The organism is Gammaproteobacteria bacterium, assembly GCA_019748175.1.
Lineage (GTDB): Bacteria > Pseudomonadota > Gammaproteobacteria > JAIEPX01 > JAIEPX01 > JAIEPX01.
In genome coordinates this window covers 1-57,671 of record JAIEPX010000008.1, presented here as the reverse complement: position 1 = coordinate 57,671, position 57,671 = coordinate 1, and the positions used below count along the sequence as shown (strand labels likewise).

Genomic DNA, 57,671 nt, shown 5'->3' with positions numbered 1-57,671 from the left:
CAATTTTGTAGCGTCTATTTTTTCTAACGAATTTTTTTTCATTACTTAGCTCATCTCATTCTGGATAGATTAATCTAATATATAAAGAGCGTACCTAAATTTGGACTTAATGGTAGATAATCCAACGCCTCGGGTTCCACCGTTTTAACAGAACCATGATCAGAGTCAATGGATTTAGGCTCATAGTTTGACAATATCTGATCAGTAGCACTCAGAAAGTTATACATCCTCTGATTAAATGCCCGAGATTCATTAGTGCTTGAAAAAAAAGTAAGCGCCTTAGAAGCATTAATCATTTTCTCAAATTCGTGCAATATTTCATCAAAAGTTCGTTTAGAATCTTCGGGCCTTGGCAATGTTTCATAGTCTGAAAAATAATCGTTTAAGGCTTTCAAAATCGTCTGATAGTATTGAAATTTTATAACCCCATAATGTGGATTAATAATACCGCGATTGTCTAATGCGTAACCATCCCATTGCGCAATTCTAACGTTTCTCTTAAAGATATTAGTGTACATTAATTCCAGTTCTTTCCAATTCATAGAGTCTGTTGCAGCTTCCATATAATCCAACATGCACATCAAACTTAGATGTCTAATGTAGGCTGTACCACACTGCTTAACAAATCTATCGATAAAACCAGAAGAAAAATAATGCCTATACGCCCATGTTTGTAAAAATGCACTGGAAAATTCCTTTTTATAATCGTCATAAGTAATTATTACTTCAAACATGGATTCAACCGCTTTTTCATCACGATCTAAATGGGCGGCTTCAAATAGACAGGGAGTGATCTTTATAGAGCAATAAGCAATTAAAGCCTTAATATCATATTTCTTACTGTGCTGAACCACGTATGAAACTAATTCATCCTTAATGAATTGTTCGATACTTGGATTCACTAACAGGATACAAATGGCAACTTGATCTCCACTTTTGGCAATTTCACCATATAGAGACTGCCTTGACTCTCTAGAGTTATTTTTGCTTTCACCACAAAATGGTCTAGCGCCGAGCTTAATAAAAAAAGTGGCTTTAGAAAAATCTTTAGCTATGATTTTTTTATAAAATGCTGCATCGAATTTTTCACGGCAGAGCTTGTAATCACAATTCTCAAATATGACATTAATTAACCGTTTGTTAAAAACAAAATTATCAGCATGCGTCATATTAACTATTGTAGTGAATACAGTAATCAGAGATGAATTTGAGACTTGCATTGAGAATTTTAGTATTAAGTTAAATAATGCTATGTCTTCAAACTCAACAACCAACCTCATTAGTTCCGAGATGATTTTTTCAATATAAATAACTGAGAGATGCATCTCCAATAAAATATCGAGATGATTTTTTATAATAGGTAACACCCCTTGAGTTTTTTCGCGATTAAAAACTACCTGAGGTTGTGCCATCACATGTAGATCAACTGAATCTCTAGAATAGAACTGCAAACGAAGATTAAAAAACGAAACCCCACCCACAGCAAGAGCTTCGAATAGATAGCGACATAGTGTCTGCTCATCAGTCAGTGCCCTAGTAACGGCATGGACACCTAAAGCTTCATTTAGAATTTCAACAGCTCTAACATTACCTAGTGTCACAGCTAAATCTTGAGCGATGATGGCTCGAGACTCAAATCCATCAACACAACTCATTTCATGACTGACTAAATCAGGTAGTAAATCATTGTATTCATTCAATACCGCATAAAATAGTGTTGATTCCAACTCAAATCCAGAGTTCACTTTACGCCAATGAGCTTTAGCACCAGCTTTTAATAGTAATGCTGCTAAATCTCTTTGTTGATCTTTTAGAGCACCCAATAAGGCATAACCATAGTGAGACTTATCTTCCTGATCTGTACGATAGTGAGCAAACATCCTTACAGCTATCCAATCCTGGTAGTCTGTAGCACACACAATCGCTGTTGCGCGATCCTTTTCGAACGTTGTATCAGCACCTCTTTCTAATAATAATTTGATTTCCGGATATTCTTTAAATACACTGCGATTACACGCATTAAACAATAATTGTCCTAGAAATTTTTTAGTCGCCGAGGGTAACTCTTTCAGGCAAAGTTTTTTCGAAGTCCAGGTACAAAATGCCGCATCATCACCCAATATACTTTCTAATCCAAAAAATTCCAATTGCCTTGGATTACCACTATACTGCAATTTCCTATCCAATGATGATGAATAATTACAGGTAAAAGAACAAGTACATTCAAAAGTTAACGCATTTATTTTCGAGTCTGTTTCTTCCATCACTTTTCTAGCGAGAGTAAATTCTTCAACAACGATTAAATTAGCAATGATAGGGTCATTATTTTTTATCTTATTACGTTGAAGCATGGTATCAAATACAGAATCCGCTAAGGAATTATCTGCTGGATTTTGAACTGGCCTCAACACACGACTCAACATTCGAGTTCGACATTTAGCAATCATCTCCAATGCAAGCGGTTTACCCGAAGGTGTCGTTTCATCGAGAAGCATACTTGACGTTATTTTTGGTAATCCTAGCAGTAACTCATAATCTTGATTGGCAAATTTTTGATTTCTTAGACTAATATTTTTATAGAGCCTACTACATTCCATGACACCTCTTGATCTCATATCTTCACTATAAAATTTCATGCGAGGTCTATAACTTAAGTATCCGCCTGGAAGAAAGTACTTAACCGGCAGATAATACACAATCGGAATTCTGAATACAGGGTTGAGTGATAACCCCTTCGTCTGTGCATAGGTACGAAATTCTTGTAGTAATTCTTGTGCAAAATAATAGGCTAATAGCCGAGTCTCTAAGGTATCAGAACAAATGACTATTAAACTTCTATAAGGATTAAACCGAATGCGAGCTAAAACTTCATTTGTTCCTCGATGACTGGATCTGGCCGCTAAATTATGTTTTTTGAAATCTTCTAATTTGGCATTAGGATAAGATAGAGCTCTCATTGGCTCATTTTCAATCATTCGACTCCGTACAGCATCTTCAGAATTCCTGAATTCAAAAGGGCGACCAACTGTCCCAGAATCTCTAATCAGTAAGCGATTTATTAATGCATCGTTCATGTGAGTCAACAGGCCATACAGTTTACAATTTCTTTCTTTAGAAAAACCAAATGCCTCAGCCAACAATTTTTCATCAAGAAACGTGTTCGACTGAATTTGAGAAAATTCTTTTTTTTGATCAGGTGTATATTGAGGCTTTTTTTCTGCACGTGTGGTTAGATGCCCATCAGGTGTAATCACATATTCACGTCTCTCTATTGGGCGTAAATTATTAAATCTGCGCCCCTCTTTACCCGGAATAAGTCCTAATTTGAAAGGGTGAGTGAAATCATGCCCATCGGCCCTCAGCGTCTTCATTAAATACTGATTGCCCAGAAAAGCCAATCCAAATTCGCCCTTTTTTTGCATCATACTAATCTGTAAACAATAAAATTGCTCATTTGTTAAGGTCACGACGTTACTGTTGAGATGAGGGTATTCCAGACCTGTAATAGGTAGAGCTTGTTGAAGATGCTTGTAAAAATTATCCGCGTCCAGAGGTTGAGCGAATTCAACGTTAAATAGACCAGGGCTCAGAGACTGTTCTGGAGGAACCTCTAGGCATTCATCCCACGACTTGTTGATTTTAATCGTAAAGATGCAGGGTTTGTCGGTGACCTGGTTTTCTTGCATAACTCATATCTTTCTTAGTAGGCTAACTCCATTTTATACCATATTTCGATATAACCTTCAAGGTCATTAGCCACCTTGAGACCAACTTGTATACCACTAACCTCTGCCTCTCTTTTCTCGACAAATAGCACGAATATGTTAGGATCTCTGGGGCATGCGGTAAAACAAACCAGTAAAATATAATTTAAGGAGAAACTATGCAAACAGGGTACGAAACCGGTTCGTCGGATAGTCCAAGATTTTTTCACCCTAAAGTTTGGGGCCCATATCTCTCAAAAATTTTAGGTGGCCTTGTAGGATTAGTGTATTCGCCTTTAACGCTGCCTTTTATTTATGCCGGCTCAGATACTTTCATCATTCATAAAACTAACAAAACACTTTGGCGAGAATGGACTCACAACAAGACTGAGGAGAGTTCACTACTTTATCCTGTAGCTTCCGCAGTGGTAGCAGCAAACACGTTATATCGCTTTATTTTTATAATATTTAAATTTCCATACAATTTTTTTTACAGCCTCTATCGTGGAGTGAAGGATGGTTTCAAAGGTGGGTTATTACAAGCACTCACTAACCCTGCCCAGAGTTTTAATCAATATGATACTAAAGGAAATCTTGCTGGTCTTTATAATCAAATGGATAACAGAGGACATCCTGTTAATTGCTATCAATTTAGATCCCAGCATTTACTTACACTAGCTATTTTTTTAACAATTTTCGTCAGTACAATTGTGGCTACCATTTTATTTTTCCTTCCTGGGCTGCTACCCCTCGCGTACTCTCCCGTCGCAATACTTGCCCAGACCACCGGCGTTAAATTGGCCACATCGCTAGGCATCAATGCCACTGGATATTTTATTCCGCTGATTAATTTTGCAACCACAGTAATAATGACATTTCCCGCCGTGTTGGCACTGGAAAGCGCAGTTTTTGCTTTGATTTATACAGGAAAAGGACTCAGTGAATTTTTTCAAGGCATCCTTGATCCTAAAACACAATCCTATAAAGGTTATAGAATTACTTTTGCACTCAGAAAAATAATATCTTTGATCGACAAATGCGTGGCCATAGTAGTCGGCATGCCGCTCTATTTACTCTATAAACCATGCTTTCAAATGCTCCATTCTATCCGTATGATATTAAGAACTAATAAAACTATTTGGAGTGATGGCAAAAAGAAAGCTGAAACAAAAACAATTAATGGGGGAAAGAAAAGAGTTGCAACGAGTTTTAGTTATGAATGGTCTTATAAAGCTTTGGTGGCTTTAATTCTCCTCGGCAACACAACAGGGAGATTAATTTTACTTCCGTTTCAAATCGCTATCAGCCTCCTTTATGCCCCCTTACAATGTGTTCGTCATGCGACAAAATATGGAATATCACATATGTTGGCATATCCGTATCGATACGCCAATAGCTACAGAAATGAACTTCATGTAAAAGGCAAAGAAAATAAAAAATACGGTGGAGAAGGACACGACTACAAAAAAATTCGCGTTGCTGAAGCGGCTAATGTTTATTATTTTAAGAAAAAACACATCGCTATTGTAGCCATTTTGGCCGGTTTAGCATTTGTTCTACTCGCGAGCTTTATTCCGCCTTTGGGATATATTTCTATTACCTTATCTATTAAAGCGCTCACACCTTTGGGGCTGACTCAGGTGAGCTTATCAGGCGCCGCTGTATTAATTGTCAATTTCATTACTGGCGCAGTTGCTACAACAGCTGCAGCGATTGGATTATGGGCCACTTCATGGTTACTTTCGAAAACCAGCACTGTTCTCGTGTCTATCAGGCGATTTGTAACTGGCTCAAAACATTTTCATAATATATTTCATACTTCATTCTCAGCGGGTGATGCGTTACGCGTCATGAAAAGAGAAAACCTAGCAGTCAAAACGTTAAATTCTGTAGTCGATGGCCAAAAAACTCCAACAGCAACACATGACGAAAACAAAGAAATTACAGATATTAACCATAGTTGGTTTTTTAATTTAAAACAATTACTTGATCCCTCAGGCTTTTGGGGAAAAACGAAAAAGCATGCGAATGAAAAAGGTGTATTTGAAGTTCCTCGTCCGATTTATCACGGAAAAGATCCAAAACGACAATTTGAACGCAACAAAGTTTACAAACGTGTTAATCTTCGAAAAAATGAAATTGAGACACGAAAAATGAATGGAGAGCGCGGACGATCGAAAATATGGAATTGGCTTATTTCAAAGATTTCATTGGGATTTATTCCATCCTATACAAAAAAAACGGGCATTAGCTTAGCACCCAAAGACGGTATTATGGCTTTTTTCACTCGCGGCGATGACGATCCTATTGGACTTGGTTTCGACATTACCTTGTTGAATACAAAAGGCGAAAGATACGTTTTTAAAAAAGACGCCCACACTAATAACAAATGGTGGTGGAGCTGGAGATTTCACGATCCAACTTTTACTGCAGTGAAACAAGAGTGTGTGACTCTTCAACAACTCAGAATTATCAATCGAGGATTACGCCAACAAGGGGAAGTGCCCGAACATAACGAAATTCTCGCCTGTCTTACTGCAAGCGCTCTCAGAGCAGTGATCGTTTCCAAAGATAAATTACATTACCGAATTAATGCGATTTTCCGAAAGATGATTATTAAACAAAAACTCGGGATTGATCTCCCAATTTTAATGATGGGCACATTGAACAATTTCTATGGCGCCAATGACCCTCATGTACTAACTCGAGAATATACCGTTGAAGAACAAATTTATGATTTGTATTTATTGTCTACAAAGTCAATTGCTGAAGCAGACAATATCTTTGACGCCGTCGCAAAACAATATAATGATAAATCACAACATAAACCAAACAAGCGGGACTCAAAAAAAGATTTTGTAAAAACATTAGTCAATACACATCCGGTCAATTGGGCAACTTTGTTTAACACTCCGCGTAACGAGTCTCTAAATGAACGGGGTTTCAAACATTTTATTGAAGACGCTACGGGTATTGACCTCGACAGAACTGTTGATTACAAACCCATGGAAACTCATTTAGGCCCATGTGTCACCTAGCATCAGATGGGATCAGATCTAACATTGAAACTAGCTTAATATTGAGGTCAGATATTGATATGAAAGCGAGTTTCAATGTTAGACCTGACCCCGTCCCTTGACACATCTGAGATTACTTTCCAGGATTCACCACCTGTCCCATAAAAAGAATATCGCGAGAATTTCTATCCACAATCGCAAACACAAAAGGCCTATCGATATGAACCATTCTAGGCATTACCGCTCTGGTCATTACAATTCCTGCAGTGACAGCAGCCGCTTTTGTCCCTTTTTCATCAACGATTATGACCGCCTTTTGCAAAACCTTATCTAAACTAAGCGACACCTGATCATTAATATTGCTTAAATCTGCACGGGTTGTAAAAATAGTACGAATTCCCAGTGATTGCAACGTCGCTTTTAAATCCGTATACGAAGATGATATGGAAAATTTTGGCAGAAATAATGTGAACTCAGATTTTTGTTGAGCGCCCAATAATGATTGTATTTTTTCGTTGCTTAATGCACGAATAAAATCAGGAAATTTTTTAGTCTCTTCAGGCATCAACACCAACATCTCAAGTTGACTATCGCGATAAGGCAGCCCAACAAGCTGAATTCCATTTTGATTCGCAATAAAATAATCATCTTTTTTTGTCATAGTAGCCACGCTAACTTTTTTATTATTCAACAAGGTAAAATCCATGTTAGCGGTGTTTTTAACATCAAACTCAACAGGCCAAAATCCTTGAAAATAGATCGCATTTGCTAAAATCATTGCCGTACTCTTATCGACATCACTTGGCTGAAGAATATCTTTAATCATTCCATGAGTATTTGTATTGGCCCATTGATTCACCTGCTCAACCGCTTTTAATGCATTTTTTTGAAAATCGGCAGAAAGAATTTCACCTTGATAGCGTTTTTTAATGGTATCCAGATAATTGGGCTTAATGACTAGCCCTTGTTGCACCCAAATAGCGTTTGCAACATCATAGTCTTTTTGTTTTGAGACAACATTTTGACACGCCTTAGAAGATCCACACAAGGCCATCGAAAGTTCACGCTGAGTGTCTCCGAGAGCACCTTCTTGCAGCATTAACAGAACCGCTTCAAGACTTGTTCCAGAAAGCACAAAATTTTCAGTTGATTTATGATGTGCTATTTTTTGGAAAAAATTAACCGAAAAATCTTTTGCACTAGCAGTCATAGCAAAAGCCAACAGCAGCGAAAGTGATAGAAACCTTCTCATCTTATTCCCCTTGTTGATAGATAGAGTCATCTGCACATTGTAGGCTATTTGCATGATTCTCACCAAGGGGAGAGAATCACGATCCTCTCCGCAAAACCCCTCATCGTGAACTGAAGGTCTTCTAACACCTTGAATGCAAATGATTTCTATTAGCCGGAAACTGCTGTTTCCTAGTCTATTTTATGGACTTTAAGTATAAAATATGGGACAATCTTGGGTTATAGCTCTTTTTAGGGCCATAGGGGAACTTTGCTAAAGCTTTGTTAAGGTATAGTAAAAGCGCGCAGTATCGCCAGATAGCGTGTTTATTGGGGGAATCCACATTGGGTCTAGATAAAAAAACCGTACTAAATCACGAAGTTCAGAGACAAACTAGCCTATTTGTGCTCTCTGACCGAAAGTCACTCGTCTATAGACGGGCCTCTAAAGTCCCAGGTACCTCATTTCGCGATGAAGCGACTCTCCTTGTCAAAGAAGAGATTCCTCTGTTATACACAGCCAACGATAACGGTGCACTCCGTTCCCGCAAACTCCAAGAACAAGCCTTACCTCATGGCGGCACTTTGGGCTTCATCTATGAAATGGATCTCGATGACGCGAATGAATCACTCTACCATCAAAAAGGTGTCGATGGTGTTAGACTTGATAACACTGAAGATTTTAAATCTGCAATCCTTGACAGCAGCTTCGGCGAAGAACGTAAACTAGAAAGTCCTGGTAAATCACCCTCAAAAACGAAGAAAAAAAATATCTTCCCTAAAAGTGCAAATTCCTTTTATTGGAAAACAACTCAAGATAGAGTGCAGCAAGCTGTTGATTATGGCATCACACAATATGAAGCGTTAACGAGCAAAGTGATCGGTGCTGTAGGTGCTTACAGGCTGAAAGTATTCGAAAGAGCCTATGATTTCGGAATCATTTCAGATAAATACGAAGAAAAAGAATTTTTACTTCGTATTACTCAAACTCGTATTCGTCATATGCAGGGACTTGAACGTTTGACGAATGCCTACGATCAATATTCTGATGCAGAAACGAACAAGCAACGAATTGAAGCTACATTTAAAGACTATATCGATGCTTTAAAGCAGCTCCAAATCGACATCAAAGACCATTCATTCTCTCTTAATAAATTCGATCGCGAAGCAAGCCAAAAACTCATTAGTCAAATTCAAGACGATATTAAAGCGGCTAAGGAGTATCAAAGCTGTATTTTAGAATGCCCCCTTCCAGAATGCTCTCTGCAGGATCATCTCAAAGACACAATATTATTAGCCAGCGGACCTGATTCCATTGCTCATTTTATTAAAAATCGAATGATTTATGCCTTACGTCAAGCTCAAGAACATAATCAAAATACAACGTATAGCCGAAAAGCAGGGTCAATTTTTCGGGGTGAATTCAATAGTTATTGTGAAGACGCATTAAAAGTGATCAATAATTATCTGTGTGACCACCACAATCCTGTTACTCCAGAACATCAAGGCTATTTTAGTACCAATCCAAAACATTCACTGACTCTGGATTTTAGGCATTTAGGTAAAAATCGTCAGACTGTTCGACGATACATTATGGCAATTACTCAAATTGAGGGCGCAGATAAAATACAGTGCGATAGCGGAGATGAGTATGTATTACAATGTGCCAATAGTAATAATCCACATGCTAAACATTTGAAAGTAACTCGTTTAACGAACTGGGATATACAAGCGAGTAAATCCTATCCGTTTTACAGAATTGCCTATTGGATCTGGAATTTATGTGTGGGAATTGTTTTCGGTTTAATCGATCTCCCTGCAGGTTTTATATCAGGTCTAAAAGGCGAAGAACCCACTTCTAAAGTTTCTCAATATACCAAGGAATTTACACCGGATTGTGCTAAAGATACCCGTTTTCACGCGCTCGCAGAAAAAATCAACTTCCCCGCGGTCTCACTCGGTGCAAAACTCGGTAGCTTAATTGGTAGTGTGATTCGTAATACAATTTGGGAAGTATTTAAAGGTGTTCGCACCTCTTTTCAAAGAGCTCGTTTTCAAATGGGTGAAAACCTAGTGACAGATTTTGATATTTTTCATAACGGGTTACGGAGCGAAGCAGCAATCTTCAAGCAAGTCCGTGATGATTTAAATCAAATGAAACTGCAAGAAGAAGAATTATTTAATAAAATCAATAATAAACACAAAAAACACTGGGATCAAAAACCCGTATTTAGCAGCAAAGATGGCTCGAAAGAATTAGAACGTATTACACCTGAAGAAATTTCCGGACAACTTGCTCAAGCCTCTAATGAATTAAATCCCGGCGAATGGCATGATCTTCTGAACGCTGCCTTAGGCGGATTTATTTTTCTTTTTGATTTTGTTTTTGATGAGATTCATGCCAAACATCCTGGTTCAGGAATAATCTATAATGGGTTCTACATTCTCGGCATGATAGCTGTTTTATCACCGCAAACCCTAGAATTTTTAGGTAAGAATTACATACAAATTTCAAGATCCATTTCAGATGCAGCGACCAGCAATTTAACGGCAGGCGCATCTTTTTGTGCATCAGTAGAAGCACAAGCTGCCGCTATGGCGACAGAATTTGGCGTCAGCGGTAGAAATAGTTGGCTACTGACTGGACTGAGCTCATTAGAAGAAGAACCTTCTAATATGATTGCTTATAGCGCTATTGCGGTTGGATTAGGCGCAATATTAGCCTACGGACTTAATGTTCCCTATATCAGTGAAAGTATTCGTGGTGAACTGGGTTCAGTGCCAGCCATTGCACTAGGCGTAGCCGGAGCAAAATTTGGTCTTTGTCTTTTCGAGTTATTCCAAACGGAAGCAAGTGAAGAGAAAAAAGAAACTGACGCTCGTCGAGAAAAACTTAAGCTGCTGTTAATAGAACACTTTCAGGAAAAATATCAACTGACGGATCAAAAGATCGATGAGATTTGTAATTTTATGCTTAGTTCTGATTTCAAAAAATCACTGGAAGCAGTTTCCGCAGACAAAGATTCTGGACTTCAACGATTCCAACTATTCATGTTAATACAAAAGCACCAGCATTTATTACCTCATTTGCCTTATAGCACAAAACGTGAATTACTAGAGTTAATGCATCGAAACAGCGAAGCTATTCCTGGCGGTGAAGCTGCAATGCATCAACTCCTTTTCCCTGAAACAAAGGGCTCAATTATTGAGATTACCGTTTCAACAGTTTTAGATTATATTCCAGCAATAGGCGGATGTGCCGCCAGCATTGTCACATGGGATGCTCATCCTTGGCGTTATCTGGGTAATAAATTATTAAAAGATGTGGGTCGTGTTTTTCATGCTTTCGCAAATAAGATTATTAAAACAATAGCTCATTACATTCGATTAAACGTTCGCATTATTTTTGATGTAATATTTAATGAAATATTTGCCCGCATCGAAGGTTTTATTCGAAATGACCAACATCTATTATCTTCTGGACATTATTCCTTCTCTACCGATGTAGACACTTCTTTTGAAACTGCTAAAGAATTTTTTGCGCAACCTGTTGATGCAATGCGTAAAGCTGTTACCCAACCTAGCCCTCAAACATTCTTCGCGGAAAATATGCAACAAATCTCTAATGATTGCATTAAAGGATTTCAAGAAAATTCAACCGAGGCCTCACCATCAGTAGCAGCAAAAACCACTATTGAAGCCTCACCTCAAAAATCTAAGAAAAGAAAACCTGAAGACTCTTCTTTATTTGAAATCAATATATATCCAGCGATTAGATTCTTTAGCCCCTCAACTTCCAATAGAGAAAAAGTAGGGTCTTCAAGCTCAGAAGCGCAAAAGCATAAAACCGCACGAGCCATAGATTTCAACTAAATCAAGCCGCGTAAACAACCCAAAATCCATTAAATTGGCTTAATTATTATATAAAAAGGCAGTGTTTACACTTAAATTTATCGATAACAACTTTAGAATCTGTACTATACTTACTTTGCATCTAGGAGTTTGGGGACCGGAAGGACTACAACTCTGGCCATCAAGCAATATTTCAATAAGTTAAGGAGAATTAATCATGGCAACATTAAGACAAGCACTAAGTCAACGTATAAGCAAAGACCCACAAGGATTCTATAAAGCTGTAAAGGCTCAGAATATCAATCTGAATCCGCAGCAAGAAACTAGCCTTCGTGATGGAAACTTGAAAGCCTTCGGTGATGATAAAAATTTAGAGAAACTTTTCAATACCAAAGTGCTCGGTGCATTAGGAATTAACACTAAAGACCTATCGTATAACCAGAAAGGTAGTTCATCTGAAAAATGGAACAAAGGTGACGAATCTGGAAAATGGTAATCGTTAATTGATTTATGGCTCGATTGGGCTATGCTAGATAATACAATCGAGCCATAATTTTAACCAGAGAAAAATAGATGATCGAATTATCAAAGCGCAAAGATTTAATTCGACATCATTCCTATTTTAAACCACTGAACGAAGCAGAAATTGAAGAGCTCGCAGAACTCTCTTTCGAAAAAACATATCACCCTAATGAGACAATTATTAATGAAGGCGAAATTGTTGATTCGGTCTATTTAATCGCTGAAGGTGACATAGAACTTGATTTGATAGGTGATCAACCTGACAATATTTTACAGTATGTTCTCCACCCAGGAGATGCCATTGGACTTACTAATGAAGGTTTTTTTAGCCAAACGGGTCTACGAACAGCAACACTAATTAGCATAACGGATGTTGTTTTAATAGGTTGGGCTATCGATATTTTTAATTATTTTTTAAAAAAGCATCCAAAATTCCTTGCAACAAGAAAAGAAGCCTCTGAAAAAATGTTGCGAATGTTTTTTATAAAGCAAGCTGAACCATTTTTAGATCTACCCTCTGAAAACATCGAAAAACTAGCTCAAGATATCCAAGAAATTCTGGTACCCAAAGGGACTGTATTATTTAATAAAGGTGATGAGGCGGATACATGTTATCTTATCTGTTCAGGGGCCGTCGAAATTTATAATGTGGACAACGACAGCCGTGAAAAGATATTAGCTGTATATCATCCCTGGCGATTGATTGGTGAAAGCGTTCTCTTTACAGTCGCTAAACGTTATTCTAGTGCGCGAATGGCCGAATCAGGAAAACTTCTAATTTTAAAGCGTGAACAATTACATGAACTAATGAAACATAACAACACGGCTGAATCCATTATTGGATTAATCATAGAACGTTGCTGTCCGACTCGTGTACCCGACATTGAATATTTTCATCGTAAAGGTGATGAAGGCCAAGCAATCATCATTCTAAAAGACAAACGTCGAGGTCAATATTATCAATTATCTGAGGAAGGTTGGTTTGTGTGGCAAAATATCGATGGTCACAATAATTTGCAGGATCTCACCACTCTGCTCTACAAGGAACGGCAAATTTTTGCACCCCTTGCTGTGGCTGACACTATTCTAAACTTATCTGATGCAGGTTTTCTGATACTACCTGACATACACATCCCTGAACACAACCACTCTCAAAAACAGATAACGAAATTTCAAAAGTTTAAAGAAAAACTTTATCAATGGCGATATTTACAAAATATTTTTTACAATATTGATAGCAAACTTTCTTCAACCTACCATCAGACTGTGCATCTACTTTATACAAAATTAGGCCAAATCATTTTGGCCATAATAGCTCTACTCGGTGTGATTTCTTTTGGATATCAGTTACACACTTTTAATACGAATTCCATTGATTTAACCCACTGCTTTCTTTTTGTTAGTGCTCTGCTCACCACGAATATTCTTTCTGCAATTCCTCACGAACTTGCTCATGGATATACGACAAAATATTTTAATCATGAAGTCAATCGCGCAGGTATTATATTTTACTGGCTTGGTATAACTGCATTTGTTGATACATCAGATATGTGGTTATCTAATCCTCGATCCAGAATAATTGTCAGTTTAGCGGGTCCTTATATGGATATTGTTCTTGGTGGTATTTTTTCCATTTTAGCCTTCACCGTATCATCACCCACATTAGATTTATTTTTTCTCTTATTAGCGCTATTGCTCTATTACAGCGTCTTTAAAAATTTAAATCCTTTACAAGAAACTGACGGCTATTACATTATAAAAGACATCTGCCGTGATCCACATTTACGATTAAACGCCTATCAATGGATAAAAAATCACGGCGTGCGAGCCCTTTTATCTAGCCGAAAAGAACACCGTTGTGAGTTTTTTTATTGGCTCATTTGCGCACTGTTTCAAATGCTGACCTTAATCCTCGCTTTCGCTGCAGCACATTATTTACGCTTGCTTTTACCACCCACCGTTATCGGAATCTCTACCTTTCACTTACTCTGGCTATTACCAACTTTGGCTATACTGAAATTTATATTCACGGCGTCGCGTCTTGAGTTGTGAAAAGTTTTGCAAAATTGATGGCAATACTTATCAAATTACTAACCCTTCTGATAACTTTTTATGTAAGCCCAATAAATGTGAACGTATGCTAATCATTTTGGGTCATTGTTTTTGCGCAATCCAAGCTCGCTTTCAATTTCAGTAGCTAAATTGCCCTCATCTAAGAAATCGCGATGGTAAGCATCAGTATTATCATAATATTGATAGTCTTCACTGAAGAAACGATATTGATTATTTATTTGACCTGGTTTAACAGCCTGATTTGATGATGTACGATGTTCATGCAGTTGCAACAAATCGCTTCGATGATTGATAACCAGTGTGATTGCCCGTGCAAAAATGCCATCAATGGCTCCGTAGGGAATGCGAAACAAAAAGTGAGTGAGTAATGGACCTGCATCGCTGTAATATCCACGTGCTTTGAAGCCTGCTTTTTTATTGGCGGGCTGGTCAAGCGCATTCACACAAATGGCGATAGCAAAACACATAAATCGATGCAATACCGGATCTTTTTCTTGCCAATAATCGATTTCTACACCGGTATTTTCTGGATTGAAATAACGTTTGTATACCGTAATGCCAGAGCCTTGATAACATGGGAAATCGCGCTTGATAGTTAATTCGGAGCCATTACGTGTAAATGTTATCGTTGTTGGGTCTTGTAGTAAGGGCTGATGTTCACAATCGATATATTTGAAAGATGGATTGCAATCATAAAACTGAGTTTGTTGGCTGAAATTCATAAATCCGCAAAATCGTTTGAAAGCCGTGGCACCACTATTAGTCTCGTATGCTGCAGCCTTAAAGAGAAAAACACGTTCTTCTAGAGGAATCATGTCAAATTTATTTCGCATCTCACCTTTTTGGATGAAAATACGTTGTTCATGTATCCTAAATATTTGTAATGCGTTGCCATAGGCAGGGGGAGAAAACATTTTCACATAACCTGTTACATGATTATTTTTCCATTCGAAAAAGACATGACCGGAATTAGATTGAAAAGGACCGTAAATCATCCGAGTATCTTGTGGTTGGTTAATGATATGAAAACTCAATGTTAATGTATTTCGTAAATCATTAAAGACTAATTTGACACCTTGCTCAGTTTGCGAAACAAGATGAGAAAAACACGCAGCAATCATTCTGCGTTTGGCAGTTAGAATATTCGAGAGGAAGACTGCATCTTGATGACCTGCGACATAGGCACAGATTGATTTGTTGTCGTAGATGCGATCTTGTGCTTGCCCGTGGTCTGCTCGTCGCAATGCTAATTCACCATCGCGCATAACTACAGTTCTGCTGTCAGCTCGGTCATAACTCTGTTGTTGAAATGTTAGCATGTACTGTTGATCACAACCTGGCGTCATCGATTTGAATTGTAATACTTTTTCAGCAAAAAATTGCATACGTTTTTCGTAAACGCCGTCCGTGTTTTTTTCAAATAGAAGATTTAGATTTCTAAATCGATTCAATACAAATGAAATAAAAGCAATGATTTCAGCGTATTGACCTCGTTGCTGCGATGTTTCAAGACCAACGGTAAAGCGCAGGGAATCTTGAACACAATTAACACTGGAAAGCGGAAATCCGATGCTCATGCGTTGTGTTAAAGGTAGTTGATAAAACTCACAAAGCGGTATTAACAATTGATCAACAATGTCACCGCCAAACGCTTCAATATCCCTTGATGAAAAGTTAAATCCGGCATCAATCGCTGGTAGTAAACCATGCATATTTAAAGCCACATAGCATGCGCGCATATCTGAACTGATTGTCAATTGAAATCGTTGCTGTGTACCAACATCTAATTCGTCTAATTGTGTAGTGATTGCACTGTATAAATTCATGTTATAAAGCTTTATTAAGTTGATATAATTTTTTATCAGTCCATCTTGCAAAAAGAAATACGAAAAATAGTGTAAATTTGACATTTCGCAAGGTTCTGTCGCGAGAACGGTTTTACAACGCATGTTATATGGATTCCAATAATGATCGTTGTTATTCAATATCACCATAATGCCACCACTACGCTCGTCAACACCTAGTTGGGTAAACTTGGTAAGGCTTTGCAGTAATATGATATTGAAAAGTCCGTCATCCATAAGTGGTTTTGCTTGATTGAGCGCATCGGCAATTTCTTCATCGTCTAAGGCATTTAATGTTGCATCAATGACAAGAGTGCGTGGTTTATTGCGCCATTGATTTGTAGCCATGTTACGCAGTAACGCCAATAAATCTTGTGCAAATTGTCGGCGTTCAGTTACATTGTTTGGATGGATCTCCATAAAGATCAAATCAGCTGCGCTATCAAGTTCATTCAACTGCCGAAAGTGTGTCACAATCGCTTTTTTATTATGTAGCATACCTAAATTGACTAACGATTCAAAATAATTTTGATTGGTGACAAAGATGCGTGTTGGGGTTTTTCCAATCGCGTTATTGAGCGTTGGTTCAAGTTGTAACACTCTGGTATAAGAACGCATACCAAATGTTGTGAATGCGACCGATTGAACAGGAAAACTACTCAAGAGCTTTTTACGGATAATTTCTGTTAATAATAATTGTTCGCTTAACGGATTGAGGGAGAGATCTAACCGAAGAATTTCGCAGACCGTTTGAATCGCGCGAACTGCATTAGCCATATTTTTATTAACACAAGCGTTTATAAACAGTCTTATTGATTGAAGTATTTCAAGCAGCGCAACTTGTTGCATCAAAGCATTGTTTTGATAAAGACGCTGAAAACGACGACAATAGTTGAGTAAAAAACAAGCATAGATTTCAAAACTCACAGTATCTTTTGAATCCTGAATTGGCGTGTTTTTGTACTGTTCAACGAGTCTTAAAAGATATTGATACTCGCGAGTCTCTAGTAAATTGACTAACGTGTGTGATGAGTGTTGTGGCGCACAAAATATCTGCTGGGGCAGGCTTGCAAGTAAATCAAATTCAGTTTCTGGTGTGTCTGTGATGGCCAAACTTCTAAGAGATTGCGCCATGGGTGTATCAGTTAACTCTTGCCAAAACTCTGTAGTTTGCGTTTGATCAATGAATAGTCTGTTGTAGCGTTGTAATATTGCTCGTGTTGCTTTCACAGGGTCTAGTCTATAACCCAAATGATTTACTAAAGATTTAGGTCCCCAGGAATCATTAGACTCGGCTTCTTTATGTCCTATTAATGTCAGTGTTGCTGTATCCATGTATTGGGTTTGAATGAAATAACAAAAACGATCGAGGTAGGGAGATGCTTGGCTTGTTTTCCATCGGTCGATAGCCTGAGCAAAAAAACAATCTTTTTCTAAATCAATTTCTTGTTGGGGCATTTGATTATAACAATCTTCGAAGATGCCAGGCTCTTGCTTGGCAAATTGCATCAGATCCTTGGGACTTTTAATATTATTTTTGATCAAAAAACCTGAGTGATTATTTTTAAGCCAACCAAACACAGGACCGTACCATGCTTCATTTCGTTTCAAATCTCGATTTTTTTGTTCTTGTTCCTTTGCCATTTGATATGCAGCTCTGGCTTGTTCTAATTGTTCTGCCAAATGCTGTTTAAGCAAATTTTTTTCTACTGTTGAATAAACGTGCTCAGATTTCTTTAATATTCTTCGTATATCTTCGTCTTCAAAATGTTGATCAATTAAATGATGTTCAATTTTTTTGCGAATTTGTTCTTCGACATGCTTTTTATTTACAGGGTCAGTTAATCGCACCCAAACTTGTGTAGTGAAAATGTCAATAGCAGCATCAAACTGTTGCTCATCGATGATGGTAACATATCGCTGCAATTCACCCCAAAATAGCTTTGAATCTAAAAAAACAGGATATAAACGTGGTCCATTTTGCTGTGAGCGTTCATTTATATATCGTTTGCGTAAAATTTCTACGGCCCAAGTTTCTGTAGCACGAAGGTAAGTGTGGCGATGCATTACTGCGAAAGGTGATTGTGGATATTGCAATCTTCTGAGTTCGTCGAGTGTGAAGTTAGCATTAAACTGACCGAATTCCAAAATAAATAGTTGCAGTGCGGTCATTACTTCACCCGAAATTAACCCCGTACTGTTTCTGCATGCTGCAGTAACTGCGTAAACCCTTTCTAGCCATTCCCGATAGCCTTGATGCCCGTGCTTTTTCATACTCACCTCCCTCTTTAATGTACCACGTCTCCGGCGTCGCGTCTTGAGTTGTGATAAGCTTTACAAAATCGATAGTAAAGAGTAACTAACAGATGGGAACTAATAGTATGGTGACAAACTGGCACTCTCAAATTATAGAAATCTCAGGGAGACTTGATGGCATAATTGGAGTCTATGCAGTTAACAATAAAAACCTATCGTTTTATTCTCAGAACAGCAATGACTATTTTCCAATGGCCAGCATAGATAAAATTCCTATTGCTGCTTATTGTCTCTCATTAATTTCAAATGGTGACCTCCAACTTGAGCAGATGATAGATATCAAACCAAGTGATTTAAGAATCGGCACTGGAATACTTAATAAACGATTTACTATTCCAGGTGTCACTATTTCACTTGAGAATATGATTAAACTATTGCTGGAAACTAGTGACAATACGGCAAATGACATTATTCTACGATTAATTGGCGGTCCAAAGGCAGTCACAAACTGGCTACATGAAGTAGAAATCAATAATATTGATATAAGTCGCTCATGTCTACGAGGTCTTGCAGACCAGATCGGCCTAGAAAAAATACCTGACAACGAACAATGTACACTTGAACAATTTCAACAATGGGAAAATGCTCTCGATCCAGAGTCTAAAAAAAAGGCTGAAGAAGATTATCTTCTCGATTATCGAGACACTGCGACGCCAAAAGCTATTGTAGATTTATTGTACTCAATTCAGTCCAACAAATTGTTTCCTCAAAAATATTCTTCAATGATGTTACAATTTATGCAGCGTTGCCAAACTGGTCCAGCAAGAATTCGAGGTCTTCTACCACCCAACATTAAAGTTGCTCACAAAACTGGATCAATGTTTGGCATTACAAACGATGCTGGGATCATGTACACTTCAAACAACTCTGACTCTATTACCCTCGCTATTTTTGTTAAAAGCACCGCAACCTCTCTAATCGAAAAAGAACGAGTCATCGCTCAAATAGCCAAAATAGTATTTGAAAATCTTCTTTAGTGTCTTTAACAAGTAACGTCGACGCTGTAAAGACCTAAGTTCGCACACCCTCTTTACATACAAACCACAAAATCTTATCCTAGCTTAGCCAATCTAATATTAAGGGGCTTTGAAATGAACGATCCATGGAATACACCGTCACACAAGCCAATAAGTGGGAACAAAGATGCCAATCAATGGGCAATGTTTGTGCACTTCTCATTGTTTGCTGGCTATCTAGTACCCCTAGCTGGGCTGGTGTTACCAATCATTTTATGGCAAATAAAAAAAGACCAATATCCTTTTGTCGATGTCCATGGAAAAATTGTTGTCAATTGGATAATCAGCCTCATTATCTATGCTGCCATCTGTGCCGTATTAGTATTCTTTGTTATTGGTCTGATTGGATTTGCTATTCTCGCCGCCTTAAGTATCATTTTTCCCATCATTGGCGGTATCAAAGCCAATCAAGGTGAAGTTTGGGAATATCCTCTGACTATCAAATTGATACGCTAGTTATCTTCGGCAACGCTTTATAAAAGTTTCTCAATGTGTATTCCTACAATAGATTGATTATCCATATTACGGTACGCTCCATATTGATAATCGGTCAGATAATCAAACAAGGGTTGTTCCTGAACTCGATTACATGATGTATATTTAGTTACATTTCTAGGGAGTGAAGAGGTGCACGCATATTGATTCTTGGATTTTTTATACCAATAATATCCGTTGGGCCATGCGTTGGTTGCGTGTAAAAACATTAGCTCCTTGCATACTTTCTCACCACATATAATGGGTGTAACAATACATCTCTTTACACTCTTACTATTATAACTGCAGGTTAATCGATTATAAATCACATCGCCGTTTTTAAACTGTTTTTGATATAGAATGCCCATATGAGAAATGCTCAATTCAGACCCAGTAGCGTCTTTAATATTTTTGTGATCGACCGTCCACAACCCAGCATCTCTAACAACTTCAATTATTGATGGTGTTGGTATGTTATCAATCAGAATCTTATTTGGACTGTATTTTCCATCGGATTGTTTTATAGCCAAAACAGTCTTTGGGATATAAGATGTAGCGACAATTTCTGAATTAAAACCTGGAAAATCTAGCCCTGAATAAACTGTAGCATATCGCTGAGCCATACTGAATCCGTATCTCGTGTTTAAAACTCGTACAGTTGCGTGTAGATTTTCTTTTTGACGTAAAAACCAATTATTTCGAGTGATTTTTGCGATAGCTGTTTCAAAAACAGAACCAAAGTCACCTTGAGATGTTACATCCTTTAGGAATCCATTTTTTTGATTCACAGGATTCCAATCTCCATCAATAAAATTGTTTCGATTAAAATAATGAACAAATTCACTTTGAGGATTTCCTGCTGCACCATAATTTATTTTTAAGATATTGCGATCGAATTCATCAAGAGTATTCGAGTAAAATAGCGCCATAGCATTTTGAACAAATGTTTGGCAATCAAGGCCATCCATCCGATAAACAGGATCTTGTTTTACGTGAACCTCACCCGGTTGATAAACATCTGATCCTGACTGCCAATCGCCTTCTCCAATTGCACCACTCTCGATAAAAGGAATATCGATTAATTGTTTTGCCAGTAATTCCATTCGAGCGTTAGCATCAAGATTTTTGTATGGCTTTAAATAATCAATTAATTGCCGTATCAATGTTCGAGCTTCATTAACAGTTAATTGATAACGAGCAAAATCTAATACAGTAAAATTTTCTGCTGCCTTCAATGTAGGATAATTTTCTTGATTCTCCGTCATCGGCACATAACCATTTAAGTGAAGATCATTACTTTCAACTTCCTGGCCAAAAACAGTCATGGTGAACAATATTGTTAGAGAAGCAATATTAAAAACTTTAGCTATTTTCATTGGCTTTCGACCTTCTATTAAGGGCTATGATTATTCACTCATTACAAGAGTACCCCAGCAGGTTGAAAAAGGTCAAGTCTATGGCCAATTCCCTATCAGATTGCAACTCAAGGCGCGACATCTTTCTTTTTAGAAGACGGAACGTTACAATAGAAGCAGGAAAATAGTATTAAAGGTATTAACGCATGAAACTGAAGGCACAGAAACGCTCTAGAACACAAGATCCATCACTCTTAGACAAAGACGCCAACGCTGAATCACTCGTAGAATGGCTAATGCACGTGAACTCGCAAAATGAGGATCAGAGAAATCTCGCGATTACCCATGTTTTGCAAACATATCCGCACGCCTTAGTCGACGAATTATTATCTAACATTACAAAAATCGATTTATTTAGAGTATTATCATTGAACAGCTTCAAGACAATACGATCACTTTCTGAATTAATCAGATTAGGGTTTGATGATAATTTAAATGCGGCTCATAAACTCTTACTGTTCACTCGTAAAGTATTGAGGGGCTATAAATCGATCGGTGATGAAAATTTATCTGCTTATTGGAAAGTGCTTGAAATATCAATTAAACACTGCGCCCTATACTCGTATAGCACAGATGTTTTATCATCTATTTTTACTCATGTTAACGAAGCTTTTGCAACAGAACTAATGCCACACCTCGATGAGGAACATTGGCTTGCTCTATTAGCCCATGATGATTTTGCTTTTTGCCGCCAATTGATCAACTCTCCGGATGTAGCTCTAACATTAAAAAAATTAAAAACAATGATGAAGAATCGCTTTACTGAATCACACCAAGCCATTATTTTTGCTTGCCTAAAAAATGCTATTCTGCAAGATCGTTATAATTTTTTTGAAGCATATACTCAGCAAGTTAAAGATCATATTGAAATTATTATCCCTGTTGATCAATTCGATTTATTAATTACCGCCTACAAATCAAAAAATCCATCATTCTTAACGTTGATATTGAAAAACATAGTAGAGTATTTGCGTCGCAAGACTCTCGCTCTAGTCGCTACTTGGTTGAGCATTGAGTTAACTTCGTTGGAAATAGAAAATGATAATTTAAGAAGTAGTATTATATCAGATTTAAGCAACATTTTGCAGGATCGTGAACTAATGTCTAATTACGACACAGTAAAAAATGCTGCTGAAACGAATGAAGCCATAAATCGCCTGTTGAAAGTGCGAAGCACTCAACTCCCTGAAGGGAAAAAACGCACCGCGCTCACAATATTAAATCTTCATAGAGAATCAGGAACTACACTTGTAGAACTTCATAAACATATTTTAAATCGTTCAAGTCGAGATCAGCATCGTGTTTTAGATGAAAAAGAGCTTGCAGCAACTCGTGTACTCAATGAATTTATAGGTTATAAACAAAAAGATCTTCCTTATTCTCAACTATCACAGCACAATGATTATAATCGGTTTAAAGAAAACACCCTCGCAAGATTTGATTCAATGCGCGAAAAAAATGTATTATTGGAGATTTCTAAACTACAAAACGAAATAGCCCGATTTCGGGAAAGCAATCTTGAATCGTACCGCCGAATGATCATGCCTAGGCCTACAAGGTCCGAACAAGAATCAGATGTAACAAAAAATATAATGGTCCAAGTCGATAAATTATCAAGAACCATACCAGTAGTTTGGGTAAACACTCTCGATTTAGAAATGTGGGCTAGTATTGGTAGTCCACATCAATTAATCCCAGGCATGAATGAGCATCTTACACTCTCAAGAGCGCTGTTAAATCGCTGGGACCTCAGCGGAACCAAACCTATGTTCATTGCATCGATAGGTTTTTTTGTACAGACCAAAGGTAACATGACTCCTTTCATTCATGTTCCAATCCGATTTCCCGATCATAAAGTCGTCGTTACAAGTCCAAATTTCACACCCTTGACTACAGAAGCTGATAACATTGTTTGCGCACATCCGCTTAGAGTATTTACCGACTATCTTTTAAAAAATAGCAGCGCTATACCTCAGATATTAAAACAAGGATTTAATATGGAACGAAGAGCCAATGTTACACGGGTTATTGCTTCCACATTCGATATTCATACAAACACCATGCCCTGTAAAGATTGCCAGGAATATGTTGCACAAATTCAAAGAAGCGAAGAACTTTTGAAAGTCGTACGGTCTGGTTTAAAAAATCTCTCAATAGAATGTGTTAAAGGTAATATGCCAATGACATTGTTATTTCGATTTAGTCTCCTCTCAATGAAAACACCAGCGAAAGTGGATTTACTAGAAGCCGAATCTGTATCAACATTAACCCCACCCAGCAGCCAATCTCCATCAACTCATTCTTCGAAGAAGAGTAAAAAGCAAACATACGATAAAGAAAATATATCAACAGTTCTTTTAGCGAGCATGAAAAAGTCTATACTAGTAAAAGATGTCGAGCCCAATCCCATTCAAGGTCCAAAACAATTTACGCCGAGATTTTATGCAAGCCCACAAGTAAATGCCAGAGATCTCTGCCAAAATTCTGCTGTTTTTCATGAACTAGAAGTTCCTAGAGTTGTGTTTGCAGATAAAAAAACATCTAGCAGTGTAAAAGATTACACTGCGCTAATCGGTAAATGTATGTAACTAATTTTACAAATCTATAACATAGAAAGCCATTTGATGTTCTTCATTTTTGACTTTATAGTCAAACTGTTCCAACGAGTATGATTTAAAATGCAAAACTCATTAGCGTGGCCATAACAATTGAAATCCCATAGAAAACTATCATTTTTAAACGTCGCCACTTTCTCGTGATTATGCTTAATATCGTCAATGCAATGATTCCTGGATAAGAAAGCTCCAAAGCAGGCGCTAAAAAAGCGGCTATACCCTTAAAATCGAGCAACGATACAAAGAATGAAGTCGCAGTCGTAGCAAATAATATCCACGGAAATGCATTATCTGTTAATTTAAATAAAGATACCAAATATCTCGCATAAATATTATTCAATGCAGCTGCTGTTGTTAAACATGAAAATAGCATTGCAATACTAATAAACAATGTTGCACTATTACCCATAACATGTTTTGCAATCGTTGGTAACATTAATTCTGGTTTCACACCTGAGGTAATATCAGAATAGTGAGCGCCGAGATATACAAATCCTAAATAAATTACCGCAAGCTGAAAGGCGCCTAAAATACTAGGAAGAATTGCAAACTTAATTGTTTCATGCAGGCTACTATTTTCAGGCATTATCTTCTGAATTTGCGTGAAGATTAGCGCAGAAAAGAAGAAAGCCGCAAACAAATCCATAGTCTGATAGCCAGTAATAAACCCATCATATAATGCACTAGAAGCAGTATTATGCGATGCTGGTAGCAATTCCGGGGAATGAATGACCCCAAAAATAATCAGAACTACCAAAGAGATCAAAAGAATTGGACTCATCCATTTACCCAGTGCACCAATCATACGTTGATCTTTAAGGCAAAAATAATAGCTTACTGCACAAAACAAAAAACTGAATAGGATGGTTGATAATTGTGGGAAAATAGTGCTCACCCCGCCATGCGCAACTGTGATACACCGAGGAACAACTCCAAAAGAGCCTAGCAACGACAAAGTAAATAAGGGTAAAACTATCTTAGCCAGAACCCCAGCTTCAGAAAAAAAACTGATATAATTGCCTCTGTGCAATTTTACAACAAAAAGTCCACAAAAAGGGAGCAATATACCTGTAACAAGCAAACCCATAAAACCTAGAAGCCAATGTGATCCCGTTGAAGCGCCAATTTGAATCGGAAAAACTAAATTTCCAGATCCAAAGAACATTGCAAATAGAGCAAAACCATAGATTAAAACCAATCGATACTGTGGCATAAGTGTCCCCAAATAAATTCTGCTATTAAATTTGAACTTAAAAGATTGAGAAGATAATATTTAGGGCCGAAGCCACATTGGGACTAACTGAAGACGAAATAAGAATAAAACTCGCTATATTCATTACTATTCCAAAACTATTTTATGGTTTAGAGTACCACTCTAAACAGTAAAAATCAACAAAGAATGGACCTATCCCTTCCTTCTTGCTACACTACAGCAATCATCAAGAGAATAGAGAAACGATCATGAATCCAAGTTTTAAGCAAGAATTGAAAGGCAAAGCTCATCATCTGAAGCCGGTAATCATTATCGGGGGCGAGGGACTAACCCCCGGCGTTCACAACGAAATTGATCGTGCGCTCACTGATCATGAGCTAATAAAAATTCGTGTAAACGCTGAAGATCGCCAAGAGCGTAAAGCGATCACTGCAGCGATAATCGAGCATCACCGAGCTGATCTTATAGGCTCAATTGGCCATATTATTATCATATATCGACGCTCAACTAGTCGTTAGAACATCCCTCGAAGAATCAATAAAAGCATACCTAACCCTATCAGCACCCAGCCCGCAGTAGGTGAAAAATAAATTGGTTTGGGTAGCTTTACATTCACATCACCTACTTGCGCAATTTTTTCATTTTTCTTATAGCTAAAACCATGATAAAAGACAATTAATGCACCCACCGCGATGAAGACAATCCCCAGAATCGTTAAAATGCTCATGCTGAATCTCCCTGTTTACACTTAATTAGTATCAAGAACTCAGGAAGCCCCGCGTTAGCGAGACTTCCTGAAGAAACATCATGTGTACGCTAGTTAAGATATTAGTCTGACAACTAATTTAATCAGCAACACAAGACGTTGATGTACCATCATTGCACTTAACCGTGCAAAATGATACAGAATTAATTATTATTGAATCTATTTTATTTGCATTATAATATACATTATTCACACAGTTTTTCAGTTCCTTAAGATCAAATTTGACACAAATACCAGTTAAATGATTAAAGCGTTCGCAGGTTCCAATTTCAAATGTCGTGTGAGAATCGCCTGGTTTTGCATGATATTTTGAAGAACCTCGATGTTCAACACCATAATACATATTAGCCGCTGACGATGAAAGCATTCTATAAACTACATCATCATTGGTATTATTAATAATATGAACAGAATTCAGTTTATCTCTTGTTAAATCATTCACTTTCCCATGAACTGCATACACAGGACAACTTGCTAATAAAACCAAAGAAAAAGAAGTAATGATAGGCAATTGAATTTTCATAACACCTTCCTCCTTTAAGGTTACTAACACCTTTAATATAACACAATTAACAAAAATTTTCAATCGGTTTTTTATTTCCGTTAATTTCATTATATAATTCGGATCTTAAAATGTTGAACTAACCCACAAAAGATAATCAAATTCGGATCATGGTAGAAATTTATAATTTCTAAGAATTATGCTAGAATTATAACTATCCACTCACTGAAAGGGTCAATCATGCCTTACCAAAGCGTTAGTGACCTTCCAGCTAATTTGCAAAAAATATTACCAATACAAGCACGATCGATTTTTATGAACGCTTATAATAATGCTCTAAAACAATATGACACCCCCAAAAAAGGCAGAGAAATAATAGCCTTGAAGCAGTGGCACAAAAAGTAGCTTGGGCAGGGGTAGAAAAGGTTTATAAAAAAGATGCTCCGGGAGTTTGTGTGGAAAAGTGAAAATTGGGTTTATTTAATCCAAAAACCTCACCGAATAACTTTTGTGCGTCAGGGCTGAACCTTAGATAGCGATAAAAATAGTCAATGTCAAAACCATGCTCGATCTCAAAGGCTCTTTCATCACCATTAAATTTATTTATATTTTGAATATCTACCAATAGTGGTTTGTGATCAACCATTAAAATATTTTGGCTACGGAAATAATCATGGGTAAATTTCGCAGCCTTTAATTTTAGTGATAAATTTAATATTGCATTCATAGCAGATTCCCAATGTGACTTCATGGGAGACTCACTAGAAAAATAATCACATCCAATCATTCCTTTATAATATTTATTGACTAAAAATTCTTTTTTCGGAAACCCTAACGAGTAATGCTGTATTAATGCAATAGGTTCAACTATTGGAATTTCATGCTTTAATAGCATGCTAGCATTCTCCAAAAGTTTTTTTGTAGGGTTTTTTATCGCGCGTTTCAAGCGCTTCCCTATGCTATTAATTCTATGACGCTCAATAATAAATTGATGCGAATCAAGATTAACAAGAAATGCTGATTTATTATGCTTTACGTTTTCCCTTAATATAGACACTGTTTTGGTGGTTATTATATTGTCTATATCTAGAAAAGTATTTATTAATGTATCATAGGGACTGTAATAGTAGATCACTCTACGATTAGTTTTTCGCGTGAAGTATTCAAAGTTTGTATTCAACATTGGCTTGCTTCCATTTTAGTCCAATGATAGGATGATATTAGTTTAAGTGGTTAAAGAATTCAACTATGGATAGAAGAGTCTTATCAACCCAAGATTATTGTTGTCTTGTTGATGGCGCGCGTTTGATAAAAAGGGATAAACGTCGCTTAGATATACTACTTACCCCAAATAATGATGTTATCAAATTCATCTACAAGCCCCGCTTTTCGTTACCTAAAAAAATATTAACTGAGACGAGGCGATTCGTAGAGAATGCTGAAATTTTAAGAGCACTCGAGATTCTCGGCCCTGAAATTGTAGCTGTGTATCATTATCCAGCACTAAAATGTAATATTATCGTATATAAATTCATAACAGGATATTCACTCTATGATCTTGCATGTCGTAAAGATTTTACAAAATTATCAATGTTACCTGGCTTAATTTCACGACTCCATGCTGCGGGACTTAAGTTTGGTGATTTGCATTTAGGGAATATAATAAGCGTAGGGAACAATCTAGCTCTTATTGACATTGAATCCATCATTCACAAAGCCCGTCCCTTGAATCTGAAAGAACGTATAGCCAATTTAAAATTTATGTTTAGCTTGAAAAGAGACGTACCGATTTATCAGCAATTTGGATTTGATGATTTTCTTAAACACTATTTTTTATCATCAAATATGCCCAATACAATGGAAATAAAAATACGTGATGCACTAGCTGGAAAGAAGAAAGAGCAAATCAATCCACGTTAACCTACAATAAAAGCATTAAAAGGAAGAATGAATATACTAAGTGGCTTCCTGCTTTTACTTAAGAGTGGGGTCGGATAAGTACAAGTGATCTCTCGCTCACTTTTCTCTTGCACGGGATTAGCGCTTATAGTGCTGATGGCAAGCTTTGCTTGGGATAAAAAATCTTCAGGATTGGCAGGTTCATTATTATTAATAAGGAGAGCCCATCTCTGTTCACCAGGAACTGTGGTTACGAACATTGCAAAATAGAGACCCGTGTCACTCAAGTTAATGATATCAGCTTGTTGAATTTCCCTGATTATGGGGCATGATTTTGGTCTGTATATTCTTGAAGAATTTTTTGAGGCGAAAGTTAATCCTGAAATCAACATTAAGCAGGTCAAAACAGATATCGTAAATAATTTTTTCATGATTAGTTCCGGTATATTAATATATATCAGTGTAAATATTATCATGGTGGGGGGGCATTTATCAATGCTTGTCCTTCATAAAAAAGAGAGGGCAAATCCCTCTCTTTTTTTAACTTCGTCTATTGAATATTATAGGCTCGAACTTCAGCCTGATGTAGCCCAGTATCCTGCTTATTGCCCACATAGAGTTTAGCATTTCCGCTAGTAATACCCGTTGCCTGGATCAGCAGCGAACACAGTGGCTGTTGCATCCAGTGGATTGTTAAGCTGATTTTGCACTTTTAGGTCGGTAGCGTAGGGAAATGGGGGCGTAGCTCTAGCAGATCAGAGGTAAAAGCAAGGGAAGGAGCAAGCTCCTGCCCACTTAGCTCCCTCGACTTCCCGAACGACCGCGACGGGCACTGTTGTTAGCAGAACCGCCTTTCCACCCGCCTTGGCGCTTGTCAGAGAAGCTGTTAGGCCTTGCTGACGGTCTTTTATTGCGCTGATTGACAGGCGCTTGGTATTTGACGGAAAGATCTGGTTCGAATCCAGGAATAACCGATTGCGGTATTTCGCGTTTGAGAAGACGTTCGATGTCTTTTAGTAAGCGATGCTCATCTAGGCTCACCAGTGAAATCGCTTCACCTTCGTTACCTGCGCGACCAGTACGGCCGATACGATGAACATAGTCTTCCGGTACCATTGGTAAATCAAAATTGACAACTATGGGTAGTTGATCGATATCCAGACCACGAGCAGCAATATCAGTAGCGACTAATACACGCACTTTATTTTCTTTAAATTCTGCTAAGGCACGCGTTCGTGCACCTTGTGTTTTATTACCATGAATGGCCGCTGAACTCAGACCATCTTGCGATAAATGTTTCGCTAAACGATCGGCACCATGTTTTGTGCGAGTAAATACGAGTACTTGCTTCAAATTTCGCGAACCAATTAAATAAGACAGCAATTTAGATTTTGCTGTCTTGTCAACGGGGTGCACAAAATGTTTAATGCCTTCCGCCGTTGAATTGCGCTGCGCAACTTCAACAGTGACCGGCGATTTAAGCATACTGTCTGCGAGCGCTTTAATATCAGTTGAATATGTTGCTGAAAACATGAGGTTTTGTCGCTGCTTGGGCAGTATCGAAATAATCTTACGAATATCACGAATAAATCCCATATCTAACATGCGATCAGCTTCATCTAACACTAAAATTTCAACATTCGATAAATCGACCGTACGACGCTCTACATGATCTAATAATCGTCCGGGTGTAGCGACTAAAATATCGCAACCTTTGCGCAATTTTTCCATTTGCACATTAATACTCACTCCACCGAAAACTACAAACGATTTAAAAGGTAAATATTCACCGTAGGTTTTAAAGCTTTCATCAACTTGCGCTGCTAATTCGCGTGTTGGTGTTAACACAAGCACACGAATTTTACGTGTCTTAATAGCAGCTGCATTTTGGCTCATCAATTGCAAAATTGGGAACGCAAAAGCCGCTGTTTTTCCAGTGCCTGTTTGAGCACCGGCTAGAATATCGCGACCTGCTAAAATGGGCGGGATTGCTTGACGCTGAATGGGGGTTGAAACTTTGTAACCTTTTTCTGCGGCAACACGGACTAACTCGGGCGCCAACCCAAGGGTATCAAATGGCATAACTCTTCTCCTAAACCAGCCTATGGAGCAATAAACTCCAAATTCGGTCTAGGCGGATATTTGTTTTAATCGATTAAACGTGACCGAAAGTACATTAATCGATCATTGTGGCATACTATCCCTAGAAATACAAGATTATAGCACTCATGTACTGGTGAATGGCAAGTTCAGATGTGCGGCCTTACTTAGACCCACCCTAACCTTATTTATTTCATGATCCAAAACATTTTTTTTCCAAAATCACAAGTAAATCCGCTGGAGATTTAGCTGTATAAATCGGTTGATGTTCAGACAACAACTTCTCCGAGTGGTAGCCCCAGGTCACGGCGATTGAAGGAATATTAATTTTATTTGCTGCATCTATGTCACGACTTTCATCACCTACATAAAAAATTTCAGAACATTTTGCTTTTAATTTAATCTTTTTTAAAAGGCGTGCTTTACCAAAAATGGCGCTGCCAAAATAAATGAATTCAAAGACGCTGATTTGATGATGCTCCAAAAATTGCCGTGTGTTCTCATAAGAATTTGACGTTAGAATACCTAGCTTAAATCCAGATTTTTTCAATTCACATAGGACTTCGAGCATACCAATAGGAAGCTTCATTTTGATGATATGTGGAACTATGGCTTTAACCAGTTTGTGTTTTAGCATGGGCAGTTTCCACCAACTTACACCATGCCTCCGTAATGCTTGCAGTGATGATAAATTTCTCAGCTCATTCACATCAGTTATCGGATTAAGTCTCCACTGAGTAGATAGCGCATTAAATTCTCTGATTGCAGTATGAAGCGAATCGCATAATGTGCCATCAAAATCAAAAACAATCAGCTTCTGCTGAGGTAAATCTAGAGAACCTTGGTAACCTTCTTGATGAAAAGTAAAATACCAGACAATAAGAACACAAGTAGCTATAAAGATAGCAATTAAACTCCCTACAATCATATGCTCTCTCCTCAGTCTGAGTTATAATTCTCCACATCATAGCATTCAATGCAAGCCAGCCCTATATTAGTACCTGACCCTAAGCCTTGCTTACACCAATTACTCATTCATAATGGCCCGTTGAGGTATCGTATGAGGTGGTGGTAGACAGTGCGCAAATTCAACTTTAAAAAACTCAATTGCTGATTGATACACTTCACGATGTATGCTGTGTCTATCCACGCCAGGCGGATCTGAGATGAGACCTGGCGCTAGTGTTTTTTTTCCTAATTCTGTTGGCTCATTAATAAAGATAAAATGATTAGCTTTGGGTATTACTTTTAGGACTGTTTTAGAAATGTTATGAGCAAATTTTTGAGCATTATTTTTTATTGGCACTATTTGATCTTTTTCCCCTGCGATAATGTAGATTGGAATATTGATATTCTTTAGCCCTTGGCTATCAAAGGCATAGCCATAAGCTGGAGCCATTATAAATTCTGCTTTAACGAGTGGCTCACGATATGATTTTTTTGCTTTAGAAAAGTCTATTCGATCGATTATTTTTTGAGTGGCACCTTTTGACAATTCAACAATATCGGTTGTTTTTATCGAAGGCTTTTGGTACAAATTTGCTATGCCACCAGCAAGCCAAACCCCGGTTAATCCACCCAGAGAATATCCCGCGAAGCCAATTTTCTCTCGATCAATTTTCATAGCAAAGGTCGGACTTTGTAATAATTCTTTGATAACAAATGAGACATCTTTTGGACGCTGCCAACGCTCAAGAGCAATTTTCGGCTGATAATTATCCCAAGTGTTACCAGTGTGATCTATCGCAGCAACAATAAAACCACTTTCCGCTAAAGCAATCGTAAACCAAGCTGAATCAACACGACTACCGCCGTCGCCGTGCGAAAATAGAATCAAAGGGTATTGTTGATTTTCAGAGGAGATCGGTGCCATATCAACACAAGACGGAATTTTCCAAACAGCATTATCATCATGGTTTTTTTTAACAGGCGAATTCGTAGGGTAAAGGATGCTTATGATGATGGGCCGATGTCTTGTTTTATCGTTCAATACCAGTGTTTGCACACCGACGTTGGCACAACTGATGCCAGATAACAGCAAGCCAATAATGCATATCAAATAATTGAACATATTAACCCTCGCCTTATCTCATTTAAGACATTATCTGATGTAAGAATATAAAAGTATAGAAATTTCAAAGACACTTTTTTTGAAGAGAACTTAGAATACTTAGAGCGTTGAGTCTTAAGTTGTCCCAGATGCAGTACTTAATTGCAGAGTAGGTTCAAACTGGACTCAAGACCTGCTGTAAAACTTGTTAATATTTTTCCTTGCCTTTTGCCTTTTTTTTCGTGAGTTAGCGTCAATATTATATCCCATTGGCCAATCAGTTAGTTCTCTCATGAGGTCAAAACCCTCTTTTACTAAATTATAAAAGTATCTTTCTGCATGTGCATTAGCGTAACAAGCCGTGATTTTACTTGATAACGATTCTCTACTAATTAAATCACCAGGCGTTATTTTTGAATTGGTAAGCTTATTTTTGTATGGCTATGTAAATTAAAGCATTGACAATATCAGGCGATGACTTCTCAATTATCGTCGTGACTAGTGCATCTAACACATATATTGTGTAATATTTCGATAATGGAATGGCAGTTGCAGGAGTCTTCATCATAATGATGTCACTGTCACTAGAAGTCGAAAAAATTATTGGCTATGAGAAGCCACCAAGAGGGAGGCGTAGTTTGTAAATGCAAGACAATAGAATCGAAGCTAAAAATAAATTTGATTGGGGCAATAAGATCATTGCTAAGCAGGGTGTTAAGAATATTCTGTCAGCTCTCGATTATTATCAAAAATCTTTGTTTTTATTGAGATCTATCGAAAAGGCAGAAGTGACCGAAGAAGTCAATACGAGTATCCGAGATGCGCTAGAGGCTTCACTCAAAGGGATTAATCAACTACTTCATTCGACTTCAGATTGGTCTCAAGTTGTGGATGCGCTGGAAAAGTTTTTAACTTTTTATGTGGATAGCTTTAAAATTTTAAATAAAACAACTCAAAGATTACCTGAACTAGATGCGCTCGAGCTGCAAATCGATGGCCCTTTAACACTATTGTCAAAGAATGCGCCATCAGAGCCTCAAAAAGAGCGACTTAAAAATTATTTGGCAGTCATATCATTATTCCACAAAGATTTGGCGACTGAAAAAAATCATAAACTATCCAGCAATGATCCCGTTGTGACTAAATCTTTTGCGTTATATACATTAGCGTTAAAAGTATTCGCAGCCAATGTAAAGATTGAGAGCCCCGCTGAAGAAGAGCAGCCTCCGCCTAAAAAAGCGCCGCCTCCAGCTCCAGCTGCAGTTCCGCAATTCCCTACATCAATGCCACCAGCAGCAAAAGCCTCTCGATCCCCACGAATTAATTTTGCTAAACAGCCCAAAGAAACTAAACTTCACACGTTTGAATATATTGCTGATGACGGTCCAAAGCGTGTGCTTATCCGTGAGCTGATGGAGAAAAAAGAGTTCGCTAAAGCACTCGTGGGCTGCCGTAATATTATGAATCACATCATAGATGACTTTCGATGCACTTGTGAATGTCAGCTCGCAATTGGAAAAGATCATGCAAAAAAACGTCAATTTATAGAAGCGATAACATGTTATACGGAAGCTTTACAATCGTGCACACATATCCGTAAAGATGACTTTATAGAAAAGGATATTATAAATATTGCAACTGGATTCATATCTTTAATCCATGCCATTAATGAACTCACTAAAAACTCGGCAGTTAATTTTTTATCTGCCAGTGAATGCCTGACAGTGTTTTTAAATTTTTATTTGGATAATTTTGGTTTTTTAAATACAGAAAATAAAACAAGATCATCTCTAGATGAGATTAATATCGATTTTCTTATTGAATTCCTAAAAAGCACACCTGATGACACATCTAGAGAGAAGACAAGAGTATATTTAGCTATTATTAGAATTTTTAGTCAAGATACGAATTTAGAAAATGGTGGGCTGGAGTCCATGATGGATGAAATTGAAATAAAAAAAGGGATATGGAAGGATGCATCGATGTTGGAAACTTTTAATTTGTTTGATAAAGCAGTAGCGCTTGCGAAAAGCATAAAAGGTCACCCAGTTCTCAATCCAGAATTAAATATAGCGCCAGAGCCAGAAAAAAAACGCTGGAAAGATGTTACAGGATCAAGTTCATCGTCATTCCAATCACGATGTTGTTAAGAGGACCTGGTCTTCGACTAGCAAGCATTTGGGTGATAATGAACCCGACGAAAAGCTTGTTTATATAGCGTTTTTGTGATATATTTTGTAGCCAATAGAACGTGTTGAATTGATCAACTATAACACAGTGAAATATATGAACGCATATGAAGGTGTTTATCGCCATGTAACCTAATCATGTTATTTTTACCCCTTGAGATATCTAACAATGTGCACCGAAAAACATACCGCAGCTGAACTTGCAATAGTCGAACGAGTATTTTCCAAACTTCCGATCATACGCGTTTATATTCCAGATGATGCGGGTTTTGGTAATCAAGTAAATGCTTATTTCACAATTCAACGCTATCTTGAACTAGGCTATAAAAATAATTTTGAAGTGATATATTCCGAAGCATCAGCAGATAAAGTGAGCACACTATTTGCTATGTCTAGCGTAGACCTAAAGGCGAACCATGCATTACAAAGTTGGCATCCAAAAATTCGCTTTGTAAAAGAAGAAGCACTTGTAAGATTTCCTGAATTGTTCCAACATGTTCAACTCACTCTTGCTGGGGCTCGCTACACTAAGGGCGTTGCTACTTTAAAGACAGATTTGTTTGTTGCACCTGATAATGGTTTTGGTATGTTTATCACGACAGGGACAGGAAAAGTTTTAGTAGATGACCTAATGACGAGAAAATTTGGAAGGCAGATCTTTACTCCAATTGCCACACTAAAATCAATTCGAGAATTATTCCGCAACACTGACTACGGTAGAATAGTGCAAACTATCGCACCGGGAGTCCCTGCAATTGTGGAAAGTGTTGCACAAGGAAAAATGAATGTCATGGTGACTTATGGTATGCATTGGAGTTTTCGCTTACCCAATCATCGCATAATGGCAAATATTGCCGCTACAGTTTGTCAAATTAAAACAGAGCAAGCTCGATTACAAAAGCCTACATTGATTCTTGTTCTGAATGAATTATGGTGGTGGGATTGGCGTAAAATTCGCTCAACATTGAACAATGTATTAGCTTCGGGCGAAGCCTCAGACTTAGCAAATTTAACTGATCATTTACGACCATGTTCGTCTGCGGATACAACCATTCCCATTTTAAGTACAGGCGTAGAGTTAGTGGAATATATGGCAACTGCAACTGTAAATAGCGTAGCCCTCGTTCGAATGCCCAATATTCATCCAGATGTCTATTCATATTTAGTACAAATGTCACCCTTTCCTAATCTTATCGAAGGTCGCTCTTCGTACACGCTACTAACTAATCTTAATAGACCAGGAATACGCGCATCAGATGTCATTACATTCGGTGACAAGTTTGCACCGCTGATTAATATTTTTCGCCAATTTTTAGACCACCAATCAGAACTATGGCGAAATCATTTACAGTCTCATAAAATACAATGCACACAAAAAGAGGACTTGGTTTTTCAAACAGTCCTCGAAGCTGATAACCATCTTCATTTAGAGCTTATTCCCTCTAAAGATTTCAGTGAATCTATCAAGCAATTACCAATACAAGAACTCAACTCACAATTAAACTATCTACACTTCAAAGATTATTTGTTTTGCGCCATGGCTCCGTCTGCACTCATATCAAGTGGGAATACCCTTTATAAACGACGAACTACGTCTTATTCAACTGCTGCCTTAGTGAAATATAGCCTCCTTTTAGGTGATGGCTATATTAATTCCAGATTACCCAGTAATATTTTATTAATCATGATTGACATGATATCTGAATTAGGTTTTGAAACTGAAATAGCTTGTCTAGCAGCAATTCCAATATTACAAAATGTCATCGGTTGGACTTTATACTATCCAGCTTCGATTCCTGAGGTAAAACAGCGGTCTTTAGAGTTTGCTAGCAGTTGTGCTGGCGCAGTGGTAGGTAAAGTTTGTGGCAATATTATTACCAATGTTGCCTGTAATAGTGCTAGCTGGTTTTATCGTCGTTTGTACGGAACTTGCCCTGCCTTGCCAGTTACTCGCTCAAATGCAAATGATCATCTTGATTTGAAAAACAAGTAAAATGATTAGAGCGATTATCATCGCCGCTTAGAATGCATCGATGACAACTTCGTTTTGCTTGTACATCAATTACGGACCTCGTTTAAACAATTCCTTTACACTCAAAGAGTCATCGGGAGTAACGGCACTAATTTATCACTCGTATTATTTCTGGAGTCAAATAAATTTTCTGCCTCATCAGGTTCGGAATGCCCTTCTTGAGATGAAAAAAACAGTCTTGATCGAACATCAGAAATGCGACGCATTCCCCATCGATGCATTCTAGAAGGTAATGATGGCTCTTGATCAGAAGGTATTAATTGTAAATCGGGTGCTGAAGCCGCTAAATATTCTCTTTCCGTCTCAGGTATATCCATTTGACGAATCAATCGAATTCTCTGACTTAAAATTTCTGCGTGATAACGTAAATTCGGATTGTGTAAATTTAGAACCTCATAACCATTTAGCAATAATCCTACCGTATCGGCGCTAGGATAAGTACCATGCTCTATATTATATTGCACAAAGTAATTTCTTAAATATTTAATCATTCCGGATTGAAAATTTAAAATGTTAGTTAAATTCCTTGAGAGATATTGTTTTTCATTAACCAAATTTCTGAAAGCGGACAGTAATAATTGCTGATCTATAATTTCTTGGCGTCTTTTCAATGCTCTCGTTAACTTTATTGAACCAAGTGAGACTCCTGCCAATAACACTAACGAAACAACAACTGCTATCACAGGTAATGCAATATTCCAGAAAGGAACGATACTGCTATATTTAACACACGGATAGCCAAAATAGTGATCGTCGTCATATTTGTTACTTCGCATCAAAGCACCATGACTTTGAGATTCGAATATATGTTGGATCCTCTCTCTTCCAGCATAACCAACAGGACCAACAAATCCGGCACAGGCAAAAGACGTGTCAACGAATGAATTACCTTGAAATTCAACTGAATCCTGAGGTAATAAAAAAGTGGAATATTCTAAATGACAGTTGCTTATCGTATTATTTTGAAATCTCGCCAAATCAATTATTGTTTGGCGATCATGAAATTCTACAGCTTTTTCATCAGGAATAAAAACGCTAACATTATAAAAACGTGATCCGTAGATAGGACCAAAAATCCCTGTATTGTATAACACAGAATCTTCAATAGTTGCATTTCGCATACTCGATACCACAAGACGAGTGTTCAGATATTGCTGCTTGATAACAGCACCATCAAAGTTACATTCTTGAAAGCCGAAACTTGCTTTTGGCATTTTAAAAAATTGTCCGAGTGATTTTCCATCACTTTCAATTAAGGCTTGCGTGAAATCTCCCCCTCTAAAACCACTTGATGTGCAGTTTGTAAAACGAGCGCCAACGAAAGAAGGAGAATTGCCTGAATCAGGTATGAACATATTAATAAAATGCGTACCATCTAGATTCCTGGGTAAGGAACTAAATTTACAGCCATCAAATACAGCACCGTGAAGACTCGTTTGGAAGGAACTATCTTTGAATGAAATATCAAAGAAATCAAGCTGACTATAATCAGCAGCGCTAAAAGTGTATCGTTCAATATGGTAAAATCCATCACGACTTTTAATACCACAGCTTTCTAAACATTCTGCAACATTCAGTCGACCGTTATAACGATAGTCATCATACCGTGAATTATTTTGATTTCTTATAATTTCTTCAATAGCCAGTCGCGACTTCATAAAAATAAGCCCAATGTAATTATATTTATGTGAGTATAACATGAATTTTTGATAATTACAATATGTGCCTAGGTCGTCAAGTCTTGAAAACGCGAAACCTATCACAACTCAAGACACGACGCCGTTCATTATAACATAACACATTGACCTGGCCCGCCCCTTCTACCACCAGAACCACTACCTCTTTGAGCACCTGGTCCTGGGATTGTAACTTTTCCAGTTTGCCTAGATACCCTGTCTTCATCCAAAGCATCAGCTGTATGAGAAGTTGATCATGGTGACGCCCCTGCGATAAAACGGATAGAGTGAGATAAAGGTTGCTGATGCTGCCCAGCAGGATTAGAGACTTTAACGAAATTTCTCGCTGGTAATTATTTCCTCATTTATGAGGCGTAGAGGCTAATCGGCGGTACTTCGTCATCATCTTTAACTAAGCACGAAGGAAAGGAGCTAACCACTGTTTTAGGCAAAGAAGGCAGACTTGAGCTCCCTAATGCTTCTTTGATTAACTCGTTAGGCTCAACACTTCGCCTAGGGAAGTGCTGCGCCATTGAACCGTAGCTAGTAGTGCATTTCTTTTTCCGAGCAAGACTGTCCATTAATTGCGAATAACGACTTTGGTAAGGGAACTCTTGGAGAGAGAGTCGATACTGATTAAGAAGTATCAGCACGGCAGAAGCGACCATTAACCCTGCACCCACCACTGGATTTAATACAAACCCAGCCACAGGCAACAACACACCACCACAAACCAACGACATAACAGTATTATAAGTGAGGCTCAACATCAGATTATCAACGATGCTCTCAACTGTTTGCTGGGAAACAGCAAACGCAGCAAGCACCGGCAGTAAAGAGGCATTTTCAATTGTCGCGCCCGCCTCATCTAAGGTGGTTTGATGATATGATTCGGATTTTACTGCTATTCCTAACGTACAGCGACTAATTGGCAACGTATCGTTCTCAGAATCTCCCACCATCGCAACTTTTTTATTCTGTGATTGTAAATTCTCAATAATACTAGATTTTTCCTCGGAATTTTTGCCGCCGTACACGTGATGCTGAATACCTAATTCGCTTGCGCAACGCTCAACAGTTTCTTGAGCAGCTCCCGATATGATGCCAACCGTCTTACCTTGTTTTTGTAATTCTTGGACGACAAACTTTGCATCTTCGCGTAGCGGGTCTCTTATTTTAATATGAGAAAGTAAGATTCCATTTTTGACGACATAAATCACATGCTCAAAACCAGATGTGGGCACTTGAATTACATCAACCAGGCCAGGATAATTCATTGCAATAAAATCTCGATTTCCAACACAATATTTTTCATCATCCATAATCGCGGATACTCCAGAGTGATGCTTTTGTGGAAACTTGATAACAGTGACACCCTCAAAACCCTCAGACTTCGATAAAGCATACTGACGAATAACTTTTGCAATGGGATGAGTAAAGTCTTTTTCAATTTCGGCCAAGATGCTAAAAAAATTTTTAGGTAAAGGACTTGAATCCAAATATAAATTAAAAGAAGTCACCTCGGGTTTCCCCTTGGTAAGAGTGCCATGCATATCAAAAAACACCACATCAATCTCTTGAGCAAGCTGTAAGTGTTTTTCACTTTTAAATTGGATTCCATGATCAATGGCTTTGGACAGCCCCATTTTGAGAGCGCGTGGAGCAATTAGGCCTAAAATACAGGGACACAGTGAAACTAAAATAGAAATCATGCACATTATTGCATGAGCGGTAGTGAAAAAAACACCAACCAGAACTCCTGAAGTTATCGCTAACAAAAATACGCCAGGAATAAAATACTGCATAATATTAACTGTGGCATCCAACAATGGCGCCTGCTCTGCCCTTGCATGTTCTACTTTATTTGCAAGACGAGCTAGATTGGATTGAGAAACAATTCTATCGACTCTGAGGATGATAAAAGGAACCTCTTTAGGTACGATCATGCCCGCTAAAATTTCTTCTCCTTTTTGAATTGGCACAGGAAGGGGCTCTCCCGTTTTGATAGTGGCGTGTATGTAGGTACTATCAGATTCGCAAGTGCCATCCACTGGAATGACTTCGCCACTCATCACTTGAATGATATCCCCTACTTGCAAGCCACTAGATTTAGCCTGTTCCCAGCTATCACCTATTCTCTTCATTACTTTTTTAATAGCACGATCAGTAAACACAACCCCCAAAGCCGCTTTTTTTTCCAAAGATTCCATCAACGCATCGCCTAACTGACGGAACCCCAAAATTAACAACCCGGATTCTATGATCATGGGTGACCAGGGTAAAAATATACTCGCTATTGAAGCGCCTATAACCGTGAGGGAGCTCACTGTGAACAATGTATCCATTGTCAATTGCCCACGACTAAATAAATTTTTGGCAGCAGCCCAATAAGAGTCGAATCCGATAACCAGAGTAAGTAATGAGCCCGACGCAATTATTGCGATCATTGCAAAAAACGGTATTGGAATTCCAGACATCATCAGCGCCATAATGAGCACACCAGAAACCAAGCCTGTCAAACCTTTAGTGAAATGCTTGCGAATGCGCTTTCTTCTCAATTCTTCTACAACTTTTGGATCGAGTATAAAACTTTCCACATCATTACCTCTGTTCTCCAACGCTTCTTTGACAATTTTACGCACCATAAAGTCATCTAATGACTCATCATTGACGGTTATAGTGCCGGTCTTTATTGAAAAATCCACAGAGTAATCAATTATATAAAGCTCGGGTTTTTCGACCTTTATGCGTTCAAGTGCCTTTTTGACACCAGAGACACAATTAATGCAGGAGATTGAGGGCAAATAGAATTGATAGGTTTTAGACATAGTAATATCCACTGTTTCAACAAGGCTCACGCCTACCTTTATATGCCAATGATATCACCTATTAAGTTAGATGCATCTCTGCTTCTAGCTGGGAGTACTTCCAACGGGTAGCGTTAGCTCTAAAACATCTTCGTTCATCTTACATAAAGCGGCGCCTATTGCAGAGAGTGTAATTGTGCCGTCGGGGTCGATGACCACGAGACAACCACGCCCCACACGGGTTTTATAACTAATTGCAATCGGATTCAGAGGATCAAGGGTATATTCAATAATGCCTACACATTGATGATGGATCTTCTCCGTCCCTGAAATATTCGGTGTTAATGCATGAGGATAAATTGACTGATCTAGGCCGTTATTCACAAAAATATTAGCATGTGCCACTGAGAACACGGTAAATGCCATAACGCCCACAAACCATTTTTTCAAAATTTCCATAGTAACCCTTTACTGTTAATCATAGCCTCCTGCTACGTAACTTTTCAGCACGAGAGGCAAACATTCACATCTATATTATCACTTCAACGCTCAGAAGTTGCAACAGACAACAGCGTCGCGTCTTGAGGTGTGATAGTTTTTTGAACACGAAACCTCTCACAACTCAAGATGCGACGCCATTCAATCGTTACTTCATCGGTGTAATGCTCAACGCCTTGCTTTGAAGATAAACACCTTTGGGATTAAATTCGTAAGCCATTTCAACTACGCCCACTTTTGCACAGGCAACGCAATCAGGGCTTCGTAATTCTTGCTTGAAAATAAGCTGTTGATTTTTGTTGGGCAGACTGTGAGCTTTTGGAAATAGATCTTCGTTGATTTTGGTCCAGTAAAGAAATCCAGTTAACGCAATTTCTGGGTATTTTTTCTTTAATGCAACATAATGATTATTTCCACTTAGATCCATTTCGGTGTTTAATGGAATCAATTGACCTTTAGTATCTACCATGTAAAAAACGTCTACGCCATCAGCGATTGTTGAGAATGTGAATACAGTAACTCGGCTGTATTGTTTAAACTTTATAGCCGGGTAACCGGTGTGCTGACGAATTTTGCTAGCTTGAATGCAAGATTTATCTTTAGCCATTTTCTTTTCGATGCATGGCCACTGCTGCGTACCCATTATTGATTTTTCAACGGGACATAACTTCGCATATTTTTTTTCACAGTTTTTTATCTGCGAAATATTCAGTCCCCCACGAAATTCTGGCACTGATTTAATCGCTTCGCTATCGGCGAATGCTGTAGTTGTCAAAAAACAGATGCTTAAAAAGATTATTTTAGAGATAGATTTCATCTTGCCCTCATTTGTCAGAACCATGGTTTACAATTATGGCTTCTTTTTGCTTTTCTGTCTATATCAAAACTCAAGGCGCGACGCCAGATCCCTCATGACTATTAAACAGATATATGTCAAAATAGAACGATAGGATGGGGGCTTACAAAGGTCTCATCATGTAACGATATAAAAGAGATGAGTTGTAAACAAAATCATGGGGATTACCCGCAATGGAATCACAGCTTGCTTCATCAAGTAATTTACTGCTACATACACAAAACAATTACTACGATACTATCTCAAAAATTTGCTATCCATTATTTAAGAAAACACCTATACAATATTTCGACTATACACGCTTTTACGATTCCGGAGAAATGGTTACAATAGGTACCCATCCACATTTCACAGTTAAGTTCTATGAGCACGGACAATATCCATCATTTGAAGAATTCCAAGTTTTTAGTTCATCTGGAATGACAATTTCACTTTTATCCCATAACATGCCGTTACCACTAGGCGCTCATGATGTAAACCCCGATAGATATTTGGCATACTATAAAAGATTTTCAAACAGCCTAGATGGAGTGGATAGTTAAGACGAAAAATTAATACGTAAAGAGGAAGAGCAAGTCCCGCCCTTACTCACCGACAGCTAATTGATGGTATACATCCATATCCTACAAAACGCGCTTTTCCTTCAGAATTCGGTAGATTAAAATCAAAAATACTGACCCCGCACATTTTTTTGTTTTGATACGTACGCCCGTTACTCGCACCAAACATCAACGGCGCATGCTTTTTATTTCTTCCGATATACAACATGACATGTGTAATAGTATCTCCATTGGCTTTAGCATAGGTCCCTGACCAAAATAATAAATCACCTGGCTTCAATTGAGAAAATTGCGATGAAAGCAAATCTGAACTTGTAACGTCATGCAGCTTACCATTTTTTTTCACCCATTCGTACATGCCGTTGGCATCCCGCGGAATAACACCCTTCGCGTTACCACTCAAAAGATGATAAATAGTTCCTGAACAATCCATACCACCATGTGCTGGATTTGCTGAGCCGTAAAGGTAAGTTAAATTCATTTGAGTTAATAAGGCCGCTTTAGTAATGAGCTTTTTTAACTCCTCTGGATAATCATCATATCCCTCAATTGTTACAATTGAGAGAGGGTGTGTAATTGGCTTCGGTATTTTATTGGAAATTTCTTGGCCGCAAACAATGCTAGCTATCAAGCCAACAACTGTAATAATTAGATATTTGAATTTGCGCATTTATACATATACCCCAATGCATCTATCTAAATGTACTATAAAGCAAGGGGAATAGAAACCAAAGTTTCCCTAGTTCAGGGACTTAGAACGATGGCGTGATGGATGCGCAAGGTATGACGGAACGTCAGAGCTACACACAACTCAAGATACGACAATAATCCATAGATGAAATATTGGGTGGGTTTTTCTGACAAACCTGATTGTTATTTTCAACTTATCTATTATAATTGGTCAACCATCATACATCCAAGGCGTGAGCATGCAAAGACTAAAAGGCAAAGTAGCCATAATCACTGGCGGAAATAGTGGCATAGGCAAAGGCGTTGCAAAACATTTTTATCAGGAAGGTGCCACAGTTGTTATTTTTGGCCGTGATCAGCAAACTTTGGATGAAGCACGCAATGAAATGGATGACAAAATTCTTGCCATTCAGGGTGATGTCACCAAAACCTCCGATCTGAAAAATCTTTTCGAACAAACACATACAGCTTATGGAAAGTGCGACATTTTGGTAGTGAATTCCGGTGTTGGTTTACGCTTGAATGTGACGGATGTAACGGAAGAAAATTTTGATCATATGGTTGATATCAATTACCGCGGCGCTTATTTTACAGTGAAATACGCGCTGGATTATCTCAATTCACCCGCATCCATCATCATGATTGCCTCTGCCTCCGCCAGCATCACACTTAAAAACCATAGCGTATATGCTTCCACTAAAGCAGCTATCGTTAAGCTCGCGAAAAATTTCGCGAATGATCTTGGCAGTCGTGGCATACGTGTAAATTCCATTTCACCTGGTTATATCAAAACACCCATATTTGACACACGCCTTGAGCAAGACTCCGCCTATCTCTCGCGCCGCGAAGTGAACATTCCTTTGCAAAGAATTGGCACACCTCAAGACATTGCCAACGCTTGCTTATTTCTGAGTTCAGATGAATCCTCCTACATAACAGGGATTGATTTGATAATTGACGGTGGCTACAGCGTGAATTTCTTCGAACCAAATTAACTTTCCTAGACTGCTAAAGATCTAACCTGGACAAGATACCCATGTTATAGAGCAAGGTTTATTTTTTCTTAAACCGTTGCAAATTTTGCAACAGTTGCTTCATTGTCTAGTTCACAGGTTTTATAGATACCGTGCAAATTCCGAGTGTCATCTGCTTACTTGCGCAACCTAGATAACAAACTGTAAGTCTCATAAAGAGGCATACCCATAATACCTGAATAACTTCCATTTATATTTTTGATGAAAATGCTTGCCATGCCTTGGATGGCATACGCCCCCGCTTTATCTTGGGGTTCTCCAGTTACCCAATATTTTTTCGCTTGCTCCGGTGTAATTGTGGAAAATGTAACTTCACTTTTGCTCAGACGGATGGCGACTTGATGTGGATCAATTAATGCCACAGCAGTCAGGACTTCATGAGTTCGGTTTGATAATAATGACAACATAAGTAAAGCATCTTCTTCGTTTTTCGGTTTGCCTAACACTTTGTCATCAATGACTACGATAGTATCTGCACTAAGGACGGGGCGCGGTGGCTGTTGATTTATTTTTTGCAAAACATTTTCGGCTTTCAGTATTGCTAATCGCTCTACCATCTCTGAGGGATTTTCATCAGTTAATTTTTCTTCCACGACATTAGGCTCTACTACAATAAAATCCACACCTATTTTTCTGAGCAATTCTTGCCGACGCGGTGATGCCGATCCTAAATAAATAGCAGGTAATTGAGCAATCATATTTTCCTCCTCGTTGTCTGCCAATATTACCTCATAAAAAATTAATAGGTAAAGAGAAAGAGCTCAAGTCCTGTCCTCAGGATTTTTATCAGTGCATCCTTACAAGCAAAAAAGATCTCACTTAGAACTTTAATTGTTTTGAAGCTTTCAAAGCTCTACATGATTATATTGAGGATACATTTTATCATGCAATCCCTGTGAAACTTGGATACAAAAAAAACATTGCTCAAATATTGACAAAACAACTGCCATTATCAGAGGATGAAGTTAAAAAGTATCTCAATGATGTAAGCGTAATGAACACCCACACTTCAGATAAGACAGAGGACAAATCTTGACAAATAGACAAACAAAGAAGAAGGGGCCAGACCTAACATTGAAACCTGGTTTCAATGTTAGGTCTGATCCCTTCTTTCTGTATATCCGTAAAAATTGCTGATCATCACTCCACAGATTAAGTGGTTTTTTGAAGAATAATGAAATTGAATGGTGATAAGAGGGAATCCGGTTAAACCTGCCATCCACTTCCTTAGATATGACACCTCATCATATTCTCATATTGATATATTCTAAAATTGTGTGTAACGGGAAAAATTCTAACCAATGGGCTATAATTGCTTACGTAGGGTTCAAAATCAAAATTTTGTCACTTTAGAACCTGAAAGAAGGAAATGAAACGTATAGGATAAGCAATAGATTACTTTGAAGGTATAATTTTTAAAGGCTGAGCGTGTAGACTTATTTAGGAGTTATATATTTTATCCGACAACATTTTTAAGAAGGAGAGAGCTATGAGTAACATAGATAAACTTATTAATTCACTCGAAAGTGCGGTGAAACACATTGAGCAGATTAGAAATAATACCGAGCCTAAAGACATTGACAGAGATCGTGCCGGAGATTCTAAATCACAGAAAGAATATGAGAAATACCTCGATGGATTAGCAAGTCAGCTAAAAGAAGCTATTGTTAATCTCAAAAAACTAGTTGAAAGCAATGAAAACAAACCCGTACAAATTGAAAATATAAGAGGGAAAGGACGAATCTAACATAGCAATGGAAGGAATGGGGTCAGATCTAACCTAACATTGAAACGTGGTTTCAATATTAGACCTGACCCCATCTTCATTTAAATAAAAGGAAATGGTCAAATAAAAACGACAACTTATTGAACTATCCGGAATTCCCGGATAGCTCTAATCCAAGAATAGTATCTAATTTTTCAGCTAAAACATATTACGTACTTTTTGACAAACAGAAAAAGACCCAACAAAATGAGGTCACAGCGTCTTAAGAAAGGATCTCATTTAATCTCAAGGCCGGCTTAAATATAATGATATTAATTCCTTACTTGAACTACACCCTAGAATTTCCATTGTTTTTGCCAAGTGCCCTTCTACTGTTCGATAGGAAATCTCTAATTCTTGACCAATTTCTTTCGCTGATTTTCCTTGTGCTAAAAGTTTTAGACATAATGCTTGCTGTGAAGTAATCTGAATAGGCTGATGCGTTTTGTAGTGATAAAGGATCATGTCGCGGCTTTCAATTGTCGGTTGCAAATTTTTCACTATCAGATGCTCTAGCCCGGCATCTTTTATTACGGCCTCAACGTGATTATGCAAAGCATTATCATCGGTGTTTACTGTAAACTTTGCAACTTCATTGAACCATTGATCGCGATCGTGCAAATCAGTTAATAATTTATTTCTATCGCTATTTATCAAGAGCGGTACCTCATGATGCAACATCCGCTCTAATTGTACAGGTAAACTTACTGTGACAAAAACCACATAATCTTTTTTCAACATTTCTCGGTTCTTTTTGGATGTGACAATTCCCACGTCAGTCGTAATCACAGTATGCTCAAGGGGTTGAGATAATATATTATGTTCTGTCATTCGTAATGATTTAACGCCCTCCTCTCCCAGAACATCCTGGATTATTGCGCCAGTTTTAACTTCTATTCCATAATCAGCATCAATAAACTTCCAGCCTAATTTTTCTGCTAATGCACGAGCTAATACTGCCTTTCCCGCTCCGGGATGACCTACTATAATAATTCGATTTGGATGTGCCATGATAATACCTCTTTACTTACTCTAAATATGCTTTAATTATAGCCGAGCAATACCAAGTAATAAACACGTAGGAATACGTGTTATTGACATTACTACACGGCATCGCGTCTTTAAACACTAATTTCATCAAAAAAAGAAACCTATCACAACTCAAGACGCGACGCTTTTTTAATTGGGATTTTTGCATGGTTGTGTGATTGCGACATCCGCCAATTTTCGTGCCTGTAGGTTTTGATTTGCTCTTGGCGGAACCACATCAGTAACACAGGATGAATTTTTACTAATCTTCGAGATCAAAAGATAAGATCGTTTTTTTTTCGAATTATCGCTATTTCCTACGTTATAGCGCGCAATCAAAGCAACAGGTATACCCTTATTTATTCGCCATTCAATTTTATCTCCCACCGTTGAAAATCCACCATAGAATCCCCAAAAATTAAGTTCAAATGTTTTATTTCTAGGCGTAATGATATTGAGTGTTTGCCGCAGATCACCTTCAAGAAGATGGACTTTGTAACCACGCACCCCTGGGCATACTGCCTCATATGAGCCAGCTTCATTTGGATCATTCTTAACAGTCTTACAGACTTTACTATTAGTACTTGTATAAATGCTCTTGTTATCAGCAAAACTATATGTAGTAAACAGTGCTGCAATAACCGCTACAATAAAAATTGTTTTCATAATTACTCCTGTTAATACTGAACATCCATTTTTAATAATAGCAGAAATACAGTAAGTAGAAAAAATGAACTATAATTAGGGTATATAGGAGCAAAATGATGAAAAAGATTCTACTGATTCTGCTAGCGGTTCTGATATTACTGGCAGTCGGCTATGTGGTGTGGTTCCCTGAATCCAAACCCATGATTATTGCTAACATCAAATCCTTTAGTTCGTCACTTCAAAAAACGTCCAATGCGCCATCCAGAATTTTTCACCCAAACCAGCCAACCAAATCCAAAGTAACAAATCTTGCTGCGTTAAAAACCACTACAAATCAAGCCACCAATACAGCCAGCTTTGTGTCAGCGCCCCCTGGCGAAGTGTTATTTAAGAGTGATCCCAAGAAATCTCCAGAAGCGAATGCATCAGACTTTTTTAGGCTTAGCGGTGGAATATTTGGGATTCATGATCCAAGTAAAGAACTTAAGATTCAAAAAACAGACACTGACAATTTGGGAATGAGCCACCTCACCTATACACAGCAATACCAAGGAGTTGAGGTATTTGGAGGCACTCTCAAAGCCCATTTTAATCAAGAGGGTGACATTACCGCCGTAAATGGCACTTTTGTACCCAATATAAAGGTTAATACCACGCCTAACATTTCCAACACTCAGGCACAGGCAGTAGCCGTGCAATCAGCTCCAGGGAACGTTGTAGCGCCTATCACTACTGCGCTAGTCGTCTTTCGAGAAAACCTAGCGAAAAAAACGCCAGGCTCCAATTATCTTGCTTACAAAGTAGAGGTGGGCAATGGCGCAAACATTCGCAAATATGTTTTTGTAGATGCACAACGAGGCACTGTGATTCACACCATCAATGCGATTAACAATCTCCTTTATCGCCGCGCCTATGATGGAAGGTATAAGGAGGATTATGCTAATTATCCCAATAAGCCATTTTGGGTAGAAGGCAATCCGTTACCGTTGACCGGATTCTGCAACACCCGCCCTAATTTTCCAGACTGTAAGCTTGAAGCGGACAACATATTACAGACTATGAAAGCAACCTATGACCTATTCTTTAACACCTTTGGCCGTGATTCCTTTGATGGCAAAGGATCCAAGATGGATATCGTATTTAATTACTATGCGAATGATTGCCCTAATGCTGCTTGGAATGGGGAATTTGTGTACTTCTGTCCCGGGGTGACTGGCCGTGACTCGGTCGCACATGAGTGGGGACATGCCTATACCCAGTTTACGGCGAATTTAGTTTATGAGTGGCAATCAGGTGCTTTAAACGAGGCATACTCCGATATTTGGGGTGAAACGCTCGATTTAATGAGTGGACCCGGTAAATATCCCAGAACAATTAAAAGAACAGAAGGTGATTGCAGCAAGTATGCGGACTCAGAACAAAAGCTTACTATGCAAAGAATCGGCGAGCTAAAGGTGAGCAATCCTTCTAGTATATCAGGCGTCAAGCAATCATTTGCTGCGAGCTTTGGCCCTATTATCAATAAGGTTTTCCCTGGCGAGATTGTTGCAGTCTCACCATCGAATGGTTGCGGGTCCATTAGTGGCTCATTGAATGACAAAATCGCCATAATCGATCGAGGTGACTGCCCCGACGTGGAAAAAATAAAAAATGCAGAAGCGAAGGATGCTATTGGAGTCGTTATCGTTGACAACGAACCGAATAACCTTGGCGGTATAGAGGGCTCAGATAACACCGTCACCATACCATCTGTTGTGATTTCTTTAGAAGACGGCAAGCTCATCAAGCAAGCTTTAAAGGAGACTCGGGTTGAGGGACGTATTCGCCCAGGCGGCCCAGTAGTCAATGAAACTTATCGGTGGCTATCGGGTGAGAATGATACTGCCAGTGGCACTGTCCGTGATTTGTGGAATCCGAACTGTAAGAACAATCCTACCAAAGTGTCCGATCATGATTATTGGTGTTTCCCTGGTGATTCAGGTGGTGTCCACATCAACAGCGGCATTCCCAATCGCACTTTTGCGCTGTTAGTCGATGGCAGTAACGGCACAAATAATATTGAAGCGATTGGGCTTTTGAAAGCAGCGCATCTCCACTACAGAGTGCTTAGCACGTATCTTGTTTCTACCAGTGGCTTTGCTGACTACGCCGATGCCTTGATTAAATCCTGCAACGATTTGCTGGGCGTACAACTAAAAGGATTTGATGGCAAAATGTCCAAAGAATCCATCTCCAAAAATGATTGCGCACAAGTACAGAAAGTAACGACTTTACTCGAGCTTCACCAAACACCAAGGTGTCGTATCTCAAGTAGTTAGTACTAAATCTAGTTTACATCCACTTTTAATCGACTTGCTTGTTTTGTCTACACGCTAATTTAATCAACTACTCTTTATTGCTTGGTTCATCCGCAAATTTAACTATAGGAAATCAACCTCATTTACAGCTAGGGGTCAGGTTTTGACTTCTGTGTAAAAAAAGATCTGCCCCCTAACTTGTCAGAAATGAGATCGCTGAACATCAAGACGATCAAACTTTATGTTGGTAAAAATCAAACAATCTTGCTTTGAAAATCTCGGCCCTTTTTGGCAAACCATGGGTTAAATAAGACTGCGCTTGTTCAATAATTTTCTTTTCGAAAGATTCCCGGTGAATACTTTCCTCATTAGTTAAATTATCAATACTGACAACAAAGGAAAATCTCGCAGCCTGTGAAAATAAATATTCTATTGCTTGTGACTTAACTTCGGCTTGCTCGAATAATGTCTGTTGCTCAGCATTTCGACCTTCAGGATAATACCAATAGCCATAATCAACAAGCTTTCGCCGTTTATCGCCAGCAATGCACCAATGTGACACTTCATGCAAAGCACTTGCAAAATAATCTCGCGTAAAAATGATCCGGTTAATAGAGTTGCTTTCGTCGCAGGGCAAATACAGAGGCTCTTCACCATTACCGACCAATATAGTATTCTCACTCTGCTCAAACAACACATTGAACAAAAAAATTAAATCTCGGCAGTCATGCATAATTTTATATTCACTAATTATTAGTGGTGACATTATAACAGCATTCAACGAGCATTTCCACGCACTCACATTTCACAGACGCTAAAATCTATTTCAAACCCCTCATTTTCGACCTCACCTCATACTATTAATCTTTTAATATTAATCAGATTCGAGATTAAACACGGGCTACAATGGCATCGGTTTTCTTTGAGCACTAATAACTTGAGATACGAAAACAATCCCTTAAATAATTTTTGACATCAACTCTTTATAACCATTTTGAATGACATTGATAAAATTATCAGATATTTCTGCACTTTCCGCATAGTTTGAAATTACTGGAGATGATTCACTTGAGATATAAGCAGTATTATAGTCACAATATTTTTTTACAAACGCCTCCATTGTGGTAATGTCCTCTTTCCGAGCGTACATTATATTTGACGTTAGCAACTCAAATATTCTTTCCGAACAGGTTAAACATTTTTCAGTACAAGTTTTAGCCACAAGCTCATCATCAGATTGATTTCCATTAAAACCTGCAAAATCCTTTCCCTTCATGGTTTTATTTACGACATTATCAATAGTCTTTCTATGATGCTTATATTGCAAGATTAATGCATATATTGGCCCATATAATCTATCGAGCTGATGATACCTATATTTTCGTTTATTCTTCCAAGAATTCTTATAAATTGTGACCAGAAAACCAAAAAACGATCCTACTAGACTTGAAAGTATAGTATTACCAATAAAATAACCCATATTCATTTGTCTTCTCCATGTTAATAGATTAGGGCGTCGCGTCTTGAGTTGTGAGAGGTTTCGCTAAATCGATCTAATAATTAAACAATATCATATAAAGTTAAATAATAAAATAGGGTTAGAAATCTTCTGAATAAAAATAATTCAGTGACACTGTAATTAGAACACTTCTGACGATTGAAGAAAAAACTTCTGATTTATAAAATAGTGCGTTTGGAATTCTTATAAACAAAGGTAATATGAGTCGAGACTAAATTTAATTTGGTCTTACATTTTGTGTTACTTCGGGTGGTAAAAACTCTATTACTGGAAGCAGCCGATTTATCTGCTTTTCTGCCTGTAGAGATTTCACAATTAAGGACTCAAAAGATATAGCCTTGCCATGACGGTTAATATTAAGGCTCTCCTGGATGCAACGATGTGCACTCATTAAATCATCATTCATAACATGACACACAGCGCAATGATAATAAATGGGGCCCAGTAGTCTAGGTTCTGATTGGGGCATTAAATTATTGAGTATCTCCAAAGCTTCTCTCGGCTTTCCAATAGTTCTGAGACTGATTGCCAGCTTTATTTTTTCCTCTGGCGTGAGATCTTTTCGGGATCCGAGCTCTTGAGAAAGTGCTAAACTGGCATTATAGGTTCCCCTAGTTTCTTCTAAGGAAGTAAGAAAAAATGTATCAAGATCCGGATCTAAAGATAACGCCATCGCCATACAGGTTTCAGCAAGATCAAATTGAAGCATAATTGTATGACAGTTAGATTTTAAAACATACACATCTGCATTCTCTGGATCGATGGCAATTAACTTTTCGAGTATACGCATTGCGGTCTTTAATTGACTTATACTAAATAGATATTGGGCGATATTTAATCCTTGATCAAAAGAGATTGGCATCCTCTGTGGATCAATGTAATCTAAAATACTTTCTTCAATTGGCATAGTTCTTTGTTGAAAGTCTCTGGCCGGCCTTGCTGTCATCTGATCAGCTATACCAGCCTGTAAAAGCTCCTGTCTAACATCTTCTAATAATGCAGAGCACCTTAATGTTTCCGGGTGCATTTCCCCGTAAGCTCTAGTAAATATCAACACAGCTTCTTCAACATTTGATTTAGCTTCTAGTAAGTATTTGGCGCAGACATCCTTTGGCCCCCTCTCAATAAATAGAGAACCTGCGCTTGATTCCAACATGCCCTTAAACATCAAACATTTTCCTACATCTGGATGCGAATTGCCATGAGCCTCTCGTAATATTGCTAAAGCACCTGTAACATGCTCCATTACTCTATTTGGATCTTCATTACAGGTGATCATTGCTTTGCCCAAACTTAATTTGCATAAGCCCACAGTCACATGGCGCCCTCCTTTAGTCTTGAGAATCGCGGGCAGCGCCAATTCAAAATGCATTTTGGCACTTCTTGCAAGATTTAATCTTGTGTTAGCATCGCCCCCTTGAATGCCGCATTCTAATAGAACGTTTCCTAGGTTAACTCTGATTACGGATAATTCTTCCGATTGCGCCCCTAGAGAGTCTTTTATAATTTCAAATGCTTGCTCAAGCTGAATCCGAGCATTGTAGAAATCACCGCTACCAGCCAGAGAGTTCCCAAGAAATTCGCGACAATGACCAACATCCATATGATGATCACCTCGATTCTTACAGAGAATTTCCAAAGCCTGTTTAAGCAACACAATTCCCTGTGCGTACTCTCCACAAGCCGAATGTGCAGCACCAAAATGCATTAAACAATCAGCAGTTCTAGGATGTGCCTCTCCATAGGCTTTTCTTATCTTAGGTAACACTTGTCCCAAGTGTAACTTTGCCTCCTGGGGATTCTCATGTAAAAGTGCAGAAGCATAATTCGTCTGACAAGAGTCGAGAGAACCATGATCTTTAGGTGAAATCATTCGATAGATCTGCCAAGACTTTTGTAAACAACTTAATCCTTCCCTTTTTTTACCACAACCATTCAAGGCACTTCCCAAATGCATCAAACATAATGCGACATTTTCATTCATTTCACCGTATGCCCTTATTAAAACAGGTAAGGCTTGTTCTAATAGCATTCTCGCTTCATGTGGATCACTCACTAACATAGTAATTCCGATATGCATGCGACACGCCGCAATGCTTTTTTCTTGATTATCAGAATGTAGTAATATTTGTAGTTCATCTGCAAAATACATTCTAGCAGCTTTATCGTTACCTCTTTTTTGACTGGCAATTCCCATAATTTGTAAAAACTGTGAAGCAGCCCAAGTGAGATCTTTATTTAGTTCTAATTTTGAGATGACTTGTCTTAGCCACTCGGCATGGGGAAAAAGTTCAGACAGAATCTTCTCACCATTTAAAGAATTAATATCAGTGATGCCGAAATAAGCACGAAATATAGCGCACCATTTTATACTACGCTCTTCAGTAACTGCTTTTGTCTCATCAATTCTCAATATGTCTTGAACAACCTGATGAATTTGATAGGTATCTCGATGTTCACTGTCCTCTACTAAACTGAGGGCCCGTAATTTCTCTAAGGCACTATTAATCAACAGATCCTGAAATTGAAAATTTTCAGGCGTAAGAATCCACCCACACAATAGTGCTTTTGGTATGGCAACTTGAGGAGAGAGATACGAAGCCCCCTTCAAAACTTGTTGCGTTTGTTGAAATTCAGTGTCTGTTTTGCATAGTTCTCGCAAACGTTGTAATGACATCTCAATCACAGTTAACATACTCGCCTTGAGATTCATATCTCGCCGACATTGATCAGTTGTATAAGGATCCGCTTCAAATACTGATGCGCCTAAATAGATTTTCTTTGCTTTAACAAGGTCATTGTACCGCTGACAATACAATTCAATCTCAGTCCCTGTATTGATGATATAAGCCAATGCTTGTGTTAATGCAAGTGGATAACGACCTAAAGTATTTGCCAACAGCTCTGCTTGTAGATCACTAATATTTTTTAATACCTTGCTAATGTAATTCTTAGCATCTTGTAAGGTAAAGACATCTAAAATAATTTTGTTGATCGTTGGGCCAAATGTTCTACTATTTCGTGTTGTTATTAGTACTTCGCAATTTCGTTGATTAAAACTTTCTGGCAAATAAGCCTTAATAACTGAATAGTTGGGAATATCATCGATAACGAGCAAGCCTCGCCCTTTGGCAGCTAACCGCTCATAAATTAATTGATGAAGTACTTTTTCGCTTAGTTCCTTGGTATCTAATCCTAGCGCCTTACCAAGATCGACTAATTGTGAGAGGACATTATTCCTGGTGCTGGCTTCATCGTTTCCACCGGTTATCCATATCACCCAATTGTAATACTTTTGTTTGAAATGCAACCGAGCAAAGTAATTCGCTAACTGGGATTTTCCAACCCCTCCCGTTCCGGCAATTTGAGAAACAGCTTTTTCTTCATCCTCCACATCAGCACCTGAAACGTCTGCCTCCGTGATTATTTGTAAATTACCTCGATGAGCACTAAGCCCTGCTAATTCTATTTCACGTCCGGTAAAATGATCCACTACCTGAGGTAAGCGATATAAAGGCCTAAAAGTCTGTTCGGGGATTCGACATATAATTCTGACACCAGTGCGTTGATGTTTTATTTTATCGACTAATTGAAATCTCTCCAGCATATCAGTAAGAATTTGGGCATTTTGTGATGACAGGGAATTTGTGGAATGTTCGCCCACTAATCGCAGTAAGTTAACCATTGAGGATTCATCTAAGGGTTTTTCGAGAATTATTTCCATTGGACATTCTTTTATTGTAAAGGTACGTTTTTCTGGCTTGATATCTGTCCGTGAATCAGACAACTTTATGACCGAGAGTGATTCTTCTACAACAGTTGCATCATCAATAATTGAACTCGGAATTGCACTGGATGACTGATAAGTTTCAGCAATATCAATCAGTTGATTTAAAGCGGGCATAAACTGCAGCATCATCTCACTCGAATAATTTTTAATGCTGATTGTGCTTATTTCTGAAAAAATAGAGAGCTCTTTTGAAAGTTTCATGGAGTAATTCCTTATACCGTAAATGATGAGATATTATCTAATCCAACATCCTCTTGGTCATTTTTCTTTATACTCACCCTAGGTTTTTCACAGACAAATTCCCAATATTCAAAGACAGACTTAGCCCCTATCAATACGACATTTGTCGGTTCATTGTAGTATTGCTGGCATACAATTTTTAAGCCTGAATTATTAATATAAGTAAAAACCTCAGATAATTCCATATAAAAAAGCCCCGAAGAGTAAAACTCCACGGGGCTTTCGCATTTAAATCCTGGCAACGACCTACTTTCACATGGGGAGACCCCACACTATCATTGGCGTAAAGCAGTTTCACTTCTGAGTTCGGAATGGGATCAGGTGGTTCCTACCTACTATGACTACCAGGAAACTGGCTGCTGTTTTCACAGCAATTCTTTGGTGTATGAATGAATAAAGGCGCTTGAATACCGGTAATGACACACCAGGTTCATCGCAATAATGAAACCATTTGGTGTTATATGATCAAGCCTCACGGTTAATTAGTACACGTTAGCTACATGCATTGCTGCACTTCCACACCGTGCCTATCAACGTCATAGTCTTTGACGGACCTTCAGGGACATTAACATGTCCAGGGAGATCTAATCTTGAGGGAGGCTTCCCGCTTAGATGCTTTCAGCGGTTATCCCTTCCGAACGTAGCTACCCGGCAATGCCATTGGCATGACAACCGGAACACCAGAGGTTCGTCCACTCCGGTCCTCTCGTACTAGGAGCAGCTCCTCTCAAATCTCCAGCGCCCACGACAGATAGGATCCAAACTGTCTCACGACGTTTTAAACCCAACTCACGTACCACTTTAAATGGCGAACAGCCATACCCTTGGGACCTGCTACAGCCCCAGGATGTGATGAGTCGACATCGAGGTGCCAAACACCGCCGTCGATATGAACTCTTGGGCGGTATAAGCCTGTTATCCCCGGAGTACCTTTTATCCGTTGAGCGATGGCCCTTCCATTCAGAACCACCGGATCACTAAGACCTACTTTCGTATCTGCTCGACCTGTCAGTCTCGCAGTTAAGCACCCTTTTACCTTTACGCTCATTGCGCGATTTCCGACCGCGCTGAGGGTACCTTCGTGCTCCTCCGTTACTCTTTGGGAGGAGACCGCCCCAGTCAAACTACCCACCATACACTGTCTCCGACCCGGCTTACGGGTCTGGGTTAGAACGTCAAACGCACCAGGGTGGTATTTCAAGGATGGCTCCACCAGGACTAGCGTCCTGGCTTCAAAGCCTCCCACCTATCCTACACAGATGAGTTCAAAGTCCAGTGTAAAGTTGTAGTAAAGGTTCACGGGGTCTTTCCGTCTAGCCGCGGGTACACTGCATCTTCACAGCAATTTCAATTTCACTGAGTCTCGGGTGGAGACAGCGTGGCCATCGTTACGCCATTCGTGCAGGTCGGAACTTACCCGACAAGGAATTTCG

42 protein-coding genes and 2 rRNA genes (1 of these 44 running past the window's edge) are annotated in these 57,671 nt (G+C 38.4%); 16 read left to right on the top strand and 28 right to left on the bottom strand.

Features of this window, described 5'->3' with window-relative positions; genetic code table 11:
• On the bottom strand, positions 1 to 42 hold the 5' portion of the coding sequence (locus tag K2X50_03540; protein MBX9586310.1) for a hypothetical protein. The gene continues 1,725 nt to the left of window position 1, outside the view; only the first 42 of its 1,767 coding nucleotides appear in the window; its start codon is at positions 40 to 42; its stop codon lies off the left edge, out of view.
• Positions 43 to 74: 32 nt separating this feature from the next.
• Positions 75 to 3,686: a hypothetical protein gene (locus tag K2X50_03535; protein MBX9586309.1), complete on the bottom strand. Its 3,612-nt coding sequence runs from the start codon at positions 3,684 to 3,686 to the stop codon at positions 75 to 77.
• 197 nt (positions 3,687 to 3,883) lie between these two features.
• Here K2X50_03535 and K2X50_03530 point away from each other — a divergent pair, with 197 nt between their 5' ends.
• Complete coding sequence (locus K2X50_03530; protein MBX9586308.1) at positions 3,884 to 6,742, top strand: hypothetical protein; 2,859 nt, start codon at positions 3,884 to 3,886, stop codon at positions 6,740 to 6,742.
• A 112-nt stretch (positions 6,743 to 6,854) separates the two neighbouring features.
• Here K2X50_03530 and K2X50_03525 read toward each other — a convergent pair whose 3' ends face one another.
• Entirely contained in the window at positions 6,855 to 7,973 is a 1,119-nt protein-coding gene (locus K2X50_03525; protein MBX9586307.1) for a serpin family protein, read from the bottom strand.
• Between the two features lie 323 nt (positions 7,974 to 8,296).
• Here K2X50_03525 and K2X50_03520 point away from each other — a divergent pair, with 323 nt between their 5' ends.
• From K2X50_03520 to K2X50_03510, 3 genes are all read left to right on the top strand, one after another.
• Positions 8,297 to 11,824 carry a hypothetical protein gene (locus K2X50_03520; protein MBX9586306.1) on the top strand — a complete coding sequence of 1,176 codons (3,528 nt, stop codon included), beginning with the start codon at positions 8,297 to 8,299 and terminating at the stop codon, positions 11,822 to 11,824.
• A 196-nt stretch (positions 11,825 to 12,020) separates the two neighbouring features.
• Entirely contained in the window at positions 12,021 to 12,299 is a 279-nt protein-coding gene (locus K2X50_03515) for a hypothetical protein (GenBank protein ID MBX9586305.1), read from the top strand.
• 77 nt (positions 12,300 to 12,376) lie between these two features.
• Positions 12,377 to 14,377 carry a cyclic nucleotide-binding domain-containing protein gene (locus K2X50_03510; protein ID MBX9586304.1) on the top strand — a complete coding sequence of 667 codons (2,001 nt, stop codon included), beginning with the start codon at positions 12,377 to 12,379 and terminating at the stop codon, positions 14,375 to 14,377.
• 92 nt (positions 14,378 to 14,469) lie between these two features.
• Here K2X50_03510 and K2X50_03505 read toward each other — a convergent pair whose 3' ends face one another.
• On the bottom strand, positions 14,470 to 18,516 hold the full coding sequence (locus K2X50_03505) for a hypothetical protein (GenBank protein MBX9586303.1): 4,047 nt from the start codon (positions 18,514 to 18,516) through the stop codon (positions 14,470 to 14,472).
• Positions 18,517 to 18,608: 92 nt separating this feature from the next.
• Between K2X50_03505 and K2X50_03500 the strand changes: the two genes are divergently transcribed.
• Positions 18,609 to 19,535, top strand: coding sequence for a class A beta-lactamase-related serine hydrolase (locus tag K2X50_03500; protein MBX9586302.1), 927 nt, complete (start codon positions 18,609 to 18,611; stop codon positions 19,533 to 19,535).
• A gap of 114 nt (positions 19,536 to 19,649) precedes the next feature.
• Positions 19,650 to 20,030: a DUF4870 domain-containing protein gene (locus tag K2X50_03495; protein ID MBX9586301.1), complete on the top strand. Its 381-nt coding sequence runs from the start codon at positions 19,650 to 19,652 to the stop codon at positions 20,028 to 20,030.
• A 17-nt stretch (positions 20,031 to 20,047) separates the two neighbouring features.
• Here the strand turns inward: K2X50_03495 and K2X50_03490 are convergent, their stop codons facing one another.
• Positions 20,048 to 21,424, bottom strand: coding sequence for a DUF1460 domain-containing protein (locus tag K2X50_03490; GenBank protein MBX9586300.1), 1,377 nt, complete (start codon positions 21,422 to 21,424; stop codon positions 20,048 to 20,050).
• A 185-nt stretch (positions 21,425 to 21,609) separates the two neighbouring features.
• Between K2X50_03490 and K2X50_03485 the strand changes: the two genes are divergently transcribed.
• The gene (locus tag K2X50_03485) at positions 21,610 to 24,051 is read left to right on the top strand and encodes a hypothetical protein (protein ID MBX9586299.1); all 2,442 of its coding nucleotides are present in this window, start codon (positions 21,610 to 21,612) and stop codon (positions 24,049 to 24,051) included.
• An 85-nt stretch (positions 24,052 to 24,136) separates the two neighbouring features.
• On the opposite strand, the gene K2X50_03480 is transcribed toward K2X50_03485, so the two are convergent.
• A complete protein-coding gene (locus tag K2X50_03480; GenBank protein ID MBX9586298.1) occupies positions 24,137 to 25,291 on the bottom strand; it encodes a branched-chain amino acid transport system II carrier protein in 1,155 nt (384 codons plus the stop codon).
• Between the two features lie 248 nt (positions 25,292 to 25,539).
• Here K2X50_03480 and yhbY point away from each other — a divergent pair, with 248 nt between their 5' ends.
• On the top strand, positions 25,540 to 25,809 hold the full coding sequence (yhbY, locus tag K2X50_03475; GenBank protein ID MBX9586297.1) for a ribosome assembly RNA-binding protein YhbY: 270 nt from the start codon (positions 25,540 to 25,542) through the stop codon (positions 25,807 to 25,809).
• Here the strand turns inward: yhbY and K2X50_03470 are convergent.
• Together K2X50_03470 and K2X50_03465 are read right to left on the bottom strand one after the other, a co-directional pair.
• Positions 25,806 to 26,018, bottom strand: coding sequence for a hypothetical protein (locus K2X50_03470; GenBank protein MBX9586296.1), 213 nt, complete (start codon positions 26,016 to 26,018; stop codon positions 25,806 to 25,808). The two genes, yhbY and K2X50_03470, sit on opposite strands and share 4 nt — an antisense overlap.
• 118 nt (positions 26,019 to 26,136) lie before the next feature.
• Positions 26,137 to 26,580, bottom strand: coding sequence for a hypothetical protein (locus tag K2X50_03465; protein ID MBX9586295.1), 444 nt, complete (start codon positions 26,578 to 26,580; stop codon positions 26,137 to 26,139).
• 219 nt (positions 26,581 to 26,799) lie between these two features.
• On the opposite strand from K2X50_03465, the gene K2X50_03460 reads away from it, so the two are divergent.
• Entirely contained in the window at positions 26,800 to 26,964 is a 165-nt protein-coding gene (locus tag K2X50_03460; protein ID MBX9586294.1) for a ChaB family protein, read from the top strand.
• 22 nt (positions 26,965 to 26,986) lie between these two features.
• Here the strand turns inward: K2X50_03460 and K2X50_03455 are convergent, their stop codons facing one another.
• Positions 26,987 to 27,742, bottom strand: a complete 756-nt coding sequence (locus tag K2X50_03455) for a hypothetical protein (protein ID MBX9586293.1) — start codon at positions 27,740 to 27,742, stop codon at positions 26,987 to 26,989.
• A 65-nt stretch (positions 27,743 to 27,807) separates the two neighbouring features.
• On the opposite strand from K2X50_03455, the gene K2X50_03450 reads away from it, so the two are divergent.
• Positions 27,808 to 28,479, top strand: coding sequence for a hypothetical protein (locus K2X50_03450; protein ID MBX9586292.1), 672 nt, complete (start codon positions 27,808 to 27,810; stop codon positions 28,477 to 28,479).
• Here K2X50_03450 and K2X50_03445 read toward each other — a convergent pair.
• From K2X50_03445 to K2X50_03425, 5 genes are all read right to left on the bottom strand, one after another.
• Entirely contained in the window at positions 28,476 to 28,889 is a 414-nt protein-coding gene (locus K2X50_03445; protein MBX9586291.1) for a hypothetical protein, read from the bottom strand. The two genes, K2X50_03450 and K2X50_03445, sit on opposite strands and share 4 nt — an antisense overlap.
• Positions 28,890 to 29,253: 364 nt before the next feature.
• Positions 29,254 to 30,540, bottom strand: coding sequence for a DEAD/DEAH box helicase (locus K2X50_03440; GenBank protein ID MBX9586290.1), 1,287 nt, complete (start codon positions 30,538 to 30,540; stop codon positions 29,254 to 29,256).
• A 211-nt stretch (positions 30,541 to 30,751) separates the two neighbouring features.
• Positions 30,752 to 31,486 (bottom strand): HAD-IA family hydrolase, encoded by a 735-nt coding sequence (locus K2X50_03435; protein MBX9586289.1) that lies wholly within the window; start codon positions 31,484 to 31,486, stop codon positions 30,752 to 30,754.
• Between the two features lie 99 nt (positions 31,487 to 31,585).
• Positions 31,586 to 32,629 (bottom strand): alpha/beta fold hydrolase, encoded by a 1,044-nt coding sequence (locus tag K2X50_03430; protein MBX9586288.1) that lies wholly within the window; start codon positions 32,627 to 32,629, stop codon positions 31,586 to 31,588.
• Positions 32,630 to 33,035: 406 nt separating this feature from the next.
• Positions 33,036 to 33,176, bottom strand: coding sequence for a hypothetical protein (locus K2X50_03425; GenBank protein MBX9586287.1), 141 nt, complete (start codon positions 33,174 to 33,176; stop codon positions 33,036 to 33,038).
• Between the two features lie 76 nt (positions 33,177 to 33,252).
• Between K2X50_03425 and K2X50_03420 the strand changes: the two genes are divergently transcribed.
• Together K2X50_03420 and K2X50_03415 are read left to right on the top strand one after the other, a co-directional pair.
• Positions 33,253 to 34,758, top strand: a complete 1,506-nt coding sequence (locus K2X50_03420; GenBank protein ID MBX9586286.1) for a hypothetical protein — start codon at positions 33,253 to 33,255, stop codon at positions 34,756 to 34,758.
• A 208-nt stretch (positions 34,759 to 34,966) separates the two neighbouring features.
• Positions 34,967 to 36,790 carry a hypothetical protein gene (locus tag K2X50_03415; protein ID MBX9586285.1) on the top strand — a complete coding sequence of 608 codons (1,824 nt, stop codon included), beginning with the start codon at positions 34,967 to 34,969 and terminating at the stop codon, positions 36,788 to 36,790.
• 101 nt (positions 36,791 to 36,891) lie between these two features.
• On the opposite strand, the gene K2X50_03410 is transcribed toward K2X50_03415, so the two are convergent.
• The 4 genes from K2X50_03410 to K2X50_03395 all read right to left on the bottom strand — a co-directional run bounded on the left by K2X50_03410 (position 36,892) and on the right by K2X50_03395 (position 42,627).
• On the bottom strand, positions 36,892 to 38,487 hold the full coding sequence (locus tag K2X50_03410; GenBank protein MBX9586284.1) for a pentapeptide repeat-containing protein: 1,596 nt from the start codon (positions 38,485 to 38,487) through the stop codon (positions 36,892 to 36,894).
• A gap of 383 nt (positions 38,488 to 38,870) precedes the next feature.
• On the bottom strand, positions 38,871 to 41,333 hold the full coding sequence (locus K2X50_03405; protein ID MBX9586283.1) for an HAD-IC family P-type ATPase: 2,463 nt from the start codon (positions 41,331 to 41,333) through the stop codon (positions 38,871 to 38,873).
• An 84-nt stretch (positions 41,334 to 41,417) separates the two neighbouring features.
• Entirely contained in the window at positions 41,418 to 41,771 is a 354-nt protein-coding gene (locus K2X50_03400; GenBank protein ID MBX9586282.1) for a hypothetical protein, read from the bottom strand.
• Positions 41,772 to 41,958: 187 nt separating this feature from the next.
• A complete protein-coding gene (locus tag K2X50_03395; protein ID MBX9586281.1) occupies positions 41,959 to 42,627 on the bottom strand; it encodes a hypothetical protein in 669 nt (222 codons plus the stop codon).
• Positions 42,628 to 42,839: 212 nt separating this feature from the next.
• On the opposite strand from K2X50_03395, the gene K2X50_03390 reads away from it, so the two are divergent.
• Positions 42,840 to 43,208: a hypothetical protein gene (locus K2X50_03390; GenBank protein MBX9586280.1), complete on the top strand. Its 369-nt coding sequence runs from the start codon at positions 42,840 to 42,842 to the stop codon at positions 43,206 to 43,208.
• 46 nt (positions 43,209 to 43,254) lie between these two features.
• On the opposite strand, the gene K2X50_03385 is transcribed toward K2X50_03390, so the two are convergent.
• Entirely contained in the window at positions 43,255 to 43,896 is a 642-nt protein-coding gene (locus K2X50_03385; protein MBX9586279.1) for a C40 family peptidase, read from the bottom strand.
• Positions 43,897 to 44,155: 259 nt separating this feature from the next.
• On the opposite strand from K2X50_03385, the gene K2X50_03380 reads away from it, so the two are divergent.
• Complete coding sequence (locus K2X50_03380) at positions 44,156 to 44,911, top strand: glucose 1-dehydrogenase (protein ID MBX9586278.1); 756 nt, start codon at positions 44,156 to 44,158, stop codon at positions 44,909 to 44,911.
• Between the two features lie 155 nt (positions 44,912 to 45,066).
• Here the strand turns inward: K2X50_03380 and K2X50_03375 are convergent, their stop codons facing one another.
• Entirely contained in the window at positions 45,067 to 45,648 is a 582-nt protein-coding gene (locus K2X50_03375; GenBank protein ID MBX9586277.1) for a Maf family nucleotide pyrophosphatase, read from the bottom strand.
• A gap of 791 nt (positions 45,649 to 46,439) precedes the next feature.
• Between K2X50_03375 and K2X50_03370 the strand changes: the two genes are divergently transcribed.
• A complete protein-coding gene (locus K2X50_03370) occupies positions 46,440 to 46,697 on the top strand; it encodes a hypothetical protein (GenBank protein MBX9586276.1) in 258 nt (85 codons plus the stop codon).
• Positions 46,698 to 46,961: 264 nt separating this feature from the next.
• Here K2X50_03370 and K2X50_03365 read toward each other — a convergent pair whose 3' ends face one another.
• Together K2X50_03365 and K2X50_03360 are read right to left on the bottom strand one after the other, a co-directional pair.
• Positions 46,962 to 47,726: a LuxR family transcriptional regulator gene (locus K2X50_03365; GenBank protein ID MBX9586275.1), complete on the bottom strand. Its 765-nt coding sequence runs from the start codon at positions 47,724 to 47,726 to the stop codon at positions 46,962 to 46,964.
• A 168-nt stretch (positions 47,727 to 47,894) separates the two neighbouring features.
• On the bottom strand, positions 47,895 to 48,410 hold the full coding sequence (locus tag K2X50_03360; protein ID MBX9586274.1) for a hypothetical protein: 516 nt from the start codon (positions 48,408 to 48,410) through the stop codon (positions 47,895 to 47,897).
• Between the two features lie 98 nt (positions 48,411 to 48,508).
• Here K2X50_03360 and K2X50_03355 point away from each other — a divergent pair, with 98 nt between their 5' ends.
• The gene (locus K2X50_03355; GenBank protein MBX9586273.1) at positions 48,509 to 50,710 is read left to right on the top strand and encodes a M4 family metallopeptidase; all 2,202 of its coding nucleotides are present in this window, start codon (positions 48,509 to 48,511) and stop codon (positions 50,708 to 50,710) included.
• 211 nt (positions 50,711 to 50,921) lie between these two features.
• On the opposite strand, the gene K2X50_03350 is transcribed toward K2X50_03355, so the two are convergent.
• The 6 genes from K2X50_03350 to K2X50_03325 form a co-directional block, all read right to left on the bottom strand.
• Positions 50,922 to 51,422: an elongation factor P hydroxylase gene (locus K2X50_03350; protein ID MBX9586272.1), complete on the bottom strand. Its 501-nt coding sequence runs from the start codon at positions 51,420 to 51,422 to the stop codon at positions 50,922 to 50,924.
• Positions 51,423 to 51,647: 225 nt separating this feature from the next.
• Entirely contained in the window at positions 51,648 to 52,175 is a 528-nt protein-coding gene (locus K2X50_03345; GenBank protein MBX9586271.1) for a hypothetical protein, read from the bottom strand.
• 250 nt (positions 52,176 to 52,425) lie between these two features.
• Positions 52,426 to 56,199 carry a hypothetical protein gene (locus K2X50_03340; GenBank protein ID MBX9586270.1) on the bottom strand — a complete coding sequence of 1,258 codons (3,774 nt, stop codon included), beginning with the start codon at positions 56,197 to 56,199 and terminating at the stop codon, positions 52,426 to 52,428.
• Between the two features lie 11 nt (positions 56,200 to 56,210).
• Entirely contained in the window at positions 56,211 to 56,423 is a 213-nt protein-coding gene (locus tag K2X50_03335) for a hypothetical protein (GenBank protein MBX9586269.1), read from the bottom strand.
• 48 nt (positions 56,424 to 56,471) lie between these two features.
• A 5S ribosomal RNA gene (gene rrf / locus K2X50_03330) occupies positions 56,472 to 56,587 on the bottom strand.
• A gap of 112 nt (positions 56,588 to 56,699) precedes the next feature.
• A 23S ribosomal RNA gene (locus K2X50_03325) occupies positions 56,700 to 57,671 on the bottom strand; the annotation flags it as partial.

Bases quoted from the DNA above. Each gene is read 5' to 3' on its own strand.
- K2X50_03440 (MBX9586290.1), bottom strand. From the start codon at position 30,540: ATGCCATTTGATACCCTTGGGTTGGCGCCCGAGTTAGTCCGTGTTGCC.
- K2X50_03400 (MBX9586282.1), bottom strand. From the start codon at position 41,771: ATGGAAATTTTGAAAAAATGGTTTGTGGGCGTTATGGCATTTACCGTG.
- K2X50_03385 (MBX9586279.1), bottom strand. From the start codon at position 43,896: ATGCGCAAATTCAAATATCTAATTATTACAGTTGTTGGCTTGATAGCT.
- K2X50_03515 (MBX9586305.1), top strand. From the start codon at position 12,021: ATGGCAACATTAAGACAAGCACTAAGTCAACGTATAAGCAAAGACCCA.
- K2X50_03395 (MBX9586281.1), bottom strand. From the start codon at position 42,627: ATGAAATCTATCTCTAAAATAATCTTTTTAAGCATCTGTTTTTTGACA.
- K2X50_03350 (MBX9586272.1), bottom strand. From the start codon at position 51,422: ATGCATGACTGCCGAGATTTAATTTTTTTGTTCAATGTGTTGTTTGAG.
- K2X50_03335 (MBX9586269.1), bottom strand. From the start codon at position 56,423: ATGGAATTATCTGAGGTTTTTACTTATATTAATAATTCAGGCTTAAAA.
- K2X50_03420 (MBX9586286.1), top strand. From the start codon at position 33,253: ATGCAAGACAATAGAATCGAAGCTAAAAATAAATTTGATTGGGGCAAT.
- K2X50_03345 (MBX9586271.1), bottom strand. From the start codon at position 52,175: ATGAATATGGGTTATTTTATTGGTAATACTATACTTTCAAGTCTAGTA.
- K2X50_03360 (MBX9586274.1), bottom strand. From the start codon at position 48,410: ATGAAAACAATTTTTATTGTAGCGGTTATTGCAGCACTGTTTACTACA.
- K2X50_03470 (MBX9586296.1), bottom strand. From the start codon at position 26,018: ATGAGCATTTTAACGATTCTGGGGATTGTCTTCATCGCGGTGGGTGCA.
- K2X50_03340 (MBX9586270.1), bottom strand. From the start codon at position 56,199: ATGAAACTTTCAAAAGAGCTCTCTATTTTTTCAGAAATAAGCACAATC.
- K2X50_03495 (MBX9586301.1), top strand. From the start codon at position 19,650: ATGAACGATCCATGGAATACACCGTCACACAAGCCAATAAGTGGGAAC.
- yhbY (MBX9586297.1), top strand. From the start codon at position 25,540: ATGAATCCAAGTTTTAAGCAAGAATTGAAAGGCAAAGCTCATCATCTG.
- K2X50_03415 (MBX9586285.1), top strand. From the start codon at position 34,967: ATGTGCACCGAAAAACATACCGCAGCTGAACTTGCAATAGTCGAACGA.
- K2X50_03405 (MBX9586283.1), bottom strand. From the start codon at position 41,333: ATGTCTAAAACCTATCAATTCTATTTGCCCTCAATCTCCTGCATTAAT.
- K2X50_03465 (MBX9586295.1), bottom strand. From the start codon at position 26,580: ATGAAAATTCAATTGCCTATCATTACTTCTTTTTCTTTGGTTTTATTA.
- K2X50_03490 (MBX9586300.1), bottom strand. From the start codon at position 21,424: ATGAAAATAGCTAAAGTTTTTAATATTGCTTCTCTAACAATATTGTTC.
- K2X50_03355 (MBX9586273.1), top strand. From the start codon at position 48,509: ATGAAAAAGATTCTACTGATTCTGCTAGCGGTTCTGATATTACTGGCA.
- K2X50_03510 (MBX9586304.1), top strand. From the start codon at position 12,377: ATGATCGAATTATCAAAGCGCAAAGATTTAATTCGACATCATTCCTAT.
- K2X50_03530 (MBX9586308.1), top strand. From the start codon at position 3,884: ATGCAAACAGGGTACGAAACCGGTTCGTCGGATAGTCCAAGATTTTTT.
- K2X50_03365 (MBX9586275.1), bottom strand. From the start codon at position 47,726: ATGGCACATCCAAATCGAATTATTATAGTAGGTCATCCCGGAGCGGGA.
- K2X50_03525 (MBX9586307.1), bottom strand. From the start codon at position 7,973: ATGAGAAGGTTTCTATCACTTTCGCTGCTGTTGGCTTTTGCTATGACT.
- K2X50_03435 (MBX9586289.1), bottom strand. From the start codon at position 31,486: ATGATTGTAGGGAGTTTAATTGCTATCTTTATAGCTACTTGTGTTCTT.
- K2X50_03390 (MBX9586280.1), top strand. From the start codon at position 42,840: ATGGAATCACAGCTTGCTTCATCAAGTAATTTACTGCTACATACACAA.
- K2X50_03535 (MBX9586309.1), bottom strand. From the start codon at position 3,686: ATGCAAGAAAACCAGGTCACCGACAAACCCTGCATCTTTACGATTAAA.
- K2X50_03430 (MBX9586288.1), bottom strand. From the start codon at position 32,629: ATGTTCAATTATTTGATATGCATTATTGGCTTGCTGTTATCTGGCATC.
- K2X50_03505 (MBX9586303.1), bottom strand. From the start codon at position 18,516: ATGAAAAAGCACGGGCATCAAGGCTATCGGGAATGGCTAGAAAGGGTT.
- K2X50_03425 (MBX9586287.1), bottom strand. From the start codon at position 33,176: ATGATGAAGACTCCTGCAACTGCCATTCCATTATCGAAATATTACACA.
- K2X50_03370 (MBX9586276.1), top strand. From the start codon at position 46,440: ATGAGTAACATAGATAAACTTATTAATTCACTCGAAAGTGCGGTGAAA.
- K2X50_03480 (MBX9586298.1), bottom strand. From the start codon at position 25,291: ATGCCACAGTATCGATTGGTTTTAATCTATGGTTTTGCTCTATTTGCA.
- K2X50_03375 (MBX9586277.1), bottom strand. From the start codon at position 45,648: ATGATTGCTCAATTACCTGCTATTTATTTAGGATCGGCATCACCGCGT.
- K2X50_03380 (MBX9586278.1), top strand. From the start codon at position 44,156: ATGCAAAGACTAAAAGGCAAAGTAGCCATAATCACTGGCGGAAATAGT.
- K2X50_03410 (MBX9586284.1), bottom strand. From the start codon at position 38,487: ATGAAGTCGCGACTGGCTATTGAAGAAATTATAAGAAATCAAAATAAT.
- K2X50_03450 (MBX9586292.1), top strand. From the start codon at position 27,808: ATGGATAGAAGAGTCTTATCAACCCAAGATTATTGTTGTCTTGTTGAT.
- K2X50_03500 (MBX9586302.1), top strand. From the start codon at position 18,609: ATGGGAACTAATAGTATGGTGACAAACTGGCACTCTCAAATTATAGAA.
- K2X50_03460 (MBX9586294.1), top strand. From the start codon at position 26,800: ATGCCTTACCAAAGCGTTAGTGACCTTCCAGCTAATTTGCAAAAAATA.
- K2X50_03485 (MBX9586299.1), top strand. From the start codon at position 21,610: ATGAAACTGAAGGCACAGAAACGCTCTAGAACACAAGATCCATCACTC.
- K2X50_03455 (MBX9586293.1), bottom strand. From the start codon at position 27,742: ATGTTGAATACAAACTTTGAATACTTCACGCGAAAAACTAATCGTAGA.
- K2X50_03445 (MBX9586291.1), bottom strand. From the start codon at position 28,889: ATGAAAAAATTATTTACGATATCTGTTTTGACCTGCTTAATGTTGATT.